Origin of the sequence: Allomuricauda sp. XS_ASV26 (assembly GCF_041224615.1) — a bacterium.
GTDB lineage: Bacteria > Bacteroidota > Bacteroidia > Flavobacteriales > Flavobacteriaceae > Flagellimonas > Flagellimonas alginolytica.
Map to the genome: position 1 here is coordinate 461,372 of NZ_JBGFGK010000033.1, position 57,671 is coordinate 519,042.

Annotated in this window: 53 protein-coding genes and 1 tRNA gene (2 of these 54 running past the window's edge); 21 read left to right on the top strand and 33 right to left on the bottom strand. The window is 42.0% G+C overall.

Annotation, left to right across the window (positions count from 1 at the left end):
* The 9 genes from AB9K32_RS14180 to AB9K32_RS14220 form a co-directional block, all read left to right on the top strand.
* Nucleotides 1-1,022, top strand: the 3' portion of a protein-coding gene (locus AB9K32_RS14180) for an efflux RND transporter periplasmic adaptor subunit (RefSeq protein ID WP_224836024.1). The gene continues 229 nt to the left of window position 1, outside the view; 1,022 of the gene's 1,251 nt are visible here — the last part of the coding sequence; the start codon falls outside the window, past its left edge; it ends in the stop codon at nucleotides 1,020-1,022.
* 70 nt (nucleotides 1,023-1,092) lie between these two features.
* A complete protein-coding gene (locus tag AB9K32_RS14185) occupies nucleotides 1,093-1,788 on the top strand; it encodes an ABC transporter ATP-binding protein (RefSeq protein ID WP_224836025.1) in 696 nt (231 codons plus the stop codon).
* A 113-nt stretch (nucleotides 1,789-1,901) separates the two neighbouring features.
* Nucleotides 1,902-4,250, top strand: coding sequence for an ABC transporter permease (locus tag AB9K32_RS14190; RefSeq protein WP_252080960.1), 2,349 nt, complete (start codon nucleotides 1,902-1,904; stop codon nucleotides 4,248-4,250).
* A 22-nt stretch (nucleotides 4,251-4,272) separates the two neighbouring features.
* On the top strand, nucleotides 4,273-6,672 hold the full coding sequence (locus AB9K32_RS14195; RefSeq protein WP_369885548.1) for an ABC transporter permease: 2,400 nt from the start codon (nucleotides 4,273-4,275) through the stop codon (nucleotides 6,670-6,672).
* 47 nt (nucleotides 6,673-6,719) lie between these two features.
* Entirely contained in the window at nucleotides 6,720-9,152 is a 2,433-nt protein-coding gene (locus AB9K32_RS14200; protein WP_369885549.1) for an ABC transporter permease, read from the top strand.
* 24 nt (nucleotides 9,153-9,176) lie between these two features.
* Entirely contained in the window at nucleotides 9,177-11,627 is a 2,451-nt protein-coding gene (locus tag AB9K32_RS14205; RefSeq protein ID WP_252080957.1) for an ABC transporter permease, read from the top strand.
* Between the two features lie 29 nt (nucleotides 11,628-11,656).
* Nucleotides 11,657-14,071 (top strand): ABC transporter permease, encoded by a 2,415-nt coding sequence (locus AB9K32_RS14210; RefSeq protein ID WP_252080956.1) that lies wholly within the window; start codon nucleotides 11,657-11,659, stop codon nucleotides 14,069-14,071.
* Between the two features lie 9 nt (nucleotides 14,072-14,080).
* On the top strand, nucleotides 14,081-15,577 hold the full coding sequence (locus AB9K32_RS14215; protein ID WP_252080955.1) for a serine hydrolase: 1,497 nt from the start codon (nucleotides 14,081-14,083) through the stop codon (nucleotides 15,575-15,577).
* A gap of 1 nt (nucleotide 15,578) precedes the next feature.
* The gene (locus AB9K32_RS14220; protein WP_224836031.1) at nucleotides 15,579-16,241 is read left to right on the top strand and encodes an ABC transporter ATP-binding protein; all 663 of its coding nucleotides are present in this window, start codon (nucleotides 15,579-15,581) and stop codon (nucleotides 16,239-16,241) included.
* Here the strand turns inward: AB9K32_RS14220 and AB9K32_RS14225 are convergent.
* From AB9K32_RS14225 to pdxA, 7 genes are all read right to left on the bottom strand, one after another.
* The gene (locus AB9K32_RS14225) at nucleotides 16,238-17,356 is read right to left on the bottom strand and encodes an FAD-binding oxidoreductase (RefSeq protein WP_338197406.1); all 1,119 of its coding nucleotides are present in this window, start codon (nucleotides 17,354-17,356) and stop codon (nucleotides 16,238-16,240) included. The two genes, AB9K32_RS14220 and AB9K32_RS14225, sit on opposite strands and share 4 nt — an antisense overlap.
* Nucleotides 17,357-17,389: 33 nt before the next feature.
* Nucleotides 17,390-18,748: an acetyl-CoA carboxylase biotin carboxylase subunit gene (gene accC / locus AB9K32_RS14230; RefSeq protein ID WP_224836033.1), complete on the bottom strand. Its 1,359-nt coding sequence runs from the start codon at nucleotides 18,746-18,748 to the stop codon at nucleotides 17,390-17,392.
* 87 nt (nucleotides 18,749-18,835) lie between these two features.
* Complete coding sequence (gene accB, locus AB9K32_RS14235) at nucleotides 18,836-19,336, bottom strand: acetyl-CoA carboxylase biotin carboxyl carrier protein (RefSeq protein ID WP_338197404.1); 501 nt, start codon at nucleotides 19,334-19,336, stop codon at nucleotides 18,836-18,838.
* A 26-nt stretch (nucleotides 19,337-19,362) separates the two neighbouring features.
* Nucleotides 19,363-20,358, bottom strand: coding sequence for a beta-ketoacyl-ACP synthase III (locus tag AB9K32_RS14240; RefSeq protein ID WP_369885550.1), 996 nt, complete (start codon nucleotides 20,356-20,358; stop codon nucleotides 19,363-19,365).
* 176 nt (nucleotides 20,359-20,534) lie between these two features.
* Entirely contained in the window at nucleotides 20,535-20,735 is a 201-nt protein-coding gene (gene rpmF, locus AB9K32_RS14245) for a 50S ribosomal protein L32 (protein WP_100816683.1), read from the bottom strand.
* 7 nt (nucleotides 20,736-20,742) lie between these two features.
* Nucleotides 20,743-21,276, bottom strand: a complete 534-nt coding sequence (locus AB9K32_RS14250) for a DUF177 domain-containing protein (RefSeq protein WP_338197401.1) — start codon at nucleotides 21,274-21,276, stop codon at nucleotides 20,743-20,745.
* A 110-nt stretch (nucleotides 21,277-21,386) separates the two neighbouring features.
* Entirely contained in the window at nucleotides 21,387-22,439 is a 1,053-nt protein-coding gene (pdxA, locus tag AB9K32_RS14255) for a 4-hydroxythreonine-4-phosphate dehydrogenase PdxA (RefSeq protein ID WP_338197399.1), read from the bottom strand.
* Nucleotides 22,440-22,497: 58 nt separating this feature from the next.
* On the opposite strand from pdxA, the gene AB9K32_RS14260 reads away from it, so the two are divergent.
* Nucleotides 22,498-23,088 carry a riboflavin synthase gene (locus AB9K32_RS14260; RefSeq protein WP_252080950.1) on the top strand — a complete coding sequence of 197 codons (591 nt, stop codon included), beginning with the start codon at nucleotides 22,498-22,500 and terminating at the stop codon, nucleotides 23,086-23,088.
* A 5-nt stretch (nucleotides 23,089-23,093) separates the two neighbouring features.
* Here the strand turns inward: AB9K32_RS14260 and AB9K32_RS14265 are convergent, their stop codons facing one another.
* Complete coding sequence (locus tag AB9K32_RS14265) at nucleotides 23,094-24,896, bottom strand: sodium:solute symporter family protein (RefSeq protein ID WP_369885551.1); 1,803 nt, start codon at nucleotides 24,894-24,896, stop codon at nucleotides 23,094-23,096.
* A 68-nt stretch (nucleotides 24,897-24,964) separates the two neighbouring features.
* On the opposite strand from AB9K32_RS14265, the gene AB9K32_RS14270 reads away from it, so the two are divergent.
* Nucleotides 24,965-25,720, top strand: a complete 756-nt coding sequence (locus AB9K32_RS14270; RefSeq protein ID WP_369885552.1) for a sulfite exporter TauE/SafE family protein — start codon at nucleotides 24,965-24,967, stop codon at nucleotides 25,718-25,720.
* Nucleotides 25,721-25,891: 171 nt separating this feature from the next.
* On the opposite strand, the gene AB9K32_RS14275 is transcribed toward AB9K32_RS14270, so the two are convergent.
* From AB9K32_RS14275 to AB9K32_RS14290, 4 genes are all read right to left on the bottom strand, one after another.
* Nucleotides 25,892-28,507: a M14 metallopeptidase family protein gene (locus AB9K32_RS14275; protein WP_369885553.1), complete on the bottom strand. Its 2,616-nt coding sequence runs from the start codon at nucleotides 28,505-28,507 to the stop codon at nucleotides 25,892-25,894.
* A gap of 133 nt (nucleotides 28,508-28,640) precedes the next feature.
* On the bottom strand, nucleotides 28,641-29,048 hold the full coding sequence (gene arfB / locus AB9K32_RS14280) for an alternative ribosome rescue aminoacyl-tRNA hydrolase ArfB (protein ID WP_293298237.1): 408 nt from the start codon (nucleotides 29,046-29,048) through the stop codon (nucleotides 28,641-28,643).
* Nucleotides 29,026-30,021: a sulfate/molybdate ABC transporter ATP-binding protein gene (locus AB9K32_RS14285; protein WP_369885554.1), complete on the bottom strand. Its 996-nt coding sequence runs from the start codon at nucleotides 30,019-30,021 to the stop codon at nucleotides 29,026-29,028. Before AB9K32_RS14285 ends, arfB begins: the two co-directional genes overlap by 23 nt.
* Nucleotides 30,022-30,165: 144 nt before the next feature.
* Nucleotides 30,166-32,322, bottom strand: a complete 2,157-nt coding sequence (locus AB9K32_RS14290) for a prolyl oligopeptidase family protein (RefSeq protein ID WP_369885555.1) — start codon at nucleotides 32,320-32,322, stop codon at nucleotides 30,166-30,168.
* Between the two features lie 217 nt (nucleotides 32,323-32,539).
* Between AB9K32_RS14290 and AB9K32_RS14295 the strand changes: the two genes are divergently transcribed.
* A complete protein-coding gene (locus AB9K32_RS14295; RefSeq protein ID WP_369885556.1) occupies nucleotides 32,540-32,731 on the top strand; it encodes a hypothetical protein in 192 nt (63 codons plus the stop codon).
* 27 nt (nucleotides 32,732-32,758) lie between these two features.
* A complete protein-coding gene (locus AB9K32_RS14300) occupies nucleotides 32,759-33,490 on the top strand; it encodes a GLPGLI family protein (protein WP_369885557.1) in 732 nt (243 codons plus the stop codon).
* 33 nt (nucleotides 33,491-33,523) lie between these two features.
* Here the strand turns inward: AB9K32_RS14300 and AB9K32_RS14305 are convergent, their stop codons facing one another.
* The 4 genes from AB9K32_RS14305 to AB9K32_RS14320 all read right to left on the bottom strand — a co-directional run bounded on the left by AB9K32_RS14305 (nucleotide 33,524) and on the right by AB9K32_RS14320 (nucleotide 36,958).
* Nucleotides 33,524-34,537, bottom strand: coding sequence for an aspartate-semialdehyde dehydrogenase (locus AB9K32_RS14305; RefSeq protein WP_369885558.1), 1,014 nt, complete (start codon nucleotides 34,535-34,537; stop codon nucleotides 33,524-33,526).
* 191 nt (nucleotides 34,538-34,728) lie between these two features.
* Entirely contained in the window at nucleotides 34,729-35,136 is a 408-nt protein-coding gene (mscL, locus tag AB9K32_RS14310; protein WP_224836046.1) for a large-conductance mechanosensitive channel protein MscL, read from the bottom strand.
* A gap of 75 nt (nucleotides 35,137-35,211) precedes the next feature.
* Nucleotides 35,212-36,321 (bottom strand): alanine racemase, encoded by a 1,110-nt coding sequence (alr, locus tag AB9K32_RS14315; RefSeq protein ID WP_369885559.1) that lies wholly within the window; start codon nucleotides 36,319-36,321, stop codon nucleotides 35,212-35,214.
* Nucleotides 36,314-36,958 (bottom strand): thymidine kinase, encoded by a 645-nt coding sequence (locus AB9K32_RS14320; RefSeq protein ID WP_252080941.1) that lies wholly within the window; start codon nucleotides 36,956-36,958, stop codon nucleotides 36,314-36,316. Before AB9K32_RS14320 ends, alr begins: the two co-directional genes overlap by 8 nt.
* Nucleotides 36,959-37,113: 155 nt before the next feature.
* On the opposite strand from AB9K32_RS14320, the gene AB9K32_RS14325 reads away from it, so the two are divergent.
* The gene (locus AB9K32_RS14325; protein WP_369885560.1) at nucleotides 37,114-37,800 is read left to right on the top strand and encodes a hypothetical protein; all 687 of its coding nucleotides are present in this window, start codon (nucleotides 37,114-37,116) and stop codon (nucleotides 37,798-37,800) included.
* Nucleotides 37,801-37,847: 47 nt separating this feature from the next.
* Nucleotides 37,848-38,522 (top strand): 16S rRNA (cytidine(1402)-2'-O)-methyltransferase, encoded by a 675-nt coding sequence (gene rsmI / locus AB9K32_RS14330; RefSeq protein WP_224836050.1) that lies wholly within the window; start codon nucleotides 37,848-37,850, stop codon nucleotides 38,520-38,522.
* Here rsmI and AB9K32_RS14335 read toward each other — a convergent pair.
* The 3 genes from AB9K32_RS14335 to AB9K32_RS14345 form a co-directional block, all read right to left on the bottom strand.
* Nucleotides 38,519-39,103, bottom strand: coding sequence for a Crp/Fnr family transcriptional regulator (locus AB9K32_RS14335; protein WP_252080933.1), 585 nt, complete (start codon nucleotides 39,101-39,103; stop codon nucleotides 38,519-38,521). The two genes, rsmI and AB9K32_RS14335, sit on opposite strands and share 4 nt — an antisense overlap.
* Before the next feature lie 66 nt (nucleotides 39,104-39,169).
* Entirely contained in the window at nucleotides 39,170-39,760 is a 591-nt protein-coding gene (locus AB9K32_RS14340; protein ID WP_369885561.1) for a hypothetical protein, read from the bottom strand.
* Nucleotides 39,761-39,850: 90 nt separating this feature from the next.
* A complete protein-coding gene (locus AB9K32_RS14345; RefSeq protein ID WP_224836053.1) occupies nucleotides 39,851-40,453 on the bottom strand; it encodes a carboxymuconolactone decarboxylase family protein in 603 nt (200 codons plus the stop codon).
* 55 nt (nucleotides 40,454-40,508) lie between these two features.
* Between AB9K32_RS14345 and AB9K32_RS14350 the strand changes: the two genes are divergently transcribed.
* The 4 genes from AB9K32_RS14350 (at nucleotide 40,509) to AB9K32_RS14365 (ending at nucleotide 44,660) form a co-directional block, all read left to right on the top strand.
* A complete protein-coding gene (locus tag AB9K32_RS14350; RefSeq protein ID WP_224836054.1) occupies nucleotides 40,509-40,931 on the top strand; it encodes an OsmC family protein in 423 nt (140 codons plus the stop codon).
* A gap of 94 nt (nucleotides 40,932-41,025) precedes the next feature.
* Nucleotides 41,026-41,697, top strand: coding sequence for a lysoplasmalogenase (locus AB9K32_RS14355; protein WP_369885563.1), 672 nt, complete (start codon nucleotides 41,026-41,028; stop codon nucleotides 41,695-41,697).
* Between the two features lie 8 nt (nucleotides 41,698-41,705).
* The gene (gene recJ / locus AB9K32_RS14360; protein WP_369885564.1) at nucleotides 41,706-43,394 is read left to right on the top strand and encodes a single-stranded-DNA-specific exonuclease RecJ; all 1,689 of its coding nucleotides are present in this window, start codon (nucleotides 41,706-41,708) and stop codon (nucleotides 43,392-43,394) included.
* A gap of 6 nt (nucleotides 43,395-43,400) precedes the next feature.
* Complete coding sequence (locus AB9K32_RS14365) at nucleotides 43,401-44,660, top strand: MFS transporter (RefSeq protein ID WP_252080925.1); 1,260 nt, start codon at nucleotides 43,401-43,403, stop codon at nucleotides 44,658-44,660.
* On the opposite strand, the gene AB9K32_RS14370 is transcribed toward AB9K32_RS14365, so the two are convergent.
* From AB9K32_RS14370 to AB9K32_RS14385, 4 genes are all read right to left on the bottom strand, one after another.
* Nucleotides 44,657-45,424, bottom strand: a complete 768-nt coding sequence (locus tag AB9K32_RS14370; RefSeq protein WP_369885566.1) for a UDP-2,3-diacylglucosamine diphosphatase — start codon at nucleotides 45,422-45,424, stop codon at nucleotides 44,657-44,659. The two genes, AB9K32_RS14365 and AB9K32_RS14370, sit on opposite strands and share 4 nt — an antisense overlap.
* A gap of 231 nt (nucleotides 45,425-45,655) precedes the next feature.
* A complete protein-coding gene (locus AB9K32_RS14375) occupies nucleotides 45,656-46,423 on the bottom strand; it encodes an enoyl-CoA hydratase/isomerase family protein (protein ID WP_369885567.1) in 768 nt (255 codons plus the stop codon).
* A gap of 34 nt (nucleotides 46,424-46,457) precedes the next feature.
* Entirely contained in the window at nucleotides 46,458-47,792 is a 1,335-nt protein-coding gene (locus AB9K32_RS14380; protein WP_369885568.1) for an MATE family efflux transporter, read from the bottom strand.
* A 12-nt stretch (nucleotides 47,793-47,804) separates the two neighbouring features.
* Nucleotides 47,805-48,305, bottom strand: coding sequence for a GNAT family N-acetyltransferase (locus AB9K32_RS14385; RefSeq protein WP_369885569.1), 501 nt, complete (start codon nucleotides 48,303-48,305; stop codon nucleotides 47,805-47,807).
* Nucleotides 48,306-48,358: 53 nt separating this feature from the next.
* On the opposite strand from AB9K32_RS14385, the gene AB9K32_RS14390 reads away from it, so the two are divergent.
* Nucleotides 48,359-49,156: a universal stress protein gene (locus AB9K32_RS14390; protein WP_224836062.1), complete on the top strand. Its 798-nt coding sequence runs from the start codon at nucleotides 48,359-48,361 to the stop codon at nucleotides 49,154-49,156.
* Nucleotides 49,157-49,213: 57 nt separating this feature from the next.
* Nucleotides 49,214-49,287 (top strand) — tRNA-Ala (locus AB9K32_RS14395).
* A gap of 382 nt (nucleotides 49,288-49,669) precedes the next feature.
* On the opposite strand, the gene AB9K32_RS14400 is transcribed toward AB9K32_RS14395, so the two are convergent.
* The 10 genes from AB9K32_RS14400 to AB9K32_RS14445 form a co-directional block, all read right to left on the bottom strand.
* Nucleotides 49,670-49,876, bottom strand: coding sequence for a GDCCVxC domain-containing (seleno)protein (locus tag AB9K32_RS14400; RefSeq protein WP_099546397.1), 207 nt, complete (start codon nucleotides 49,874-49,876; stop codon nucleotides 49,670-49,672).
* Entirely contained in the window at nucleotides 49,876-50,478 is a 603-nt protein-coding gene (merTP, locus tag AB9K32_RS14405; protein WP_099546398.1) for a mercuric transport protein MerTP, read from the bottom strand. The genes AB9K32_RS14400 and merTP overlap by 1 nt, the downstream gene beginning before the upstream one ends.
* Before the next feature lie 12 nt (nucleotides 50,479-50,490).
* The gene (locus AB9K32_RS14410; RefSeq protein ID WP_116216553.1) at nucleotides 50,491-50,862 is read right to left on the bottom strand and encodes a metalloregulator ArsR/SmtB family transcription factor; all 372 of its coding nucleotides are present in this window, start codon (nucleotides 50,860-50,862) and stop codon (nucleotides 50,491-50,493) included.
* Between the two features lie 174 nt (nucleotides 50,863-51,036).
* Entirely contained in the window at nucleotides 51,037-52,161 is a 1,125-nt protein-coding gene (locus AB9K32_RS14415) for a DUF4238 domain-containing protein (protein ID WP_116216552.1), read from the bottom strand.
* Between the two features lie 29 nt (nucleotides 52,162-52,190).
* Nucleotides 52,191-54,155 (bottom strand): heavy metal translocating P-type ATPase, encoded by a 1,965-nt coding sequence (locus AB9K32_RS14420; RefSeq protein WP_116216551.1) that lies wholly within the window; start codon nucleotides 54,153-54,155, stop codon nucleotides 52,191-52,193.
* A 33-nt stretch (nucleotides 54,156-54,188) separates the two neighbouring features.
* Nucleotides 54,189-54,980: a cation transporter gene (locus AB9K32_RS14425; RefSeq protein WP_181898143.1), complete on the bottom strand. Its 792-nt coding sequence runs from the start codon at nucleotides 54,978-54,980 to the stop codon at nucleotides 54,189-54,191.
* 27 nt (nucleotides 54,981-55,007) lie between these two features.
* Entirely contained in the window at nucleotides 55,008-55,430 is a 423-nt protein-coding gene (locus AB9K32_RS14430; RefSeq protein WP_116216550.1) for a Fur family transcriptional regulator, read from the bottom strand.
* On the bottom strand, nucleotides 55,423-56,064 hold the full coding sequence (locus AB9K32_RS14435) for a cation diffusion facilitator family transporter (protein ID WP_116216549.1): 642 nt from the start codon (nucleotides 56,062-56,064) through the stop codon (nucleotides 55,423-55,425). The genes AB9K32_RS14430 and AB9K32_RS14435 overlap by 8 nt, the downstream gene beginning before the upstream one ends.
* A 6-nt stretch (nucleotides 56,065-56,070) precedes the next feature.
* Nucleotides 56,071-57,300, bottom strand: coding sequence for an efflux RND transporter periplasmic adaptor subunit (locus AB9K32_RS14440; protein WP_116216548.1), 1,230 nt, complete (start codon nucleotides 57,298-57,300; stop codon nucleotides 56,071-56,073).
* Between the two features lie 6 nt (nucleotides 57,301-57,306).
* On the bottom strand, nucleotides 57,307-57,671 hold the 3' end of the coding sequence (locus AB9K32_RS14445) for a CusA/CzcA family heavy metal efflux RND transporter (RefSeq protein ID WP_116216547.1). 4,057 nt of this gene lie beyond the right edge of the window; only the last 365 of its 4,422 coding nucleotides appear in the window; the start codon falls outside the window, past its right edge — the gene reads right to left on this strand; it ends in the stop codon at nucleotides 57,307-57,309.

Sequence of the window (57,671 nt, forward strand, 5' to 3'; positions counted from 1 at the left end):
ATGCCTACGAAGGCGGACGGGTTTCCGAAAAACTGATAGAGGAAGGCTCCATGGTAAAAAAGGGGGACATTATCCTAAGACTGGAAAACATGGCCCTGTACGAACAAATTTTGGCCAGTGAAAGTAACTTGGCCCTAAAACAGAACGATCTACGATCTACCAAGCTCACTTTTGATTCCAGACAGGTAGAAGGTAGAAGGTCCTTGGCCACAGCAGAGTACGATCTCCAACGCTTAAAACGTAACTACGAGCAGAACCAAGAATTGTTCAAAGACGAACTAATATCCAAGGAAACCTACCTACTGTCCAAAGAAAACTACGAACTGGCCAAAAAACAATACGATATTGTTAAGCTCCAAACAGAGCAGGACGATGAATTGCGCAAAACATCATTAACTGGATTGGATGCCGACCTCGCAAGGATGCAAAAAACACTTTCCATGGTCTATGATCGCTTGGACCACCTAAATGTTCGCGCCCCCGCCGACGGACAATTGGGTTTTTTGGATGCTGAAATAGGGCAAAATATTTCACAGGGACAACGCATAGGGCAAATTAATGTACTTACCGATTTTAAAATTGAAGCGGATATAGACGAACATTATATAGATCGCGTAAAAAGAGATCTTTCGGCCACTTTGGAGCGTAATGGGAACGAATACAAATTGCGATTGCGAAAAGTGTACCCTGAGGTGAGAAACGGAAGGTTCCGGGTGGATCTGGTCTTTGTGGATGACAAGCCAGAAACCATCCGTGCCGGACAGAGCTACAATATCAGATTACAACTAGGGGAGTCCAACGATGCGCTTTTATTGCCGAAAGGAGGATTTTTCCAAAGCACCGGAGGACAATGGGTTTTTGTTGTAGACCCAAACGGGAACGAAGCCATTAGGCGAAACATAAGATTGGGAAAACAAAACTCAAGATATTATGAGGTCTTGGAAGGGCTTCAGCCAGGAGAACAGGTCATTACCAGCAACTACGATAGTTTTGGCGATGCCGAGCGGATCGTATTGAAATGATCCAAGCCTATGTAACAATCATCAAAAACGAACAGTCTTTACAATAAATCGAAAAAAACAACCATCAAAAATGATACAGATAACAAACCTAAAAAAGAGTTTTCGAACGGAAGAAGTGGAAACCTTGGCGCTTAACGGCGTAAATCTAAAAGTGGAAGAAGGTGAATTCGTCGCAATCATGGGCCCTTCTGGATGTGGTAAATCAACCCTGTTGAATATTATCGGCATGCTGGACAATCCATCCGAGGGAAGTTACAATTTTGCCGGACACGAAGTCGGCGGCCTAAAAGAAAGCCAGCGTACCCAACTTAGAAAAGGAAATCTCGGATTTGTTTTCCAGAGCTTTAACCTGATCGATGAGCTAACGGTTTTTGAGAATGTAGAACTACCCTTGATCTACCTTAAGATGAACAAAGCTGAACGCAAGGAAAAGGTGTTGAAAGTTTTGGAACGGATGAAGATCGCACATCGGGAAAAACATTTTCCACAACAGCTATCCGGAGGGCAACAACAAAGGGTGGCCATAGCAAGAGCAGTAGTAACCAATCCAAAATTGATATTGGCGGATGAGCCGACCGGTAACTTGGATTCCAAAAACGGAATAGAGGTAATGAACCTGTTGACCGAACTCAACCAAGAAGGGACCACTATTGTAATGGTAACTCACTCCGATCGCGACTCACACTATGCGCATAGGGTCATTAACCTATTTGACGGTCAAATTGTGACCGAGAGCCAAAACAAACCTATGAAAAGTATGGTATAGGAGTTTATTCACCTGCCCTGATCGAGTTTATGTCGAGCGCCAGACTGCCGCAGCCAGGTAGTCGAAGCAAAGGGTCAATCAAAAAAACAATCAAATAAATCAAAACCATAATCATGTTCAAGAACAACCTAAAAATCGCATGGCGAAACCTCTGGAAAAATAAAGGCTATAGCATGCTGAACATTTTTGGACTGACTATCGGCATTACATGTGCCGCCATGATCTTGCTCTGGGTAGAGGATGAGGTAGGGTACGATAAGAATTTTGCGAAACAGGATGTGGTGTATTATATACCTACCAATCAGCAGTACGATGGCGAGTGGAGAACCTTTTTTGAGGCCACTCCCGGTCCGTTGGCCGAAGTTTTGAAACAGGAAGTACCCGGTATTATTGGTGCTGCTAGAACAAAAGGCGAAGATCTTTTATTTAGGGTAAATGAAATATCGGTCAATAAATACGGACGATTTGCAGATCCTGATTTTTTGAGCATGTTCAGCTTAAATTTTGTTGAAGGCAACCTGGAAACCGCTTTCAATGAGGTGGATGCCATCATCATTTCACAAGAAACTGCAAAGCAATTATTTGGGGGAAATTCTTCTGCCATTGGTAAAGTGGTTAAAATAAATAACGATACCAATTATACGATTTCGGGGGTATACGAAGATTTGCCCAAAAACGTGACCTATGGTTTTGATTGGGTAGCTCCTTTTGAACGTTTTGCCAAAGGGAAGGATTGGATGAAGGAATATGGAGCTAATTTTTCTGACACTTTTGTTGAACTATCTCCCGAAGCAAATTTTGATGTTGTCAATCAGAAAGTGAAGCAAATACTTCCCGAAAAGACAGAAGACGATGAAACCGTTGCCTTTTTGTTCTCAATGAAAGATTGGCATTTAAGGTCCACTTTTGAAGGAGGAAAAAACGTCGGAGGCCAAATTACCTACGTTCGGCTGTTCAGCCTTATCGCGATCATTATATTGTTGATCGCCTGTATCAACTTCATGAACTTGGCAACTGCCCGTAGCGAAAAGCGGGCCAACGAGGTTGGAGTGCGAAAAGTATTGGGGTCCGGAAGAAAGGGGTTGATCTCACAATTCATGGCAGAAGCTATAATAACCGCAACCATCTCCACTTTTGTGAGCATACTGTTGTTAAAATTACTGATGCCGCAATTTAATATACTTATCGATAAGCAATTGGAGCTACGGCTTTTGGACCCTGTCCATTTACTTACTCTGGCCGGCATTACATTGGTATGTGGTATTGTTGCAGGGTGGTACCCAGCCTTTTATTTGTCCTCTTTTATGCCAGTGGAGGTGCTAAAAGGGGCACGAATAACAAAAGGGAGCGCAGCATTCATTAGAAAAGGATTGGTCGCCGCCCAATTTGTAGTTTCCATTGTGTTCATTATCAGTACCATTATCGTTTACCAACAGATACAGCATGTAAAAGCACGCGATTTGGGCTATGATAAGGAAAACTTGGTCAAAATACCAGTGACCGGGGATATGATCAAAAATTTTGTTCCTATTGAAGAGGAAATGAAGGCATCGGGCAATATAGAAAGCATCGGGCTGAACAATTCCGACATCCTTTCCGGGGGCAACAATACATCGGGGCTCAAATGGCAGGGGGGCGTAGATACCGAAAATGTCCTGGTTTCGGTGAGGAATATCACATCCGATTTTTTCAATACCGCAGGAATGGAAATTATTGAAGGAAGAGGGTTCAGTAAAAATCCCGCTCAGGACAGTACCAATATCATCGTGACGGAATCTTTTGCAAAATTGATGGGGAGTGGAAGTGCCATTGGTAAAACCGTGGAAGAGGACTATCCTGTAATCGGGGTGGTGAAAGATTATTTATACGACGATATGTACGGAACCAGTGACCCCGTTATATTTTTTAACGACCCGAGCGAAGCCCGTTTTATGTATGTGAAGGCCAAATCCGGTATAGCAACGGCAACGGCTTTGGCAACTATGGAGGCATCATTGAAAAAGTTCAACCCAGCTTTTCCTTTTGAATACGAATTTGTGGATGATGCTTACGATGCCAAATTTAAGAGCGAAAAATTAATAGGAAGCCTTTCGCAAATTTTTGCATTGCTGGCCATATTCATCTCCTGTTTGGGATTGTTCGGGCTGTCGGCCTTTACCGCAGACCAACGTAGAAAGGAAATTGGTGTACGTAAGGTGTTGGGGTCTAGTGTAACCGGAATTGTTGGCCTACTGTCCAAAGATTTTATGCGTTTGGTGCTCATGGCCATAATCATTGCCGTTCCAGTGGCCTGGTTCTTAATGCAGAATTGGCTGGAGGGCTATTCCTATCGTATTTCCATAAATGCTTGGGCATTTGCCATAGCAGGGGCCATTGCCATAATCATTGCCTTGGTGACCATAAGTTTTCAGGCCATAAATGCGGCCAGGGTCAACCCGGTAAAAAGTTTACGTTCAGAATAAATCAATCAAAAAACCATCGATCATGTTTAAGAATTATCTAAAAATTGCCTGGAGGAACCTTACCAAGAACAAGGGATATACCATAATCAATGTAGGAGGTCTGGCCCTTGGCATGGCCGTAGCCCTGATCATAGGGCTGTGGATCATGGACGAGCTTTCGCACAACAGCTACTTTTCCAATAAAAACCGGATAGCCCAGGTGTTCCAATCACAGACCTTTAACGGTGAAACCGGAACAGGCCCTGCGATACCACGCCCTTTGGAAATGGCATTTCGGGAAAGTTATATGGATAATTTTAAACATATGGTGATGTCTTCATGGACCACGCCCCAGTATCTAAAGTATAAAGAAACCAGTATTTCCAGAGAAGGAAACTTTACACAAAGGGAAGCGCCCGAAATGTTGGACTTAAACATTTTAAAGGGCGAAATGGACGGAATTCGGGAAATTAATTCCATTATGCTATCCGAATCTACCGCAGAAGCACTTTTTGGAAATGAAGACCCTATTGGCAAAACTATAGAGGTAAACAGTCAATACGACATGATGGTAACAGCGGTTTACGAGGATATTCCTTTCAATACATCTTTTAACGACACTCATTTTTTAATGCCTTGGGATAAATACGTATCCATCAACGAATGGATAAAAAATGCCGAGGACCAATGGGGGAACAACTCGTTTCAAATGTTTGTTCAGATAGCCGACAATACAACGATGGAAACCGTAACTGAAAAGATTCGGAATGTTAAGAAAAACCTGAACGAGGACACCGTTGAATTTAATCCTCAATTGTTTTTGCTGCCAATGGAAGACTGGCACTTACGATCTCGGTTCGAGAACGGAAAGCAGGTCGGTGGCAGAATAAAATATGTATGGTTGTTCGGGATAATCGGTGTTTTTGTCCTTTTGTTGGCATGTATCAATTTTATGAACCTTAGTACCGCACGATCCGAGAAAAGAGCGAAGGAAGTAGGCATCAGAAAATCAATAGGATCACAGCGGGGCCAGTTGATCAATCAATTTTTGGGCGAGTCCTTTTTAGTTGTGCTTTTTGCTTTTTTTATCGCTATTGTGATCGTTGTGCTATCTCTAAACGGATTTAATGATTTGGCCAGAAAAAAGATTGAGTTTCCTTGGCTATCATTGGGATTTTGGGGCGCCTCCTTGGCATTTATATTGTTCACAGCGCTTCTGGCCGGCAGTTACCCGGCACTTTACCTTTCCTCGTTTCGACCCGTAGATGTTCTAAAGGGCACCTTTAAGGCGGGCAAACACTCTGGCTTGCCAAGAAAAATCTTAGTCGTGGTACAGTTTACGGTTTCCGTGGCCTTTATTATCGGAACTGTAATCGTAATGCAACAAATCAATCATGCCAAAAACAGACCTATTGGTTACGATAAGGAAGGATTGATTCAAGTGCCCACCATGAGCGAAGATTTTACGGGAAAGTTTGAATTGATGCGGGAAGCGTTCACAAACTCTGGAGCAGTGACAGAAATGTCCACTTCAAGTGCACCCACAACCAATATTTGGTCCAATCGGAGCGGATTCAAATGGGAAGGAAAACCAGAAGGATTTCAAGAAGATCTTGCATGGACCGAGGTATCTCCCGAGTATGCAAAAAGCCTGAATTTAAAAATTGTGGCAGGGCGTGATTTCTCAAGAGATTTTGCTTCCGATTCCACAGCCGTGCTCATAAATGAAACTGCCGTAAAATATATGGGACTCCAGGACCCGGTAGGCAAGTTTATTACGGACTCCGACACCGAAGACCCATTTGAACCCATGAAGATCATTGGAGTGGTTCAGGACATGATTGCCCAATCCCCATACGAACCAGTAAAACAAGGTATGTATGTATTCGACAGGCACGGAAATGGCTCATATTATAATATGAGATTGAACCCCAACCAAAGTGCCAGTCAAAATATTGCGATAATCGAAAGGGTTTTTAAAGAACACTTCCCAAATATCCCTTTTCATTATGATTTTGTTGATGAGGAATATGGCGAAAAATTTGCAGCGGAGGAACGCATTGGTCGACTTTCGGGAATTTTTACCGCTCTGGCCATTTTGATCAGTTGTTTGGGACTGTTCGGACTAACCTCTTTTGTGGCAGAACAGCGAACCAAGGAGATTGGGGTAAGAAAAGTGCTGGGAGCATCTGTATTTAATGTGTGGAACATGTTGTCCAAGGACTTTTTAAAGCTCGTGATCATTTCCTGCTTTATTGCAGTGCCAATTGCCTATTATGTAATGAACGGGTGGTTACAAGAGTATCCCTACCGTGTGATATTGAAATGGTGGATTTTTGTCCTGGCCATGATCGGGGCCATGGCCGTAACCATAATCACGGTAAGTTTTCAGGCGATCAAGGCGGCAAAATCCAACCCGGCCCGAAGTTTACGAACAGAATAACATCAATTCTGTAGGAGTAATAACTACATCAATCAAAAACGAACACCATGTTTAGGAACAATCTAAAAATAGCCTGGAGAAGCCTTAAAAAGCAGCCATTCTTCACCTTTCTCAATGTTTTCGGATTAGCAATAGGAATGGCTGGTGGGCTTTTGCTCGGCCTTTACATTTACGATGACCTGAGCCACGATAAAATGTTCACGGACGCGGAACGCATCTATCGCATCAATACGGATATGAAGTTCGGCGGTGCAGCGGAAGAAAATGCCGAGGTATCGGCACCCATGGCAGGAGCCATGGTAAACGACATACCCCAAGTGGAGATGGCCACAAGGTTTCGAAATATAGGAGGTGTTTTTATTCGTTCCCAAAACGCTAAAGACAATGTTCGGGAGCCCCAAGTATCCTATGCCGACTCTACGTTTTTCGATATGTTCGGCATTGAATTGCTGTATGGTGATAAGCGAACCGCATTGACAGAGCCCAATACAATGGTGATTACAAGAACTGCTGCCGAAAAACACTTTCCCATAGATCGGGCCGTAGGAAAAACACTTGTGATCAATGATCAAGATATGTACACCGTAACAGGTGTACTGGAAGACTTGCCGAAGAACTCAATTTTTAAGGACAAACCTCTTTTCTTGGCCATGTCCGGATATGAGGATGCCCAGTTGGCCGAATGGGGCAACCATAATTATTTTACCTTCATAAAATTGGTGCCCGGCACCACCGGAACCGACATACAAAATGAGTTACAGGCCATGGTGGGAAGATATTTGATTCCCTACGCACAGCGGTTTTTTCCGGGCATTACGGAACAGCAATTTCTGGATTCAGGCAATTATGTGAACTATTCCACCATTCCTTTGACCGACATTCACTTACATTCTGGAAGAAACCCGGAGTTCAGTGCCGTGAGCGATATCAAAAACGTGTATATTCTAGGAGCCATTGCTCTTATTTTACTGGTATTGGCCAGTGTTAACTTTATGAACCTTTCCACGGCGCATTCGCTAAAACGAGCAAAAGAAGTAGGAATTAGAAAAACATTGGGGTCCCAGCGCAGCGGATTGATTGGTCAGTTTTTAACGGAGTCTGGACTTATCGCCATGGGAGCCCTGATATTTGCCATAATCGTGGCCTATATTGCCATTCCTTTCTATAATGAGCTTTCAGGAAAAGAATTGTCCGTTCCTTTTTCCAATCCAATTTTTTGGCTGATTTTGATTATTGCCGCATTGGTTCTTGGTCTGTTTTCCGGAAGTTATCCTGCCTTTTTTATGTCACGTTTTGTAGCGGCAAAAGTACTTAAGGGGCAAGGGGACAACGCCATCGGCGGTGGAAGGGTAAGGAATGCCCTGGTCATACTGCAATTTAGTATATCGGTGTTTTTGATCATGGGCACACTCACCGTATTTCAACAACTCAGATTTATCCAGGGCAAAGATCTGGGGTATGGAAAGAACCAAGTGTTGATCATAGGAGGAGTAAACGCACTCGAAGGAAGAAAACAAGCATTTAAAGATGCCGTATTGCGACTTAGTCAAGTAGACAATGCCACATTGAGCAGCTTTTTGCCCACACCTTCGGCCCGCAGCAGCGGCACTTATTTGTTGGCAGAAGACCGCAGCCAGGAAAAATCCATCAACATGCAACAATGGGCCGTGGACGATGATTATTTGAATACTATTGGACTTTCCTTGGTTTCCGGACGAACTTTCGATCTCGATAAATTCGCCACAGACTCATTGGCCATAATTGTGAACGAGAAAGCGGTCTCCATACTCGGAAAAACACCGGAAACCGTTATCGGAACCCAATTTGTAAATAATTTGGAAGAGGGCACCTTATCAACCGTAATTGGAGTGGTAAAAGACTTTCATTTTGAGACACTAAGAGAAGAAGTAGGGGCTCTTGCTCTGTTCAATGGAGCGGAATTTTCCAGCAACTTGGCCATAAAGCTAAATGGAGGCGATGTGTCCCGAACTCTTACCGAAATTGAGAATATTTGGAGGAATATGGCGCCTACCCAGCCATTCGACAGTTATTTTATGGACGATTCTTTTAACACCAGCTACGATGCGGAACAAAGACTGGGAAGGATTTTTATGATCTTCACCATATTGTCCATTATTATTGCCTGTCTTGGACTTTTGGGCCTAGCTACATTCAATGCTCAAAAACGCGTAAAGGAAATCGGTGTAAGAAAAGTACTGGGAGCAGGCGTGGGACAGATAGTTTACCGTTTGTCCTCGGACTTTTTAAAACTGGTGGGGCTTGCGGTGGTTATAGCTTTGCCATTGGGCTGGTATGCCATGGACCGTTGGCTACAGGATTTCTCGTACCGAATCGATATTCCATGGTGGATTTTTGCCCTGTCCGCATTGTTGGCTGTCGGCGTTGCACTTGTAACCGTGAGCTACCAAAGTATAAAGGCAGCCATTGTGAATCCGGTGAAGAGCCTAAGGGCAGAATAAAAGGAAACAAATTAAAAAAGTAAAATGATCGTAAACTATCTTAAAATCGCTTTGCGGAGTATATTAAAGAACAAGCTCTTTTCCTTGATCAATGTACTGGGGCTTTCCATAGGTGTTTGTGCTACGATGGTGATCGGTTCAATTGTCCATTACGATTTTACGTTCGATACCTTTCATAAAGATAAGGACAGAATTTACCGGTTAACGACGGAGTGGGAATCCCACGGAAATACGTTTTCCAATCGAGGGGTCGCCCTACCGTTGGCCCGTACTTTTCAAGAAGGAACAACAGGGGTTGAACTGGCCACCCATTTTAGAAACACAAGTTTTTCAAAAGTTGAAAACAAGAACTTGGACCTCACATTTAAGAACATTCAAAACTCCATTTTAGCGGATAATACCTACTTTCAGTTGTTTACCTACGATTGGATTGCTGGAGACAAGGAGTCGGCACTTGCCGAAGCTGCCCAAGTGGTACTCACAAGAAAAACAGCAGAAAAATACTTCCCGCATACGGAAGTTGGGACTGTTGTTGGTAAAACGTTGATGTATAACGATTCCATTCCGGTAAAAGTAACGGGCGTGGTAGCCAATTTTACCCAGAACAGCGATTTAAGGTTTAGTGAGTTTATGTCCATGGCATCGGCCAAAATGTTTGGCCTGCCCGATATAGAAACAAATAATGAATGGAACAGTACCAGTTCAGGAAACCAATTATTTTTTAAGATAAAGGACGAGGCAAGTATAGTTGCCATACGATCCCGTTTGGATGCATTGGCCAAAGAACATAAAAATAAAGCGCCTTGGGCCGAGAACGAAACACGCACCTTTCTTATGCAACCCCTTTCCGAAATACATTTTGGCGGGGAATACGCTGAGTATCCTTTCAATAATTCGGAACACGTTGCGAGTATAAAAGTGCTAAAGAGTTTAGGGTTTGTGGCTTTGTTCCTTTTATTGTTGGGATGTGCCAATTTTATTAACCTTAATTCGGCACAAGCACTCACAAGGGCAAAAGAAATAGGAATACGCAAAACACTGGGCAGCTCCAAAAAGCAGGTGATTCGGCAGTTTTTGTTTGAATCATTCATTTTAACCAGTATAGCGGCAGCGTTATCTCTGGTACTGGCACCTTTTCTTCTCCGGCAATTCTCAGATTTTTTGCCTGGAGATATTTCACTCTCCGTGCTTTATTCCTTTGTTGGGATACTTGGAATTATTGGTCTAGTTGTCCTGGTAGCCATATTGTCCGGGTTTTATCCTGCTTTTGTGCTATCCGGGTTTCGACCGGCATCCGTTTTAAAAGGTCAATTTTCCAAAGGAGATCAAGGTGTACGATTGCGGAAGACCTTAACGGTTTTTCAATTTGTGGTCGCACAGGTTTTTATCATCGGGACCCTTTTGGTGGCCAAACAACTGCATTATGTAATGAACACCGACATGGGCATTAAAACCGATGCCGTAGCATTTGTTACCGTTCCACGGAACGATCGATCAGCGATTAAAAAAGAGCGTTTTTTTAGTCAAGTAAAAGAAATCAAACAACTATCCTCAGTTAGTTTGGGAGGAGACCCTCCGGCTTCGAACAGTTATACGTCCACCGTGCTCGATTACTTTAAGGGTGATCTTGAGAAGCATCAATCCACTCAAATACTGTGGGGCGATGCAAATTATTTGGATACCTACAATATTCCCATCATATCTGGTCGTGATCGTTTGAACGACAGTATACAGGAGTATGTCGTAAACGAAGCTTTTGCCAAGGAAATGGGGTTTGAAAACCCCGAGGACGTGGTCGGTGAATTTTTAAAACTGGACACTACGAACATTCAGATAGTAGGACTTATGCAGGATTTTAACCAACGCTCTTTAAAATCAGGAATAAACCCAATGGCAATGACCGGGGATTGGGGCGGGGACAACTATTCGCCCTTCCATAGTGTGCATTTTGATCTGGGCCCAGATCCTGAACAATGGGACGTTGCAATCAAACAAATCGAGGAAGCTTGGTCCACAGTTTATCCGGAAGAGGAAATGCGTCTTCAGTTTATGGATGAGATAGTCAAGAATTTTTATCGTACCGAAAGAAGCACGGTTCAATTACTAAAATGGGCTACGGGATTGGCCATATTGATCAGTTGTATGGGACTTTTGGGATTGGTTGTATATACCACGGAACGCAGGGTAAAGGAAATCGGGGTTCGCAAAGTGTTGGGGGCCAATGTTGCACAATTGAACCTATTGCTCTGTAAGGAATTTTTGATTTTGGTAGGAATTGCTTTTGCGATCTCTGTGCCCATTTCGTGGTACCTGATACAAGAATGGATTCAGGACTTTGCCTATAAAACCAATATGAGTTGGTGGGTATTTATGTCCGGTGGCTTAGGAATGGTATTGGTGGCCATTGCGGTGATCAGCGCCAGAACCTATAAAACGGCAAAGATCAACCCCGTGGATAGCCTAAGGAACGAATAGTCGAAAATCATCAATCAAAAAACTATAGTATGTTCAAGAACTATTTAAAAATCGCTTGGAGAAATCTTATCAAGAACAGAATATTTACCTTATCCAATATGATAGGATTGACCTCCGCATTTGCTGTGGCCATTCTCTTGGTAATGACGGCACTTTTTGAACTTTCCTACGACCAGTTCCATAAAAATAAAGATGTGGCGTATCAACTTTACTTATCCCACCAAACCCCAAGGGGAGTAGAGGCAAGTGTGTCCAACCCTGTTCCTTTGGCACCAGCCCTTAAAGAGGAGGTTGCTGGCATAAAATATATCGCAAGAACTGTGAGCGAGGATGTTTTGGTCACCTACAATACCAAGGAGCTGAGTTTGGATGCCGAGTATGTTGATCCGGAATTTTTTAAAATTTTTACCTATCCAACCTTGTGGGATGATACAAGAAATCCTTTGCCAGAGAAGAATTCTGTTGGAATTACCGTTAAGACCGCAAAAAAAATATTCGGCACCGTGGATAATGTGGTCGGAAAAACGATTTCCATAAAAATCGGACGAGAAGAAAAGCCATTTACGATTGCTTCCATTTTAAAGGATACCCCGGCCAATAGCAGCATCGATTTTGGGATAGTGATTCCATTTGAGAACCATCCGGAATTTCTTTCCAACATTGATCGCTGGGATTCCCAGTTCCACCCAATTTATCTTCAATTGGAAAATGGAGTGGATCCAATACAGTTTGAGCAGAGTACAGAGGCCTTTACCTCGCTCCATTACCAAGAAAGCATAGAAAGCGATATTAGGGATGGAGCACAACCCAATGCGGAAGGCCATTACAAGCAATTCCATTTGACACCTATAACCGATCTACACTTTGTATCTTATAATACCGGAGTGGCGGAGGCGAACCGTACATTTCCAATTATAATTTTGTGCATTGCCATGGTAATTATTTTTATAGTTAGCGCAAACTTTATAAACATGAGCATTGCCCTTAGCGAGAAACGCTTAAAGGAAGTTGGCATGCGTAAAACCTTGGGCGCTATACAAAAGCAATTGTTCTTTCAGTTTTGGATGGAGAGTCTATTTGTTTTTGCATTGTCCATCGTACTGGGATTAATGGTCAGCCAAATGCTATTGAACCCATTTAAGACACTTTTTAATACCAAGGCCACTTTCGCCGATGTTGCCCAACCAGAAGTAATCCTAATTTTTGGACTGGTTATTTTTTGTATCACCTTGATAGCAGGAGGATATCCGGCATTGTTGATGAGTAAATTGGGTGCTCTGAAAGCCTTAAAAGGCAAATTAGACCTTGGTAAAAATAGATTGCGTAATGGACTCATTGTAGTGCAGTTTGCCATAGCCATTATTTTGATCAGCGGAACTTTGGTTTTGAACGGTCAATTGGATTTTATGAGGAACAAGGATTTGGGTTACAACAAAGAACAAGTGATCTCTATACCCTTAAATGGCAAAAAACAGAGTTACAATGTGGTACAACTGTTACGGGAAGAACTTACGGGAAACCCGGATATTTTAAGCGTGACCGGCGCGGACAACAACCTTGGTTTGGGTCGGGACGGAAGCCTTTCCAGCAGTATGATGGGTTTTGATTACCAAGGGCGTGGCGTGGTCACAAATACCATTACTGTTGATTACGACTATGCAGAGACCTTAGACCTGGAAATAATAACGGGCCGAATGTTCAACAGGGAACACCAGACCGATAGTCTTAGTTTGGTCATAAACGAGACCATGGCAAAACAATTGGGAGCAGAGGACCCATTAGCGGTCACTATACCCATGGACGAAGACGTGGTGTACTCTGTAATAGGGGTGATAAAAGATTACAATTTTCAGGATGTGGGTAAAAAAATAGAGCCGCTCACACTTTTTATGGATAAAAATTGGGACCTGTACTATGCCTATGTGAAGGTATCACCAAATAATGTGGCAAATTCCTTTGAAGCCATTAAAACTGCTTGGAAAAAAATAGAGCCCCAAGCAGAGTTTTTGGGGTCTTTTTTGGATGAAAACGTAGATCGGACTTTCCGCCGGGAAAAAACAATGGCGACAATAATTACCAGTGGGAGTATACTTGGCATTTTATTGAGCTGTATAGGCCTTTTTGCCATCTCCATGTTAGTGGTGGCACAAAGAACCAAGGAGATAGGTGTACGAAAAGTGGTTGGGGCCAGTGTTTCCTCCGTAGCACTTTTGCTTACCAAGGATTTTTTAAAACTTGTTGGTCTGGCCTTTATAATTGCCACACCGATTGCATGGTATTTTTTGCATGAATGGTTACAGAACTATGCTTCGCACGTGTATCTAAGTCCGTTGTTTTTTGTAGGTGCCGGCCTTGTAGCCTCTTTTATAGCATTGGTTACCGTTGGGTCACGAACCGTAAAAGCAGCTTCGATCAATCCCGTGAAAAGTTTACGGACAGAATAATTATACAACATGAGATACTCTGTATTGCAAGCCATAGGTCTGATATTACTGTTTGTAGTGACTACTTTTGGCCAAACTCCCGTTACTAAAAACGAACTTGAGCTTAAAATTGATAACTATTTGAGCCAAAGTGAAAACAATGGATATTCGGGAAGTGTACTTGTGGCCAAAAAAGGAAAGGTTATTTTTTCAAAAGGGTATGGTTGGGCCGATAAAAAATTGAAAATTAAGAACACCCCATCTACAGTATTCAATATTGGTTCTGTGACAAAGCAATTTACCGCAGCGGCAATATTAAAGCTAATGGAAGATGGCAAGTTGGATGTTTCGGATAAAATTGAAAAGTTCTTCCCTCAATCACCCATCGATAAGAAGAATATTACCGTTCATCAATTACTTGTACAGACATCTGGTATATCACCAAGTACAGGAGGTTTTAGATACGACCCAGCTAAAAAAGAAGCCTTTTTAAAGGAGTTTTTTACATCCAAGCTAATGTATGCCCCCGGAACCAAGCACACCTATGCCAATGCCAATTACATAATGTTGGCCGCTATTATTGAGAAAGTCTCCCAAATGGATTATGAATCATTTTTAAGAATCAACTTTTGGGAACCTTTACAAATGAACCATACCGGGTACAAAGGAATTGGGTTTAATAGCGAGCGAATTGCTCACGGGTATTATTACCATTACACCACAGGGCAATGGAAAGATTGGGGGATAACACAACAGTATTTGCCCGCGAACAATGATCATTGGTACAGTATCGGAAAAGGCGATATATACTCTACGGTAGAAGATTTATATACTTGGCACCTGGCATTGGAAAAAAACACAGTACTTTCTGCCGAATCCAAAAAAATGATGGAGTACCCATATGTGTCCGAGAATGAATCAAACAGTTCCTTTTATGGGTATGGTTGGGCGATATTCAATACACAGAACAACTCAAAAATTGTTGCACACAACGGCAGCAATGGCATTTACTTTGCGGACTTCCTCAGATTTGTTGAGGACGATATGGTAATTATTGCATTGTCGAGCAGTATTTTAAATCCACAATCGGAGAATGTTGCGTGGGAAATTGCATCAATGGCGACGGATAAAGATTATGATCCCGATCCTATACCAAAAAACTCATATGAATTGGTTTTTGATTTTATAAGGACAAATACACCTAATAAATTGAGCGAATTGCCAGGGTTTATAGAAAAGCGAACAGGAGCGCCAATAAAGGAAAAGGCATTGTTGAACCGTATTGGATTTAAGCAGGTTTCGGAAGATTTGGACATAAATTGGGGCATAGCACTTTTAAAATTGAATACCGAGCTTTTCCCCGAAGACGGAAACCTATGGGATACCTTGGGAGAAGGCTATTTTTTGATAAACGACACGGTTAACTCATTAAAAAGCTATAAAAAAGCCTTGGAACTTAAGCCCGAATCTAATTGCTACTGGTGCGATAATGCAACTAAAAGGATAGAACAACTAAATAAGAAATAACATGCTACTACAACTTAACAACATATTTAAATGGGTCCATTCAGGGGGTCAACGCTTTTTTTTGCTCAAGGACATAAACCTCGAAGTACAGGAAGGAGAGTTTATTTCGGTAATGGGACCATCGGGCTCCGGTAAATCCACATTGCTAAACGTCATCGGGATGCTCGATACCTTTGATGAGGGCGAGTATAATTTTATGGACGAATCCGTACATTCATTAAAAGAAAAACACAGATCAAACCTGTACAAACAATATATCGGTTTTGTGTTCCAGTCCTATCATTTACTGGATGACCTCACCGTAAAGGAAAACCTGGAAATGCCGCTTATCTATAAAAAGATAAAAGGCTCCGAACGCAAGGCAATGGTTGCCGATATGTTGGACCGTTTTAATATTGTTGGAAAAAAAGATCTTTTTCCCGCACAATTGAGTGGAGGACAACAACAGCTGGTCGGAGTGGCCAGAGCGCTTATATCCAACCCTAAATTGATCTTGGCAGATGAGCCTACGGGCAACCTAAACTCAACCCAAGGAGAAGAAATCATGGAGCTTTTTAAACAATTGAATGATGACGGGGTAACCATAATTCAAGTGACGCACTCTGAGAAAAATGCGGAATACGGTTCCAGGATCATTAATTTGTTGGACGGAAGAATGGTTTAATCGGCCAGATCGGCCAATTCTTCTCCTACTAGACTCCCTAGGGCTACGCCCATTCCACCCAAACGTACACCGCAGTAAACGGAATTGGAAACGGGCTTGATAATAGGTGTTTTTTGTTTACCCACCCCCATTATTCCGCTCCACCTACGGTCAATTTTTACGGGTTGATTGGGCAAGATCATGGTTTTAAGCAAAACTTCCAATTGATTTTGGATAAGGTCCGTTTGTCCAAATTCAACGGTCTCTTCCGCATCAAAATCAAGATTTCTTCCGCCCCCGAACAAGATCCTATTCTCTATGTTCCTGAAATAATAGTAACCTTCATCAAAATGAAAGGTACCTTTTATAGGTAGGTCTTTAATAGGCTCTGTGACCAACACCTGTGCCCTGGCAGGCAGAACGGTATCAGATTTGAGCAATTTGGAAGCAAATCCATTGGTAGCAACAAATACTTTCTTGGTTGTAAATTCGAAACCGGGCGTTTTTATGATAGCTCTGTTTTGCAAATCGACCACCTCTTCAACCAAAACCCCATTTATGATCGGTATTTCCATGGACAAGCATTTTTGGATCAAGGAGCGCATCATTTTTCCGGTATCCAATTGTCCTTCCTCTGTATGGGTGATATATTTATTCTGGATTTTCCCAAAATTGAAGCTATTGTCGTTGGTCACAAACGGACCTTTCCCAAATATGGGTTCCATGAGACCGTTGAGGTATGGGATGGACTCCAAACATTTATCGAACAACTGCGTTTTTCCTAAAGGAAAAAGCTCGTGACTGCCGTGCAATTGAAAATCTATGGCCGTATCGCCAAGTAGTTTACGTAGTCTTTGAATTCCTTTGTTTCGCTTTTGGACCAATTCCACTACTTCCTGCTCCGTATGATGCTGCAGGTCCGATAATATTTCTGAAGCACTCCCGAAGCAGGCAAACCCCGCATTTTTAGTGCTGGCACCCTGTGGAAGACTTCCTTTTTCTAAAATCAAGATAGAGCTTTTGGGATATTTTTCCTTTAAACGGACAGCGCAATTAATTCCAACGATCCCACTGCCAACTACAGTAAAATCAACGTTGGAAAACCAGCTTTTATATTCCCAATAACTTAAATCCATAACTAAAAAACCCCGAATTGATCGGGGCTTAGCTTAATGTTCTTGTTTATATTTTGGATCCATTTTAAAATCTTCCATAAACTTGGTGGTATAATTACCGGCCAAATAATCTGGATGGTCCATCAACTGACGATGGAATGGAATCGTAGTTTTTATCCCTTCGATTACAAATTCGTCCAAGGCCCTTCTCATTTTGTTGATGGCCTCCTCTCGAGTTTGGGCAGTGGTAATCAACTTGGCGATCATGGAATCATAATTCGGAGGAATCATATAACCACTGTACACGTGGGTATCCAGACGAACTCCGTGACCACCTGGCGTGTGCAGGGTAGTGATTTTTCCCGGAGATGGTCTAAAGTCGTTATAAGGGTCTTCGGCATTGATCCGGCACTCTATGGAGTGTAACTTGGGATAGTAGTTTTTGCCCGAGATAGGTACACCGCCAGCGACCAATATTTGCTCGCGGATCAAATCGTAGTCCACGACTTGTTCGGTTATAGGATGTTCTACCTGAATACGGGTGTTCATTTCCATAAAGTAGAAGTTTCGGTGCTTGTCCACTAAAAACTCTATGGTGCCCGCTCCTTCGTATTTAATAAACTCCGCGGCCTTTACAGCGGCCTTTCCCATATCTTCTCGCAGCTTGTCCGTCATAAACGGAGAAGGGGTCTCTTCGGTAAGTTTTTGATGCCTACGTTGTACGGAACAGTCCCTTTCCGATAAATGGCAGGCTTTTCCATACTGATCCCCCACTACTTGAATTTCGATATGGCGGGGTTCTTCGATCAACTTTTCCATATACATGCCACCGTTGCCAAAGGCAGCAGTTGCTTCTGTAACGGCGCTGTTAAAGTTTTTTTCCATCTCGTCTTCGGACCAAATGGCGCGCATACCTTTACCACCACCACCGGCTGTAGCTTTGATCATCACAGGATACCCCATTTTCTTGGCCTCCTTTTTGGCATGATCTACATCTTTGAGCAAGCCTTCGGAACCTGGCACGGTGGGAACACCGGCTTTTTTCATGGTTTCTTTAGCGGTCGCCTTATCTCCCATTTTGTCTATTTGCTCGCCAGAGGCACCGATAAACTTAATATCGTGCTCTGCACAGATCTTGGAGAATTTAGAGTTTTCGGATAGAAAACCGTATCCTGGATGTATGGCATCGGCGTTGGTTATTTCCGCGGCCGCTATAATATTTGGAATCTTGAGGTAAGATTCGCTACTGGGTGCTGGGCCAATACAAACAGCTTCGTCTGCAAAGCGCACATGAAGACTCTCTTCATCGGCCTTGGAGTAAACGGCAACTGTTTTAATGCCCATTTCCTTGCAGGTTCTAATGATCCTCAAGGCAATTTCACCCCTATTCGCAATCAATACTTTTTTAAACATAGAGCACAATCTTAAATTTTGAATGATAAAATTTTAAATGGTCCCGAGCAACATTGGCGTTGCTCAAGCTATATCATCTAAAATTTACTACGATGGGTCTACCAAGAACAATGGTTGGTCAAACTCAACAGGAGAGGAATCGTCAACCAATATCTTAACTATCTTACCGGAAACTTCTGATTCGATATCGTTAAAAAGTTTCATCGCCTCTATCACACAAAGAACATCGCCTTGGTTTATAGTGCTGCCAACTTCAACGAACGGTGGTTTGTCCGGAGATGGCTTCCTGTAGAATGTTCCTATGATGGGGGATTTAATGGTAATGTATTTTGAGTCATCATCGGCTTTACCTGGAGCTGATGGTGATGGTGCCACTGCTTCCTGCGGTGCGGCCTGTGTTGCGACTGGCGCAGCTGCTGTAGGCGCTTGGGCTACGGGAATCTGTTGTACGATTGTGGTTTCTGGTGTACTGGAGTCGTTGCTTCCTGTTCGAATGGTGATCTTAATGTCCTCCATTTCCAACTTTACCTCGCTGGCACCCGATTTGGCCACAAACTTGATCAAACTTTGAATTTCCTTAATGTCCATGGATTATAATTTAGTTAGTTGTGTGATTAAGAGTTATAGGCCCATTTAAGATAAATGGAACCCCATGTAAAACCTCCACCAAAAGCGGCGAAAATAATATTGTCTCCCTTTTTTAATTGCTTTTCGAAATCGTAAAGCAACAAAGGTAATGTAGCGGATGTTGTATTTCCGTAACGTTCTATGTTCATGAGAACCTTTTCGGGCTCCAGGCCCATTCGGTTGGCCGTGGCGTCGATAATCCGTTTGTTGGCCTGGTGAGGTGCCAACCATTGCACATCATCCTTGCTCAGGTTGTTACGCTCCATGATCAATGCGGAAACATCGGCCATATTGGAAACGGCAAACTTAAAAACGGATTTACCATCCTGAAAAACATAATGTTGTTTGTTTTTAACGGTTTCCTCCGAAGCAGGCATAATGGAACCTCCTGCATCTATCTTTAAAAACTGACGCCCTATGCCATCGGATCGCAAATATTCGTCCTGTAGTCCCAATCCTTCATCGTTCGGTTCAAAGAGAACCGCTCCGGCACCATCACCAAAAATTATACAGGTGGTTCTATCGGTATAGTCTATTATGGACGACATTTTATCGGCCCCGATCAGTAATATTTTTTTATACCTGCCAGACTCTATATAACTGGCCGCGGTGGACATGCCATATAAAAAACTGGAACAGGCAGCTTGCAGATCATAAGCGAATGCGTTTGTCGCACCGATTTCCGAAGCTACAAAAGCGGCAGTAGCTGCTACTGGCATATCCGGAGTTGCTGTGGCAACCAGGACCATATCTATTTCGGAAGCATCGACACCTCGTTTTTTAAGCAAATCTTCTGCGGCCTTTATAGCCATAAAAGATGTGCCCGCGTTCTCTTCTTTTAGGATTCGTCTTTCCTTTATTCCCGTTCTGGTGGTGATCCACTCGTCGTTGGTATCCACCATGGTTTCCAATACTTTATTGGAAAGAACAAAATCTGGAAGGTATCCTCCTACAGCTGTTATCGCTGCCGTTGTTTTCTTCATTTTAGCCTCTCTTTATTGTCAAAAACATTGAAATTTGACCCAAAAGCGGTGAAAATTAGTCATTTTATATGACTTTACGGGTAAAATTAACCGATTTTGGGGGTGTTAATATGGGCGCATAAAAAAACTCCCGTTAATTATTCAACGGGAGTTGCTTTATTTTAAGGGAGTTGCGGTTAGGCCGCAGTTTCCTCTTCAGTTTTGTCTATTAACACTTGGCCTCGGTAGTACAATTTACCTTCGTGCCAGTGAGCTCTGTGGAACAAGTGCATTTCACCTGTTGTTGAGTCTTTGGCAATTGTTGGCGCAACTGCTTTGTAGTGGGTTCTTCTTTTATCCCTTCTGGTTTTCGATATTTTTCTCTTAGGATGTGCCATTATTAACCTATTTATCCGTTAGTAACTTTTTTAAATCGTCCCATCTGGGATCTGTTTTTTCTGATGATGTGGTTTTCTCTTTTGGCTGAAGCTCTTCCAGCTTGTCCAAGATATCCGATTGGAGCGAACCGTCTTCCACACCGGGATGAACCCTTTTTTGTGGGACGGCCAGTACCAGCATCTCATAAATATACTGTGCAATGTTGAACTGGTGTTCGCCATGGGGAATGATCAAGATTTCATCATCTTCATCGTTGTACTCTTCGCCAAATTTGACGACGAGCTTTAAATCGGAGTCGATAGGCTGGTCGAAAGGTTCGCCAGTTAGATCGCAATCCACATTTACAGTTCCCTTGGCTTTTATCCGTAGTTCCATCATGGTGCTCATTTTTTCCAAAATGGCATCTACACGAACGGAAGCTCCGTTAAATTCTTGGTAGTCAAAAGATTCAAAGAACGCATCATCGATTTCGTACACAAATTTATTTTCTCCCAGCTTCAGACCTGAAAAAGGGATCATATACTCTTTCAGCTTCATCATTTCTACACTTAAGGTTTGTGTACCAGCCTTTAAAGGCGGGTGCAAAGATACTACTAATTTACAAAACTGCAATTCTTACAACAACAAATATCCAAATTGCTTCTAACTTTTTAATCGCCACGCTTCATTTTTTGTTTTTGCAACGGGTTTTTGTGCAAGTCCAAGTATTCGGTCCTGTTTTTAAACACTTGGATTCCAGTAAATACCGCCTCTTTAAAAGAGCTTTCGTCGGCCATTCCTTTTCCTGCTATCTCATAGGCAGTTCCATGGTCGGGAGAAGTCCTTACCTTATCCAATCCGGCCGTGTAATTTACTCCCTTTCCAAAGGAAAGCGTCTTAAAAGGGATCAAACCTTGGTCGTGATAGGCTGCCAAAACGGCATCAAACCCCTTATGGTTATCGGAGCCAAAAAAGCTATCTGCGGAATAAGGGCCATAAACCAAAGTACCTTTGTTAAAAAGTTCTTGTATCGTTGGCTTAAGTACTTTATCATCTTCTTCACCTATGGTCCCATTGTCTCCGGAATGCGGATTGATTCCCAACATTGCAATCTTGGGCCGTCGAATCCCAAAATCCATTTTTAAGGATTTCTCCATAATGGCAATTTTGTTACGGATAAGTTTAGGCGTAATGGTTTTGGCCACATCTTTAACGGCGATGTGGTCGGTTAACAAACCAACGCGCAACTCGTAGGTTACCATAAACATTAAGCTTTCACCTTTAAGTTCTTGGGCAAGGAAATCCGTATGGCCGGGGAAATTAAAGTCCTCCGATTGTATGTTGTTTTTGTTGATGGGCGCCGTTACCAACACATCGATTTTATCCTCTTTCAAAGCAGCAACGGCCGCTCGTAGGGAGCGTATGGCATAATCGCCCCCTTGCTTTGTAGCCTCCCCATAGGCAATGTTCGGCATCTCTTTCCAAACATTTACTATGTTGATTTTGCCTTCCAGTGCTTGATCGGCATCCCTAACACCATTGAATTTTATGTTAAGGCCCAAATCTTTGATCTGTTGTGAAATAGTTTTATTGGACGCAAAGAATACCGGCGTGCAAAAGTCCAACATACGAGGGTCTTCAAACGTTTTTAGTGCCACTTCGCACCCAATTCCATTAATGTCCCCAATAGAGATCCCTAACTTTATTTTTTGATTTTCCTTCATAAAATGAACGCTGTTATGGCTACTTTTGCATTACAAAACTAGTCAATTAATAATACACATGTTCACAGGGATCATTGAGACTTTGGGTAAGGTTGAAAAGATAGAAAAGGATGGGGGGAATCTCCATATTACCGTTAGGGCCGAGATTACCTCGGAGTTGAAGATAGACCAAAGTGTTTCGCACAATGGGGTCTGCCTCACCGTAGTGTCCTTGGACGGGGATAATTATACCGTAACGGCTATCGAGGAAACCTTGAGCAAAACCAATTTGGGCGAGTTAAAAGTTGGCGATGAGGTAAATTTAGAGCGAGCTATGGTGTTGGGCGCCCGATTGGACGGTCATATTGTGCAGGGCCACGTAGATCAAACGGCCGTTTGCCAATCCATTGATCAAAAAGACGGAAGCTGGATCTACACTTTTGAGTACAATCCCCATGTAAACAATGTGACCATAGAAAAAGGATCCATTACCGTGGACGGTGTAAGTTTAACAGTGGTAAACTCACAGAAGAACAGCTTTAGTGTCGCAATTATTCCCTACACTTACGAACACACCCGATTTCATGCCTACAAAGTAGGTTCTACCGTAAACTTGGAGTTTGATGTGGTCGGAAAGTATGTTTCGAGGTTATTGGAACTGCGAGACTAAGTCGATTAGAATACATTTTTCATTCCCCGCCAAATTCTCAAAAGTATGAATGTGGCTACCAATACCAAGATACTGAGCCCCATGGCCAAAGGATAATTGCCGTAGATCCAATTTCCGGTAGCAAAAAGACAACCATAAACCAAAATACAACCAACGATCATGGCCAAAACACCGGATGGGACGCTCCATTTCACATTTTCATCATCCAAAGAAATGCCTTCGGCCCTAGCTTCTTCATGAAGCTTTTTCCATCCTGGGCCACCAGGTTTTGTGATTTTGTAGAAACGGTAGAGCACTTTGTTTTCTTCTGGTTTGGTCAAAAATGTAGTGGCTAACCATAAAATAGTGGTAATAAGAACAACCAGTGGAAATTTGCTCCATGTGGGGAAAGGAGCCCCGTCTGATAAAAAGAGGACATCTTCATATTGCCAGAATACTATTGAAATAATTCCGGATGAGAACATTGCCACTATTTCGCTCCACGCATTTATTCGCCACCAGAACCATCTCAATAAAAAGATAAGTCCAGTACCTGCCCCGAACATAATGATTATATCGAATAGCTGGGTCGCATTGCTAAGTTCCAAAGCGAATAGACTGCTCAGGACCATCAGGACGACCGTGGAAATCCGTCCCACATTAACCAACTTTTTTTCGGAAGCTTTTTTGTTGACCTGCTGTTTGTAAAAATCATTCACAATATAAGAGGATCCCCAATTAAGGTGGGTGGAGATGGTTGACATATATGCCGCTCCCAACGATGCCAATACCAGTCCCAATAGTCCTGTGGGCAGCATGGTAAGCATGGCAGAGTAGGCCAGATCATTTTTGAGGATGTTTTCCGGCACATCGGGAAAGGCTTGCCGGATACTTTCCAAATCCGGAAATACAACAATAGACGCCAATGCTACCAATATCCATGGCCAGGGTCTAAGGGCATAATGCAAAATGTTGAAGAAAAAGGTTGCTCCAATGGCATGGTTTTCATTTTTTGCGGCCAGCATACGTTGTGCAATATAACCGCCTCCGCCAGGTTCACCGCCGGGGTACCAAGCACTCCACCATTGGACCGCTAGGGGTATGATCAATAAACTTATCAAAGCATCGGTATCCGAAAAATCGGGAAGTATCGACATTTTTTCCTGTACCTGTGTATTGGCCAAAATATTGTCCAGCCCACCAACTTCTGGCATATTCACCAAATATACCGCGGCTCCAATGGCACCGCCCATAGCAACAAAAAACAGAATGAAATCTGTGTAGACCACGCCTCTAAACCCTCCAATGGCACTAAAGACCACAGTTACGGTCCCACCGATAAGAACGGTTTCAACAGGCTCCAGACCGAGCATTACCTGCCCAATTTTGATAGCGGCCAAGGTTACGGCCGACATGGCCATTACATTAAAGACCACACCAAGATATAAAGACCGGAAACCTCTTAAGAAATGAGCAGGTTTTCCTCCATATCTAAGGTCATAAAACTCCATATCGGTAGCGACATTGGATTTTCTCCATAGTTTGGCATATACAAAAACCGTGAGCAGGCCGGTAAGTAAAAAGGCCCACCAACCCCAGTTTCCGGATACACCGTCCGTACGTACAAAATCCGTTACCAGGTTGGGGGTGTCGGTAGAGAAAGTGGTAGCCACCATCGAGAACCCTAAAAGCCACCAAGGCATGCTGCGCCCCGATAAAAAGTACTCAGCCGTGTTTTTGCCAGATTTTTTGGATACGTATATTCCAATAAAGAGAACAAGGGCAAAAAACCCAAAAATGATGATGTAATCTAAAAGTTCTAGTTTCATTTGCTTGGTTTGGCTGGAGTTAAAGATAGCTTTTTTGGGTTACTTTTGTGTACCTCTAAAAATGCTACATGCTTCTCTCTGCTTTTTCCGATATATCTGTTACTGCTTGGGCCATGGCCGCTACAGCGGCTTTTTTAATGGGTGTTTCCAAGGCCGGACTTAAAGGGATGTCCATTTTTAATGTAACCCTTATGGCATTGGCTTTCGGTTCGCGGGCATCTACGGGGCTCTTTATTCCCTTGTTGATCGTGGGCGATGTTTTTGCCGTGGTCTATTACAACCGGCATACCCAATGGAAATACATTATAAAATTTATTCCATGGATGATCTTGGGGATCTTGGCCGGGGTATTTATTGGAAAAGATTTGCCGGAGCGCGAATTTAAATGGGGCATGGTGGTAGTGATATTTATTAGTTTGGGGATGCTGATCTGGTGGGATCGCAGGAAGTCCAAAAAGGTCCCTACCCATTGGTTGTTTTCCGGCTCCATGGGCGTTTTGGCCGGGATTTGTACCATGATTGGGAATTTGGCGGGGGCATTTACCAATATTTTCTTTTTGGCCATGCGATTGCCAAAAAATGAATTTGTGGGCACGGCGGCATGGCTGTTTTTTATTACCAACCTGTTTAAACTGCCTTTTCATGTTTTTGTTTGGAAAACCATCTCGGCAGATAGCCTATTGATTAATTTGAGATTATTGCCGGCAATTGGAGCCGGTTTGATCTTAGGTGTTTTTTTGGTGAAGAAGATCAACGAAAAAAATTACAAACGCTTTATTTTGATTGTTACTGGCATTGGTGCGGTGGCAATTTTGTTTAGATGAGATACTAAATCCATTTTTGTCAACCTGAACTTGTTTCAGGTTCTCATGTCCATTTGTTTTATGAATGCAGTGAGATTCTGAAATGAATTCAGAATGACGCGGTTATAGCGGTGAAAAAAAAGCCGTATCAATTTGATACGGCTTTTCTCTTAAAATATGTGTTGTATATTTCTATTCCGAAGCACCTTCATAAATCGCATTAAAGATCAATTTGTAAGTGCCGCGTGGCTGTGCCCTAAATTGCGGACGGAAGGCAAACAAGATGGCCGCACCTTTTCCGTACTTGGCTTTTACCATGGCAGGCTTTTTTGCTATATAGCGATTTTCGCCCATGGCCCAGCCGCTCATCAACAGATCTTTTGCAGCATAGTTAACAATAACTTCGACTTCGGGGGCAGAGGCATCTTTAATGTCCTCTTTTCCGCCTTCGCCCGTTTTTCTCTGTTTGTTTATGGTAAAGGCCCTGCTCCTGTTAAAGGAAACGGCAACGGTGTCCTTCATACCGAAGGCCAACGGATGAGAAGTATCCACTCCGGCCTTGATCAAGGAGCCGGGAATAAAGAAATCGTTGTTGTCGGTGCCTTTTACGGCATCGCGCAATGGCAACCCAAATTGTTCTATCACAAAATCACTGGCGGCATCAAAAGCAATCAAGGTTCCGCCTTCCTCAACATAGTTGCTCAACGCCAATGTTCCTTTAAGCCCAATTCCTCCCGTGAATTTCTCGGGCATGCTCATTGTATTGTGTCCGTGCAAAATGGAGCTTGCTCTTTGCGATGGGATAATAATGGCATCATACTGCGATAAATCCTTGGTTTTTATGTCGGCATCGTGCAAGGTATCCATATCAAACTCATATTCGTCCATGATAAAGCGTGTCCAACCTTCATCCATATTGGCCACCCAAGACTTGTACAAACCTACTTTGGGCAAATGGATTTTTTTGAGTTGTACTTCTGGTTTTGCGGACAGTCCAGTGAATTCCAATCCGAATTCATCTGCTAGTGATTCCATCAATTCCTTATCTCCAGAAACAATGTAGGATCCTGCCGGAAAGGTTTTCTTGCCCGCTTTAAACTCGGTCATGCTCTTGTGTGCCGTACCTCCTGCCTTTAGTATTTTGTTTGTTGCGATTACGGAGGCATTGGTGTTTACGTTAAGTGCATATCCGAAGGAACCATTTCGGTTTAAGGTACCTTCGTAATAGTTAACCAAGCCCGATACTTTTTCGGTAGGTGCTTTAAAAGGCTTTTCTATTTTAGCGACCTCAATCCCCATTTGCATGGGCAATGTCCATCCTGCCAAATCATAAGGGGTGTCCGGAGGACCGCCCGGATATTGAAAGCGGGTGGGGTAGTTTTGCTTTTCCATGAGGTCTAGCAAGTACGGTCTAAACGCCTGTGCGGTATAGATTACGTAAGAACCTTTTTCGTATTCTACACCGTTCACCGTAAAATCCTTGGTGGCTCTTTGGACTTCGATTCCGCCTCTGAGCAAAACATTTACCAAATTTACGGCCTCAAAGGAATCCCATTGTTCTTTACCGATAATGTAAGCATACAGACCTTCTGTTTTGCCTTTATCCACAGAAGATTTACCCATTTTGTAGATGTTGTACAGGTAGTTGCTCTTACGGTCGGCAGCAAGGTCCAGAGTGGCCCATGTTGCGGTCAACATATAATCAACAGCATCCCTAAAATGAGACTCCCCACCTTTCCATGGGTCTGGGTACATAATGTCGGTGCCATCGGTAGGTGTTCCTCCGGCTACGGTCTTGGGCAATTTCTCAGGGTCGTAATATCGTGGTGTGGGGGAGGCATGCCCTGTTTCGGTCAAAATCCCTATCATATTATGGTAATAGGGCACGGTACGTCCACCTCCGTTCCAGAACATGGTGTAAAAATTGTCCGCAATGGCGCCGGGCATGTTTTCCAGCGAAAAGCGTTTGGTCATTGCTGAGCCAACTTCGCTAACCCCAGCGGTAATTGCCGGATGTATTCTTGGATTTACCGGATCGGCATATGGTGGCAATGAGATCTTGGTCCAGGATGGTGAAGTCTGATGGTGATTATAAACAATCTGCGGATACCATTCGTTGTACAGTATTTTGGTAACATTGTAGGTTTCGGGCATATTGTTCATGAACCAATCACGATTATTGTCGTGCCCCATATAGTAATGGTAAAGAATCGGGGGGCGAGATGTTTCGTAAGGTGTTCCTAAATTTTTGCGGTACCAGTCCACAACAATGTCCAGGCCATCAGGATTCATTACGGGCATAATAAGAGTAATTACATTTTCCCGTATTTTCCGAATTTCAGCAGATTCAGAAGTTGCCAAGGTGTATGCCAATTCGGAAGTCATTTGTCCGTGAGCTAGCTCAGTGGAGTGCATTCCGCCATCCACCCAAACAATGGCTTTTCCTTCTTCAGATAGTTTTACGGCTTCTTGTTCGCCCACTTGCACACGCGCCAATTTGGTGCTGATATCCTTCCATTTATCCAACTGTGCCAAGTTTTCTTCAGTGGAAACAAATAATAGGTACATTTTGCGACCTAAAACAGTTTCGCCAATCTCAATTTTTTTTACCCGGTTGGATGCATCATCCAATTTGGATAGGTAATCTTCAATCTGTGAATAATCAGCTAGCTTGTAGTCAGCACCTACTTTAAATCCAAATACATCTTCTGGTTTGGGAACATTCTGGGCTATGGAAAATGCAGCACAGAACAAAAACAAAACGGTGGTGTACAGCAGTGTTTTTAACTTTTTAGTTTTAGAAATCATTTTAGTGAATTAGTTTAATATGCTTGAAATTTAAGCATTTGTATTGAGGAAATTAAATGGATATGATATCAATTTATCACAGATGTTTTTTTTGAAGGGTTGGTAATTCTGTGAGTTAATAACTGAAAAATTATCAGTTTCCCAAATCGGGACGCTTACGGGATATCTTTTTCTCTGCGGTTTTCTTTTTGGACTTTAACCGTTTTTCTTTAGAAGTTTTGGTGGGTTTGGTCGCTTTTCGCTTTTTAGGGATTATCAATGCATTTTTTAGCATGTCGAAAAAACGTTTGACTACAAGGTCTTTGTTGCGGTGTTGACTGCGAGCTTCGTCGCATTGCAAAATTAAAGCGCTATCTTGGGTAAGTCGGGATTGTAGTTTAAGAAGTATCCGTTGTTTTTCCCTATCGGATAGTCCTTGCGAAGTAGAAATATTAAAAGTGAGTTCCACTTTCGAAGAAACTTTGTTTACGTGTTGCCCACCGGCACCACTGCTTCGCATGGCCTTGAACTGAAGTTCCCTATGAATTTGTTTTTTGTCCAACCTGAAGCCTTTTGTTAATGGTCTTCAAAGATACATTAAGAAAAATGGTTGTTCCTTCCTCCTGTTTTTTCTCGGAGTTGAAGAAAATGATGGTTCCGTCAATAGCTGTACCTTCATTCAGGTAATGGCCGCCACTAAAAAAACTTTGTCTTACCTCCACTTGTAGACCCGAAGAATCGGAAAACTTAAATTCGTGTGGATAGACCAACACCGATTTATCAATTTCGGAATAGGATTTCAATAACTTCATGGGCACTTGGTTCACTTGTCCGAACAAAGAGGCCGTGTAATAATTGGGTGGATTGTTGTACAGGTCTTTGGTGATTTCATTGGCGATTATTGTACCGTTTTCCAAGATAAGGGTGCGCTCAGCGAAGGGAAGTACATCACTGGGGTCGTGGCTTGCCGTAAGTACGGTAATGCCTTGTTTTTTTAGGTATAAAAAAAGATTTCTCCTAAGGGAACTGCGTTTAAAGTTATCGATATGGCCAAAAGGTTCGTCCAAAAGCAAGATTTCTGGTTCTTGCGCCAATACCCGGGCCAGTGCCACGCGCTGCTGTTGGCCTCCACTGAGAAATTTTACTTTGGTCTTGGCATAAGGCTTCATTTCGATAAGCTCCAACAATTCGTTGATTCTTTCCTCGTGTGTTTCCCGCTCAAAAACAGAAAGGAACTGACCTATATTTTCTTCTACGGAGATGAATGGCATCAAATCAAAATCTTGGGCCAAATATTTCATGTATGGCTCTCCGGGAACCAGATTAAAATTGGGTCCAAGAGCTTCTTTTTCGCCCCAAAAAACAGAGCCTTCTTCTACATGGAGCAGCCCGTAGATGATTTTCAGCAAGGTGCTTTTTCCAGAGCCGCTTTCGCCCATTAAGGCCACATGCTCCCCTGGAGCAACGTCAAAAGCAATATCCTTTAAAATGGCCCGGTTTTTATAACCGAAAGAATTTATTTGAACTTTTAGCATAAACGTGTAAAAAGCTGTTCAGAAGCTATGTTTGTCAACCTGAACTTGTTTCAGGTTCTCACATTATGTTGTTTTTAATGTATAAGATTCTGTAATAAATTCAGAATGACGTTTTAAGTTACTTTCTGAACAGCCTATAATATGTCAATCTTTAAACTCTTTGAGCACTGCTTGGTTGGGCAATTCATCAAATCCCATATTGAACAGCGTAAACCCGAAGATGTCGGCATACTGTTCAATGGTCTTGCTTACCGGGGTGCCCGCTCCATGTCCTGCATTGGTCTCGATTCGGATCAAAGTAGGTTGGTCTCCGGCTTGTTTTTCCTGTAATTCGGCAGCAAATTTAAAACTGTGCGCTGGAACCACGCGATCATCGTGATCTCCGGTAGTGACCAAAGTAGCTGGGTAGGCAGTACCTTCTTTTACGTTGTGCACGGGAGAATATCCTTTAATGTAGTTGAACATTTCTTCGTTATCCTCGGAAGTTCCATAATCGTAGGCCCATCCTGCACCAGCAGTAAACGTGTGATAGCGTAACATGTCCATTACACCTACGGCAGGCAAAGCCACTTGCATTAGATCGGGGCGCTGGGTCATGGTTGCACCCACCAAAAGACCACCATTAGATCCTCCACGGATGGCCAAATATTCTTTTGAGGTGTATTTGTTTTCGATCAAATATTCGGCAGCGGCGATGAAGTCGTCGAACACATTCTGTTTTTGAAGCTTGGTGCCCGCATCGTGCCATTTTTTGCCGTACTCCCCACCTCCTCTTAGGTTGGGAACGGCATACACGCCGCCTTGCTCCATCCAAACAGCATTTACTATGCTGAAAGAGGGTGTAAGGCTCACATTAAAACCGCCATAGCCGTATAGGATGGTCGGGTTTTTTCCGTTAAGTTCCGTTCCTTTTTTATAGGTAATGATCATAGGCACTTTAGTGCCGTCCTTAGAGTTGTAGAAAACTTGTTTTGATTCGTAGTTGTCCGGATCAAAATCAATCTGAGGCTTCCAATATTGCTCGTACTCCCCAGTCTCTACATTGTATTTGTATAGTGAACCAGGTGTATTGTAATTGGTAAAGGAGAAGTAGAATTCTTTGTCCTCCTTTTTGCCACCAAACCCACCTGCGCTTCCTACGCCGGGCAACTCAACTTCTCGGATTAATTTTCCATTGTAATCGTACTGGAGCACTTTAGAGATGGCATCTACCATGTATTCGGTAAAGAAATATCCACCACCGGTACCTGCGGTCAAAACATTTTCGGTTTCTGGGATAAGGTCTTCCCAATTATCGGGAGTAGGGTTGGATGCATCTACAACGACCACCTTTTTGTTGGGAGCCTCACGGTCGGTTACCAAATAGAGTTTTGACCCTTCGTTTTCGATAACATAAGTATCGGAATCAGTGTCGTCCAAAATAGTCACTAGTTCAGGATTATCTTGGGAGAGGTCCATCAGAAACAATTTATTGCCCGATGTTGATACCGAAGCGGAAATGAACAAATACTTCTGATCTTCCGAAACATAACCACCTACGTAACGGTGTTTTTCCTCATCAGTTCCACCAAAGATGATCTTATCTTCAGACTGTGGTGTTCCCAATTTGTGGTAATACAATTTGTGTTGGTCCGTTTTTGCTGAAAGCTCGCTTCCTTCAGGTTTGTCGTAACTAGAGTAAAAGAAACCATCGTTTCCTTTCCACGAAATTCCACTGAACTTGATATCAACCAAAGTGTCTTCAACGATTTCCATGGATTCGGCATTGATCACAATACCCTTTCGCCAATCGCTTCCTCCTTCGGAAATAAGATAGGCGGCTTTGGAACCGTCTTTGGTAAAGCTTAGGCCCATCAGTGATGTGGTGCCATCCTCGGAAAAAGTGTTAGGATCCAAAAAGACTTCTTCTTTACCATCGCCTTTTTTACGGTAAACCACGTATTGGTTCTGTAGACCGTTGTTTTTGTAGTAATAGGTATAATCTCCTTCTTTGAATGGGGAGCCTACTTTTTCGTAGTTCCAAAGTTTTTCCAGTCGGTTTTTAAGATCCTTGCGGAATGGAATTTTATCCAAATAACCAAAGGTCGTAGCATTTTGCTGTTTTACCCATGCTTCGGTTTCTTCGCTGCGATCATCCTCCAACCAACGGTATGGGTCGGGAACTTCTGTACCGAAGTAATTATCTACGGTATCAACTTTTTTGGTAGTGGGGTAGGTCACGGTAATAGATTCTCTTTGTTTTGTAGTTTCTTGGCAGGCTGCAAACAAAACCAAAGCAGCCAACAGACTAATGTTTTTCATGTTTTATCGGATTGATTCCGTTAAAAATACAATGAATATTGGGTTTTGTAAAAACTGAATTCTCTACATAACGCTTTTTAACCTTCTAAAAGCAGCTAAATTACCCTTGGTCAATTTAAAAAGGGTGTTGGTCAATTGAAAATGGGCATTTGTCAATTCAGGGAAATTTTGGGAGTTGTTTTTTTTAATATTGAGCTAACCAATAAAATCTTACAATATGAAAAAATTTATTTTATTGTTAGTTGCGATTTTCAGTATGAGTTTTGTAAGTGCTGAAAGTGAAGCGTACTTTACCGTATGCAGTGATTATGCCCATAAAATAGCTACATTCAATCAACTATTAAGTGGAACAGATTACTACGCTGTTTATTTTGCTGCTTATGGAGATTGTATAGAACAGGCTTACTAAGATATTGGTTGAATGCAAGACATAAAAATGATTCGAACCCTTTTATTGGGAGCAATGTTTTTTCCTTTCTTGATATGGGCTCAGGCAAATATGGGGGTGGCCAAATATAAATTGGCGGTGGAACAAAAATATACCAACAATGAAGCAAAGGAAATTTATAATACCTATAAAAGGAGTATTGATGAGACTATAAGACAGGCGCAAAAATTGCAATTTGAACTTCTTTTTAATCAAGATGCATCCGCTTTTTCCCTCGTTAAAAACTTACCATTAGATAAAAGTGCTTCTGCAGTGAAAATGGCTATGATAGTATACGATGGTAATAAATTGTATTATACCAATTTAAAAGAAGCATATTTAATTGAACAAAAACCTTTATTGGGTAAGGATTTTCAGGTCAAGACCTATTTCAAAGACATGAATTGGGAATTGGTAGAGGAGAAAAAGCAAATATCCGGATATGACTGCTACAAGGCCATAGGGAAGCGATATGCGATGTCCAAAAACTATGAGAATTTTGAAACGGAAGTAGTTGCATGGTATTGCCCCGAAATACCAGTTAGGACAGGGCCTTTTGAGGCCGTTGGACTCCCTGGTTTGGTGCTTCAGTTGGATTTAAAGGGAAGAAGTGTGGTATTGGAAGCCTTGGACCTTGGAAAGGAAGTTCAAGTTGAAAACCCAATAAAAGGTGATGTTATTGGCCAGAAAGAGTATGACAGTATCTATAAAAAAAGGGTTAAAGCACAGATGCCACATTGACTCTATACTTTACCCTTTCGTTTTATTTGAAAATTAAGAAAAAGCTTCAGATGTATTCGAAACCAGATTGTTCTCTACCAAATACTCCGCAATCTGCACTGCATTGGTTGCAGCCCCTTTTCTTAGGTTGTCCGCCACGATCCACATGTTCAATGTGTTGGGTTGCGTCTCGTCCCTTCTAATTCTACCAACAAAAACATCGTCCTTCCCGTTGGCAAAAACAGGCATGGGGTAAGTGTTTGTTTCTGGATTGTCCTGCACTACGATACCGGGGGTTTCACTGAGGAGCTTTCGAACTTCGGCCAAATCAAAGTCGTTGTGAAACTCTACATTTACGGATTCGGAGTGCCCGCCAGCGGTTGGAATACGTACAGCGGTCGCGGTAACGGAAAAAGTGCGGTCGTCCAATATTTTTTGAGGCTCTCGAGCCAGTTTCATCTCTTCTTTGGTATACCCGTTTCCCAAGAAAACGTCGCAATGGGGCAAGGCATTCCGGTTGATGGGGTAGGGATAGGCCATTTCCCCTTCGATGCCCGCGGCTTCGTTTTCCATTTGTTCCACAGCTTTGACCCCTGTTCCCGAAACGGATTGATAGGTGGAAACTACGACACGTTTCATCTTGTATTTTTTGTGCAAAGGGTCTAAAGCCAGCACCATTTGAATGGTGGAACAGTTGGGATTTGCTATGATTTTGTCGTCTGCGGTCAATTCACTGGCATTGATTTCTGGCACCACCAATTTTTTGGTAGGGTCCATACGCCAAGCTGAGGAGTTATCGATAACCGTAGTTCCGACTTCTGCAAATTTGGGCGCCCATTCGAGCGAAGTGTCTCCACCGGCCGAAAAAATGGCAATATCGGGTCGAGCAGTTACAGCATCTGACAAACCGATAACGGTGTGTTCTTCATTTTTATAGGTAAGTTTTTTGCCTATAGATCGTTCAGAGGCAACTAACAACAATTCGGTTATTGGAAAATTACGTTCTTCCAACACTTTCAACATAACTTCGCCTACCATTCCGGTGGCTCCAACAACTGCTACTTTCATCTTAAAACTATTTCTTGTAGCAAAGGTAATTCAGTCAGCGGTTTAAACAAGCATATGCAGCCTCATTTATAAAAAAATAACAAAACGTTATAAATAAAACAACCACCAATGTATTGGCGAAACACATTGATGGTTTTTAAAGGTTATTCTGGTGTAGCGGAGTGCTGAATTATTTTCAGCACCAACGATTTTTATTTTTTCAACAAATCGCGGATTTCGGCCAAGAGTTCCTCTTGGGACGGTCCTTTCGGAGCTTCTGGCGCAGGTTCCTCTTTTTTCTTCATTTTGTTTACGCCTTTTACAATAAGGAACATAACAAAAGCAACGATAATAAAATCGATAACATTGGTTAAGAACGAACCGTACAATACGGCAATTTCGCCTACAATTTCTCCGGCATCATTTGGTGTGCCTTCAGTGATCACATATTTCAAATCGTTGAAATCTGAGTTGAACAATAATCCGATCAAAGGAGAAACAATTCCTCCGGTAAAAGATGACACTACTTCTTTAAAAGCAGCACCCATAACGAAACCAACGGCGATATCCACCAGGTTTCCTTTCATTGCAAAGTCTTTAAACTCTTTTAAAAATCCCATTTTATAGTCAAGTATTGGTTATACAGAAACAAATTAAGCAAAAAAGCCGTCCATTTGGTTAAAAACACAAACAAATTATTGATTTAAGACCTCTCTTTTTACTCTTTGAGAAATAGCGGTAAGAATTTCATAAGAAATCGTGTTGGCCATGGAGGCCAATTGTTCAGCAGATTTTTCGGAACCAAAAATTATGGCTTCATCTCCCTCTTGGCAGTCAATTTTCGTGACATCTACCATGATCATATCCATACACACATTTCCGATTATAGGAGCCTTTTCCCCATTAATGGTAACAAATCCCTTGCCTTTTCCATACTGACGGCCAATACCATCTGCATGCCCTATGGGCAAAGTAGCGCTTTTGATCGCACAGGTTGCTTTAAATGCTCGATTATAGCCTACGGATTGATCGAGTCCAATTTCGTGAATTTGAGAGATTATGGTTTTTAAGGTTGCCACAGGTTGTAGTTGTGCATCCACTTCTGCTTGATTGCCATAGCCATAAAGACCAATTCCACTACGGACCATCTCAAATTGTGCTTCGGGATAATTGATGATTCCCGATGTGTTCAACATATGGCGGATGGGGCCATAGCCCAATTTTTCCGTCATGGCATCGCTTATGTTTTTGAAAGAGCTGATCTGTTTTAAACTGAACACCCGTTCGTTTGCATCTTCGGAGGCCACCAAATGAGAAAAAACAGACTTAATTTTGATGCACCCGTTCTCTTTGGTCTTTTCTACGATAAAATCAACATCTGCTTCAGAAAATCCTAAACGGTTCAGCCCGGTATTGAATTTAATATGGATTGGATAATCCGTTTGTTTTTTTTCTTTTGCCCTGTCTAGAAATTGGTTCAGGATGTTTATGGAATAGATGCTCGGTTCCAATTGATTTGCGATCAAATCATCAAAATTTGAGGCCAATGGATGCAAAACCAAAATAGGGAGTTTTATATTTGATTCCCGAAGTAAAACTCCTTCACTTACGTAGGCTACGGCCAGATAATCGGCACCTAGTTCCTCTAATTTCTTTGCAATGGCCACCATGTCGCTCCCATAGGCAAACGCTTTAACGACCCCTAAGAATTTTGTATCTGGATCAATTTTGGATCGCAGTACGTTGTAGTTGTGCGTTAGTGCCAACAGGTCCAAAACCAAGGTGGTTTCTCCTACCTTACTCATCCGATTTATTGTTTTTGGCGCTTACTTCTTCTGTGTCCACATCCATTTCCTTTATTTTTTCGCGCAACATGGCCTTGTAGAAAGCAGCCCTGCTCAAGGGTTCATATTCTTCGGTTTCGCCCAAGAGCACCAAGTTGTCGTTTAAGGATTTTCTAAAACTGTAATTGGCCAAATTCCCCGTTCGGGTGCAAACGGCGTGTACTTTAGTGACATATTCGGCGGTCGCCATTAAGGCGGGCATAGGGCCAAAGGGATTTCCTTTAAAGTCCATATCCAATCCGGCGACCACAACGCGGACTCCTCTATTGGCCAAATCGTTGCAAACGGTAACAATTTCCTCATCGAAGAATTGCGCCTCATCGATTCCGACCACATCGCAATCGTCTGCCAAAAGCCTAATATTGGCAGCTGCAGGCACAGGAGTAGATCTAATTTCGTTGGAGTCGTGAGAAATAACGTTTTCTTCGTGGTAGCGTGTGTCCACGATCGGTTTAAAGATCTCTACTTTCTGTTTGGCGAACTGGGCCCGTTTTAAACGTCGAATCAGCTCTTCTGTTTTTCCCGAAAACATGGAGCCGCAAATCACCTCGATCCATCCAAATTGTTCTTTATGGTTTACTGTGTTTTCGAGAAACATAACGTATTTTTGAAAGAAATTGTTTGTTTTCCCGTTATAATGGGACGAGCACAAAGCTACTAAAAAATTGAACCCTTGTTTTCAATAAGATTTTAACCTTTTGTTGATAGGGTTTTTGCAAAATCGTTTTATTTTTATAGTAAAGAATAAAAGCTATGATACGGAAATTGAGGGAAGAGTTGATCAAATTGTCCACCGAGATAATTACGGCAAGGGAAGATACCGATCTTGCGGCACTTTATGATAGATCTAAAGAAATATATGAGAAATTGGCCGTATTGAAGTTTATCGATGAAAAACTGAGTGATGTTGAGGTCGATGTTTCCCAGAACGTCATAGCCTCAAGATTCGAGAAAATGGCAAACGCCGTTTTGAGCGGAAACACCTCTGTTCCCGAGAGCAATCCGCACCAAGAGGACATTATAACCACCCCATCCATGGAAACCATTAAGGATATTGTTTCCGAAATGCCTTCCAATGCAGATTTAGAACGTGTGTTCGCGGAGTTTGTGGCTAAGCCAAACTTTATGAAGAACGACAAGGAAAATCTGGCACCACAAGAGAACAGTCCAGTTTCTGCACCATCTGCAAAGTCCGTAAACGATAGGTTGGCAAAAGATTTTCAGGTAGGGCTCAACGATAAGCTGGCATTTGTAAAGCATCTGTTCAACAACAGTATGGAGGATTACACCCGGGTGCTATCCCAACTCACCACCATAGATTCACAGGAGCGATCGATAGCTTTTATCAACAATATGGTTAAGCCCGAGTACAATAATTGGAAAGGTAAGGAAGAGTACGAAGCCCGATTTGTGGCACTTATTGAAAGACGGTTCGCTTAAATTGATTTTTTCAAGCTGAATTTAATCTCAAGGCCGTAACTTTGGGTATGGGAAAATTATATCTGGTTCCTACACCGATCGGAAATTTGGAAGATATGACCTTTCGTGCCATTAAAGTGCTTAAAGAGGTCGATGTGGTCTTGGCAGAAGATACCCGGACCAGCGGAAAACTCCTCAAGCATTTTGAAATCAACACCTCGTTGCAGAGCCATCATATGCACAACGAGCATAAACAGGTGGATGTGTTGGTACAAAAAATGAAAGAAGGGACAACTTACGCTCTCATATCCGATGCAGGCACCCCGGCTATTTCCGATCCAGGATTTTTATTGACCCGTGCTTGTGTGGAAAACGGTATTGCAGTAGAGTGTTTGCCCGGAGCAACTGCCTTTGTTCCTGCTTTAGTGAACAGTGGATTGCCCAATGACCGATTTGTTTTTGAGGGATTTTTGCCTGTAAAAAAAGGCCGTCAGACACGACTTTTGGAACTTGCCGAAGAAACCCGAACTATGGTTTTTTACGAATCGCCCCATAAGCTCCTTAAAACCTTGACCCATTTCGCCGAGTATTTTGGAGAAGACAGACCCATTTCCGTATCCCGGGAATTGACCAAATTATACGAAGAGACCGTTCGCGGAACGGTTACGGAGGTACTGGAGCACTTTAACAATAAGACGCCCAAAGGCGAATTTGTGATTGTGGTAGGCGGGAAGAAATCTTAATATACATTGGCCGCCCTCAATCGGCTGAAAGTCTCGGGTTTCATGTTGAGGTAAGATGCCAGGTACTTTTGTGGAATTACCTTTAATTCTTCTGGGCATCTTTTCATAAAGGCAACATAGCGTTGCTCGGCCGTAAGGGTTAAAAGCTCCACCTCTCTGGACAATCGCCCAAAAAGCACGTCCTGGAAAAAAAGATGTCCCCATTTATAAAAAGAGAGGTGGTTTTTGAACATCTCATCATAGTCCTGTTTGCATAAAGCCAGTAATTTAGATGGTTTCAAAGCTTCCAAGAAAATTTTAGAGGGCTCTCCTCTTACAAAGGAATCAAATACTCCTGAAGGGCTTCCGGCGTAGGAAAATCCCAAAACCACTTTTTCGCCTTTTTCATTTAGCACATAGATTGCTTGTACACCCTCCAGAACAATATAAAAGTTACGCTCTATACTTTCCGCTTCCGTAATTATATCATACTGATCAAATGATTTCAGTGTCCAAAGGGATGTAAAATGTTGTTCTTCATCTTTCGATAAATCAAGATTTGAAAAGAAAGATTTCAAAATAAGGGATGCTTCGACCTCCATTGTTTAGAATCACTTGGTTTCCATAAAAATAGGAATAATACAGTTGGGGCAATTTCCCACTATAAATTACTGAGTCAAGACTTTCTGTTGATTTAAAATTTCATCAATTTGTACCATATGCCTCTCCAAATGGCACAACAGAAACTCAAAATTTTCCGGTAGATAGAACTTTACAATGGGTCCTATCCCTGAAGTGATTTTAATTTTGGATATATCTTTATTTCTACTTTTTAGGATTGAATGCTTCAGGTGACCATGAAGCTCAAAAAATTCACGAAAAATATCTTTCACTTTTTCCTTCCCCATATTTTTCCTGTCCAACAAGGGTTCAAATCGTTTCATGGTCTTCATTTTCCATTTTCTTCGGGTTCCTTTGGGACGTAGCATTTCAATGATCATTTTTTGCCAAGTTCTGGCTCTAAAGGGTTTTTGCTCTTCATTTGAATCGGTCATTTTGGAAATTGCTTCATCTAACTGATTTCGGTAAGGGCCGTAGGCAATATTTAAGTGTGCCAATACTTCAATAATGCTCCATGTATCCGGAACCGATACGTTTGTTAGCATATCTGTATCGAGTTCTTGTAGGGACACCACATTGTTGAGCACAATGTTCAATCGTTGAATTTGGTTTTCAGGTGTTAGGAATAACTTGGCCATACGCTTAAAAATTGTTGTTGATTTAAAACCACAAATTTTAAGGTAATCAAGCACATAAATGTTGATGCAGATCAAGAAATCATATACATATCAATATTTGCTGCCATCGTGCTTGCCCTTTTCCCAGCCTACTTCACCTAAGTATTTTTCAGCACTTTCCACAGCGCCATTCTCAATATTGGTGCCCATGGAGTCGTTCCAACGGTTCAGGTACCCAAAGAGAGAGATTACACCCATCATTTCAACGATCTCGCCATCGTTCCAATATTTATGGAGTCTTTCTTTTATATCAGCGTTTACGGTGTTCGGAACCTGAGAAGCAGCTAGCGCAAAATCCAAAGCGGCTCTTTCCGCTTCCGAAAAAGCAGGATGGGTTCTATATTCCCAGATATTTTCAAGTTGGTCTTGCTCGGCGCCATAACGTTCCGCAGCGCGTATGGCGTGGGCTTGGCAATATCTGCATCCGGTCGCGTTGCTGCTTACCCAGGCAATCATTCGTTTAAGGGCAGAGGTTACCTTTCCCTCGTTGGCCATAACCGCTTTGTTAAGGTTGATAAACGCCTTGGAAATAGCGGGCCTATGCTGCATGGTTAAAACGGAATTCGGGCAAAACCCAAGTGTTTCGTTAAAGAACTCCGCCAGTTGTTTGGTTTCCAAGTCATGATCGGGGGATAGAGGATTTACTAAGGCCATCGATGAGATTTTAAGTTGTATTTTTGATTTCTACAAGAAACAAAAATTTATATTCATGACAAATCACATTACCACCAAATGGCTTGGTGAAATGGCTTTTGAAAGCAATAACCCATCCGGGGAGACCATAAAAATCGATGCAGGACCGGAAAGCGGTGGATCTGGAGAAGGATTGCGCCCCAAGGCATTGATGCTATCTTCTCTGGCAGGTTGTTCGGGCCTGGACGTGGCATCCCTCATCAAAAAAATGAAACTGGATGTAAAGGAGTTCAAGATAGAGACCATTGCAAACCTTACCGATGAGCATCCAAAATATTACGATTCCGTTGTAATAGAGTATCATTTTACCGGCTCTGACCTTAACGAGGAAAAGCTGAAAAAAGCGGTAGACCTATCAGTGGAAAAATACTGTGGTGTAATGGAAATGTTCAGGAAGTTTGCAAAATTGGACATCAAAATTTTATATCACAATAGCTAAAATGTAGAAAAGGACGATAACCCCTGGTTCCTTTTTGGCGAAATGGGATTTTTACCAAAATCCTAGATGTTTTTACTTGTAAAATATAAATCAAATGTGGCTAAAAAAGAATGGGTTATATGTACTGCTGGCGGTTTCCGTGATTCTTGCAATATTGGGGGTTACGACCGAAAACTTTGTTTTTAAGTCCGGTACGGCAGGTATGGGGGCTGTTATTATCCTCATCATGGGTATTGCGGACAAATCTAGCATTAAAGAAGCTTGGTGGATAATCGGAGCTTTTTTATTTTCCATAATCGGGGATTGGTTCTTATCCCATATGAACGGTGATAGCACCATGTTCGTAAAGGGAATCGCCCTGTTTTTTTTGGCCCACTTGGGGTATTTGCTCTACGCATTGCGGAACGGTCGTATAAGAGGAATGTTTACTGCGATTGTTTTGACTATCTATTTGGCATTTTTCTTTTTGGTGCTCTATCCCACTTTTACAGATGTTACGTTAATGATTGCATCTTTGGTGTATTTGCTCATTTCTTGTTTTTCTTTGGGCGCGGCCATGGGGATAAAAGGAGACCTGGCCGCTAAAAGAAGCTTTATTTTTGGAATTGTACTGATCATTTTTTCGGATACTATAATTGCATTCAAAGAATTCGTGGGTTATCATTCGTTCGATTTTCTGATTACACCTACCTACTACCTGGCCCACATTTTTATTACATTTTCACTCGTTAAAAGATTTAAAAGCAACGTCCCAACATCAAACTAATACCTAATATGCGCTGGACCGTAAAACCAAAACCAGAACAAAAAAGCATTGATGATCTTTCCGAAGCATTGGGAGTTGATGATTTAATTGCCCAATTGTTGATCCAACGAGGAGTGACCAATTATGAGGAGGCCAAATGCTTTTTCCGACCAGAGTTAACCCATTTGCACGACCCTTTTTTAATGAAGGGAATGCAAAAGGCAGTGGAGCGCATTGAGCAAGCTTTTGCCAATGGCGAAAACATTTTGGTTTATGGAGATTACGATGTGGACGGAACCACTTCGGTAGCCCTGATGAGCTCTTATTTGCAAGAAATCTACCCTAATGTTGCGACTTATATTCCCGATCGCTATGCTGAAGGCTACGGAATTTCGTTTCAAGGGATCGATTTTGCCGCCGATAATAATATTAGCCTTATGATTGCCCTGGATTGCGGCATCAAGGCCATTGAGCAGATTGCTTATGCCAAGGACAAAGGTATTGACGTGATCGTTTGTGATCATCACCGACCGGGGAAAGATTTACCGGAAGCAGTGGCGATTTTGGACCCAAAGCAAGAGGATTGTGCATATCCTTACAAGGAGCTTTGCGGATGCGGCGTTGGCTTTAAATTGATTCAGGCTCTGGCCGATCAGCAAGGAAAGACCATCGACGACATTTTGCTCTACCTGGATTTAGTGGCCACCGCCATTGCCGCGGACATAGTTCCGATTACGGGAGAAAACCGGGTTCTGGCCTATTACGGGTTAATGGTCATCAACGAAAACCCGAGAACCGGGATCAAAGCATTAATCGATCAGACCAAAAAGCGCGAACTTACCATTACGGATGTAGTGTTCATCTTGGCACCTCGGATCAATGCCGCAGGACGGATGAAGCATGGCCAACACGCTGTAGAGTTGTTAACCGAAACCAATTTTTTGCAAGCACAACGTTTTGCATCGGAAATTGAATCGTTCAATACCGAAAGACGGAGTTTGGACCAAGAGATCACACAAGAGGCCTTGGTGCAAATACAAGAAAATCGAGAAGAGGACAAGTTCACTTCTGTGGTCTATAACGAAAATTGGCATAAGGGAGTAATAGGTATTGTGGCGTCTAGATTAACAGAAACCTATTATCGGCCCACTTTGGTGTTTACCAAAAGTGGGGACAAATTGGCTGCTTCGGCACGTTCGGTCAAGGGGTTTGATATTTACAATGCCCTTGAAGGCTGTTCAGATTGCTTGGAGCAGTTTGGCGGACATATGTATGCAGCAGGACTTACCCTATTGGAAGAACAGTACGAACTCTTCAAAAAGCAGTTTGAAAAAGTAGTTTCTGAATCAATTGACCCAAAATTGTTGCAGCCCGAAATTTCTATCGACGCAAAAATTTCAATGCATCAAATCACACCAAAACTAATGCGGATCTTAAAGCAATTCGCCCCATTTGGACCGGGTAACATGGCACCTGTTTTTATGGCAGAAGGTTTAAAGGATACCGGCCATGCCCGAGGGGTGGGACAGGGCGAAAAGCACTTGAAATGCAGTCTCTATCAGCCCGGTTCCAATCCCATTGGCGCAATTGGGTTTAATTTGGGCAATAAATTGACACGAGTTAAAAGCATAAAACCATTTGATGCCGTATTTTCGTTGGATGAAAATGAATGGAACGGAACGGTGAGCCTTCAGTTAAAACTAAGAGATATTCGCTAGCAATTTATGGACCCCTACGCAGCACTTCGTTATAAGGAATTCAACATATTTTTATTGGTACGTTTTGCCATGGTCTTTGCATGGTCCATGCAGTTTATTGTGATAGAATGGCAAGTGTATTCCTTGACCAAGGACCCACTTTCACTAGGCATTATCGGGTTGATGGAAGTGATTCCTGCGGTGAGTATGGCCCTGTTTGCCGGACATATTGTAGATCAGCGGGAAAAGCGAAACCTTTTGGTGACTTGCATTGCTGGATTCTCGGTAATCAGTCTTGGGCTGTTCTTGTTGAGCTGGCCCGGGCTTGAAGATTCTTGGGAATCTAAAACCATACTGTACTCGATTTATGCCTTGGTTTTTTTGGGCGGGTTTGTGCGTTCGTTTTTGGGCCCTACAATTTTCTCTTTGATCGCTTTGATCGTTCCCAAAAAAATATACCCCAATGCCGCAACATGGAGCAGTTCCACATGGCAGTTGGCATCTGTTTTGGGTCCGGCCTTGGCCGGGTTCTCGATCAGTTGGATCGGGGTACATTGGAGCATGTGCCTTATTTTTGGGTTTTCGGTACTTGCACTTATTTTCTTGTTCCAAATACCGAGAAAACCAATCTTAAATCCAAAAATCGGTGAGCCGGTATTTCAAAGTTTACGAGATGGACTCAAGTTTGTTTTTGGGAACAAGGCCATTTTTGGAGCCCTGACCTTAGATATGGTCGCTGTTTTATTCGGTGGCGCTGTTGCACTGTTGCCAGTATATGCTCAGGATATTTTACATGTGGGTTCCGAAGGCTTTGGGATTTTACGCGCAGCCCCAGCGGTAGGGGCTTCCATAACCATGCTTGGCTCAACACGGTTTCCATTGCATAAAAAAGCAGGTAAAAAATTATTGATGGCCGTTTTTGCTTTTGGTATTTGTATTATCGTATTTGGACTGTCGGAATTGTTTTGGCTATCCGTAATAGCCTTGTTTTTGAGTGGTGCGGTGGATGGCGTTTCCATGATCATACGGCAGACTATTTTACAATTAAAAACACCGGACAATATGCGAGGAAGGGTCGCATCTGTGAATTCTATGTTCGTTGGGTCGTCCAATGAGCTAGGTGCCTTTGAAAGTGGATTGGCGGCCAAATTATTGGGAACTGTTACAGCGGTGGTATTCGGTGGGTGCATGACGCTTTTGACCGCTGGAACAACCGCGATTGTTTCACCGACCTTTCGCCGACTGGATCTTCAAAAAGACATTGATGAACATGAAAAGGAGGATTAACCCTGCAGTTTCTCCAAAGTCAATTTTTCACCATCAAAAACGGCATAGGTAAAATAGGAAATCCAATCCCCAAGATTGGTGTAGGTGGATTTTTCGTTGAGTTTGATTTCCATGGGCAGGTGTCGATGACCAAAAATAAAATGGTCAAAGTGTTGTTGCTCCAGTTTGCGCTTGGCATATAAAATCAACCATTCTTTGTCCTCACCCAAAAATGTAGCATCCGCATCTCCAGAAATAACCTTGTTGTTCACGGAAAGATGTTGCCCTAAGCGAACACCCAAATCAGGGTGCAACCATTTAAAAAGCCATTTGGCCACGGGATTGGTGAACACTTTCTTCATTCGTTTGAAACCTTTATCGTGAGGACCCAATCCATCTCCATGTCCGATAAAAAAGGAAGCGTCGTTTATAAGGAACTGCTGTGGCTTATGGTATACGGGAATATTGAGTTCTTCCTCAAAATAGCCGTTCATCCATAGATCATGGTTGCCCACAAAATAGGTAATTTGGATGCCCATGTCCGATAGCTCGGCCAGTTTTCCCAAGGTGCGGGTAAAGCCTTTGGGAACCACAGTTTTGTACTCGAACCAAAAATCAAAAAGGTCGCCCATTAAAAAAATGGCAGCAGCATCGTCTTTTATAGAATCCAGCCAAGCTACAAACTTTTTTTCACGGGGGAGACTATCCTTTCGGGTGGGTGCTCCGAGATGGTTATCGCTCGCGAAATAGACTTTTTTGCCTTTAGGCAGGGCAATGTTCTTCATTTATTTTTTGTAACGTCGGTTGCTTCGTATTCTGTTGACCACATATACCACAATCACAAAGAGCGCGAGTATGGGGAAAACTAAATCATTCATATTCTAAATTTTATAATTCTTCTCTCGTTTAAAACCGTCATGCTGAACTTGATTCAGCATCTCACAACTTAATCTTTTTAATGAGACCCTGAAACTAGTTCAGGGTGACGCATATTTTTATAATTAGCGAGCATACAACTACTTTTTAAACTTTTCCAATGCTTTTTTAGTATCGGGCGATAGTGCCAATTTTCCGGAGGCTTCGGCACGCTCCAATAATAAGTCGTCCCAATGCTCGGTTCCTTGCCAAAGCACTTTTTTCATTTCAGCAAGGGCTTCGGGATTATAGCTCGCCAACTTTTGCAAGTGAATGTCCAGTTCTTTGTCCATTTCGGAAATGGAATCGTATACCTTGGCATAAAGTCCCTGTTCTTTGGCCCAATAGGCATTTTTCCATTCTGTGGGATACAAAGTGAGTTCTGCCAAAGCCGCCTTTCCCATTTTACGTTCCACCGCAGGGGCAATTACGAACGGACCTATTCCTATGGAAATCTCGGATAGTTTGATTGCCGCTGCTTCGGTAGCATGCACATAATCGCAGGCCGAGACCAATCCGACCCCGCCACCAACAGTTTTCCCTTGCACCCGGCCGATAATGGGTTTGGGACATTTGCGCATGGCATTGATCACATGGGCAAATCCGCTGAAGAACTGTTTTCCTTCTTCTAAATTGGAAACTGCCACCAGTTCATCAAAAGAAGCGCCGGCGCAAAAGGCCCGTTCCCCTTCTGATTTTAAGACAATAACGGAAACTTCATTATTTTCCCCTAGTGCAACTAACTCCTTGGCCAGTCGTGCCAAAAGCTCCGAAACAAAAGAATTGCTTGCCCGATGGCCAAATTCGACCGTAGCGATCCTGTTTTCTATTCGAGTATATAAACTTCCGTTGGTTCTATCTGTTGTCATTCAATTTAGTTATCAGATGTCTTTGGATACTAAATTAAGGGTTTTGAACCAAGGGCCGGAACTTTCTTCTAAATTTCCAGACCAGTGAGAATCCGCGAATCATCATCCAAACAATAAAAGCGATCCAAATGGCGTAAAAACCAAGACCTAAATACATGCCCAGGTAAAGACAGGGGATAAACCCCAAAAAGGTGGCGGCAAGGAGTACATTTCTCAGGTATTTCATTTCGCCCATACCCTTAAAAATCCCATCAAAAATAAAGGCCAAGGTGTTCATGGGAAGTCCTAGGATTACAATATAAAAAATGCTGTAAAAGGTGTTGAGCACGATTTCCTCGTTCGAAAAAAGTTGACCAATGGGTCGATAAAAAATAAATCCGAAGCACATAAGGGCCAGACTTACGATCATTCCGTACTTGAATATTGTTTTGGCCAATTTCCAAAGGCCATCATAATCTTCGGCTCCCAAAAGTTTACCGCCCATACTGTTTCCGGCAGCGGCATAACCATCAATAAAAAATGCGGCGAACAACCATAGGTTAACAGCAATGGTATGTGCCCCGATAAATCGATCTCCTAAAGTAGTGGCTTCTCGAACGGCCAACATCAACGCAGCATTTAGGGCCAAGGTTCTTACAAAAAGGTTAAGGCTCATAAAAATGAGTCGTTTGATCTCTTTGTTCAGCGGGAGGGTCAACTTTAGGCTGATATCCGTTTTCTTCATTAAAAAGAATAGTGCCAAGAGCGCCATAATGGCCTGGGCAATCAAACTGGCCCATGCTGCACCTTCCAAATATAGTGCAGGGATAAAACCTTCAATACCATAAACAAACACAAAATCGAGTACAATATTAAGTCCTGCCCCAAGCATGGCGATGACCATGGGATAGAAGGTGTTTTGCAAACCCCGGAAAATACCAAAAATGGCAAAGGTGAACAGGGTAAGCGGAAATCCCCAAACCCGAATGGAATAATAGGAGACACAATACTCCAATATTTTTCCCGATGCATTGAAGAGCGAAAAAATCTCTTCAATTACAAAAATAGTGGTGAGCAACACAATGATGCTTAAACAGATGTTGAGAAAAATGGCTTGTGCGGGCATATTTTTTACCTCGTCCAATCTTCCTGCTCCCAAATATTGTGATATAATGGCCGAAATAGAGCTACGGGTCTGGCCCAAAACCCAAATCAGCATCGACAAAAAGGAGCCCACTATACCGGCCGCAGCCAAAGATTCAAGTCCGTCTACCGGAATATTGCCAACAATAGCGGTATCGGTAATGGACAGTATAGGTTCTGCAATGCCCGATATGGTAGCGGGAACCGCCAATTGGTTAATGCTCCTAAAATTTACCTCTTTGCTCAAATCGGGTGCAAGTTACAGCACTAATTCATAACAATGAAAGGGATGTTCGCTTTGTTTTGGAAAGAAGATGTCGCCTAGTTTTTGATATCCCCGTTGTTCGTAAAATCTTTGGTTTCTTTTGTTTTGGGAAAAGGTGTCCAACCGCACCGATACAAATCCATTTTTCTTGGAATGGCTTTCAGCAAAGTCCATTAGCCTTTGGGCCAACCCTTTTCCTTGATGATCTGGATGGACCGATAAACGATGGATATACGAGCTGTTGCCATTAGGTGTAAGCCATTGTATGGGTATGTACTCGTCGTCCATTAAAGTTGATATGACGATAGTGCCCAAAATAATGTGGTTTTCTTCAATCACGTAAAGTTCGTTGCGCTGAATGTCTTTTAAAAAGGCTTGTTTGGAGGGGTAATGTTCGTTCCATTGAAAAATTCCATTTTGTTGCATTTTTACGGCACAGGCCTTGGTAATCGACAAGATGTCGGTGATTTCGGAAATCTTTGCTCGTCTTATCATTGATTCGTTTCAATTTAATTGTAAATTTAAGGTTTAATCATAATCACCAAACCATGAACAATATACTTGTACCTATTGGAACTTCTCCAAATGCTTCTCAAACCTTACAATATGCGGTTGATTTTGCTTCCGAATTCGGGGCTATGATCTATGTTATGGATGTTTTTTCCGTGACTACTGCCGTAGGGAGTTTGGCGAATGTGGAAGAAAAAGTAGCAAAAAGTAGCAAGGAACAGTTAAAAGGAGTTATAGATCAAGTAGACACCAAAGGTGTTGAGATAAAAATAGCGACCTATAATGGCGATATTATCGATGGTTTGAAGAGCATTAACAAAGAACTTGGCATTGACTTGATCATTATTGCCCCGAGAAGTAATGATATTAAAGAAGAACTTTATTTGGGCAACACATCTGGAAGAATTATCAAACAGACCGAGATCCCGACCTTGATCGTTCCAAAGGGAACAACTTTTAAACCTGTCAAAAAGATTTTAACGGCCTTTGGCTCCGGTATTTTGAAGCGTAGTAGTATTTTGAACCCTTTGATCATTATCAAAAACAAGTTTAGATCGGAAATAAGCTTATTGTTGGTAAAGAGACCAGGTTATACCGAGGATGACTTAAAAGTTAACACTGCCTTGATGGATTTGAGCTCCCAATTGACCATTACCGAGAACGGTACAACGTATTTAGGGGTAACGGAATATTTCCAAAAGGAACAACCGGATATGCTATGCGTGTTCCGAAGAAAGCGTGGGTTCTTTAAAAAACTATGGGAAAAGAATACCATACAAAAATCGGAATTCTTTGTTAAGATACCGGTATTGGTGCTCAGTGTTAAAAAAGATTAGGGAAGTAATGCAATTTTTGATACTTTCGGAAAAAAGTATTTATTTTGCGCTCTCCTTGGGGGATTAGCTCAGTTGGCTAGAGCGCTTGCCTGGCAGGCAAGAGGTCACCGGTTCGAATCCGGTATTCTCCACAGTAACAGTAAGGCTTCAAGAGTTTTTAACTTTTGGAGCTTTTTTCATTTGCACGCAATTTGCACGCAAAACTGGTTTTAAATTAAGCTCGGTATTATTTGATTCAAATTGGGCTATTTCTATGCTTTTTAATCCTTTATAGCATAATTTTTTGAAAAAGTATCACATTTATTACATGCGTTAGCTTCAGTATTAGATTTATGAATCTAAGTCCCATAAAAGGTCAATTAACGAAACAAATAAAAGAGACCACAAATGTGACCGAATGACAACAGAATTTTTGAAATAGAAAAGAAGTTCAAAAAAAGGGCCGTTAAAATGAACTGTTTTTAAATGCACCGAAAAAGTTTTCTTTTACTAGAGAACTGTGTAGGCAATCAATCAGCAACAATCTTCGTTATTCTGAATAGGTGGACAAGCGACAGTACCGTAGGAACAAAAGACACAACAATCCCCTTCTTTTGGCTTAAGGACTTTTTTGCAATTGTCACATTCATAAAAGAATTGACAGGCCGTTGTTGGCATTTCCTCTTCTTTTTCAAGCCCGCAATTTGGGCAAGTAATTGTTGATATTAACTGAGGTCTCATTATTTGACTACTTTATAAGCTGTACTGTTTATGGCTTTTTTGATTGCGGGCAAATCGGTTTTGGTCTTGTCAAATTCCACTATGGTGTTGGCATTTTCGTAGCTGGTTTTTACCGAAATAATTCCATCCAACTTATTGACTTCACTTTCTACGTGTGCCTCACAACCCACACAAGTCATTCCCTCAACATAAAACGTGTGCTTTTCGATATTGGATTGAGAGACATAGACGATGTCCTTTGTGGGCTGTGCATAAAATAAGTTGGAATAGTACGGGAAGGCCAGCATCAATCCCGAAAATACGGTTACGATGAACAAAAATTGTTTGGATTGCCAAAATGTAGGTTTCGCATCATCGTCACAGGCACAATCTATTTCTTCCTTTGTTTTTGGCCGTAATTTCTGATACCATGCAAATACCAAAACAATAATGGTCAAGCCGATAAAATAGGGTCTAAACGGCTCGACCCAGGAAAAGGTAGATGCAATGCCGCTTGTTCCAGCAATCAGTGCCAAGACAGGGGTAATACAGCATATTGATGCTGCAACTGCGGTAAAAATACTGGTATAGGCCGCGGTGTTTGAAGTATTATTCGATGCCATAATTTAAACTTTCTAAGCTGTTTTCTTTCTTATCGAAATTGAACTGAAAATTCCATTTAAAACATTATCCTCACTCTTTACCAACGAATAATATAATGTTTGACCTTCACGTCTCGATGTGATAATTCCTGCATCCTTCATTTTACGGATATGTTGGGATACCGCGGGGACACTCATTTCAAGAATGTCAGCAATATCGCAAGGACACAATTCATTTTCTATGTTCAAAAGAAATAGGATTTTCAGTCGTACCTCACTTCCGGCAAGGGCCAAAATTTTGCTCATGGCCTTAAAACTATCGGAAGAATTTTCTATTGTCCTCTTGCACCGTGATATTTGTTTATGGTCGGCTTCATTCCGGGTACAGGTTATTTCCAAGCTCATCAATTTTAACTTAACGCGTCTACAAATATATCATTATTTAAGCAAATACTTATATACTAAAACTGTAGACATATTATTTAGGAAGTTGGATTGGTTCTTTGTTTTAGTTTTTATAGACGAATGCCTACCGAGTTTTTGTAGCACCAGTGAAAAAAATAGGGGACTATGATATTTCTATTTCGGATTCTGATTCCAATGTCCGGCAGCAATAAGTAGCCTTTTCATTTGAATAAGTTGGTCTTCATCTTTGAAATATTCATGACTTAGCATTTTTCTCAGTTGACCAACGGTTTCTTTTGAAGTTAATCCCTTTTTTTCAAAAAGTTCGGTAAATTTCTGAAGTTGCTCTAACTTGTACTTTGCCTTTTCAACAAATTGTTCCCCATTTTCAGAATCCTCGTAACTCGATTGAATTTCAAAATGTCGTTCTATCGTACCCGGTTTTCCAATTATCAATTTCTCAGCATTAATCTGAACGATTCCATTTGTAGTAAAAACATAGTCCCTATCGTGAACCATCCTATTAATTCTGGTTTGACCATCAGCAATACTGTTTGGAAAGATTTCTAAGTAGTATTTGGTATCTAAAGGCAAAGTTATTACTGAGTCAGGATTAAAAAGGCCTTCAAATCGAGTTGATTTTACGCCGCGTATTGATACCGGATTATCGCAAGTAATTAATGGTGCATCCTCATCATTGATTCGGTGGACATTTATAGTACAATCATATTTGAAATCCACAAATTCTTTCCATTTTTCCAAATGTTGAACCAAGAATTTAATCCTGTTACGCTCTTTAAATTCGTGTCTAACTTTACCAATATCCTTAATATTGAATTCGTGCTTTTCTTCTTCAAATGTAAATTTCACATCGCCGTTTTCGTCGGCGTACAATAACATTCTATCTAAAATTTGGTCGGTAAATGCGTTCTGATGATTAAGAAACCTCGGGGTTCTAAAATAAAGGGATAGGCAGACGTATAGTACTTGCCTTTTTTGCTCAGAGGTCAATATCTTCACATTTTCATCGACAAGTAGTTTATAAATCTTAGGGAATTCAGAATCGACGTGTTCGGCATAATGATATTCCAAATCGTATTTCCTATCAATCTCGGCATTCGGAATCGTATAAAGATTTTTCTGAAAGCAAATACTTTTTGTACTAATCTGTTCAAGAAGCAAATCATCTTCCAATCTGTAAGCATCAACAAAATAGTTGCCGTTATTACCTTCAACACCAAAATTTTTCAGGTAAGACCGTGGTATGTATTGTTGCTTGATGGGTTCGTTTTTAGCCATACATGAAATAATGAATTTTCATGAATGTACTAATTCCATTCCATCTTCTGCAATCGTATCGCATTCAATATAGCCAAAAACGCCACACCCACATCAGCAAAAACAGCTTCCCACATTGTCGCTAATCCACCTGCACCGAGAATGAGGACTATGACCTTGACACCAAATGCAAGCGCAATATTTTGCCAGACAATTCGTCGCGTTGAACGACCAATTTTAATCGCTCTTGCAATCTTACTGGGTTGGTCGGTCTGTATGATAACATCGGCTGTTTCTATAGCAACGTCGCTACCCAAACCACCCATTGCAATACCTACACCACTTGCTGCCAAAACGGGTGCATCGTTAATACCATCGCCAATAAATGCTACTTTGGTTTCGGGTTGCTTTTTGAGCTCTTCAACCTCATTGAGTTTATCTTCAGGCAACAGTCCGCCTTTTGCCCAATCGATTTTCAACTCTTTTGCAACCTGTTGTGTAATTGAGTCTTTGTCACCCGATAGCATTATAATTTTGGAAATTCCTGCATCCCTAATTTGTTTAATGGCTTGGTGCGCATCATCCTTTAATTCATCTGCAATGGTAACATAACCTGCAAATGTTCCATCTATGGACACCATAACGATTGATTCTACAATACCATCTGTTTCCGAAGGGACTTCTATGCTGTTTGAGGTCATCAAGGCTTTGTTACCTACCAATACCGTTTTCCCGTTGACCTTTCCTTTCAATCCCTTTCCGGCAACTTCCGATACATCTGTCGCTTCATAATCTGACCCGTCCGCTTTGTATTCGAGAATTGCTTTTGCGATGGGATGAGTAGATTGTTCTTCCATCGCCATCAGGTATTTCATAAATTCGGCTTCCTCAAATGTGATGGAATTGATTTCCTTGATTTTAAAAACGCCTTTGGTAACGGTTCCTGTTTTGTCCATTACGACCGTGTTTACTTGGGTCATTGCATCCAAAAAGGATGCACCCTTGAATAGAATACCGTTTCGCGATGCCGCACCCAATCCGCCAAAATAGCCCAGAGGAATGGAAATGACCAGCGCACAAGGGCAGGAAATTACGAGGAATATCAATGCTCGATAGAGCCAATCCCTAAATACATAATCATCTATAAAAAAGTAAGGCAGAAAAGTAAGTCCGATAGCGAGGAATACCACGATTGGTGTATAAATCCGTGCAAATTTTCTAATGAACAATTCGGTCTTTGATTTTCTGGCGGTTGCATTCTGCACCATATCCAAAATTCGTGCAATGGAACTGTCTTTAAATTCTTTTGTGGTTTCAATCTCGATTACGCCATCAAGATTTATGCTTCCTGCAAAAACAGTATCACCTTTAGCAATAGTATCAGGTTTGCTTTCGCCTGTCAAGGCAGCAGTATTAAAAGAACCCTTTTCAGAAAGCAGAATGCCATCAAGCGGAACTTTTTCGCCTACACGCACCTGTATCTTTTCGCCAATCTCAACAGTCTCGGGATTTACTGAAACAAAATCATCATCACGATAAACCAAAGCCTCATTGGGTCTTACATCGAGTAAGGCTTTTATATTTCCCTTAGCACGGTTAACGGCCGCATTTTGGAAGAGTTCGCCCACGGCATAAAATAGCATAACGGCTACACCTTCAGGGTATTCGCCTATGGCAAAAGCACCGAGGGTTGCAATGGACATTAAGAAGAATTCAGTAAAGAAATCCCCCTTTTTAATACTTTCCCAGCCTTCCTTTATTACAGGGAATCCCACAGGGATATAGGCTACCGTGTACCATACTACGCGAATCCATCCTTTGAAGAAAGGAAACGCATCAAAGTAATCAATAGCAATTCCGGCTATCAACATTACGAAGCTGAAAATAGCCGGTAGATAGGTTCTGAAATTTGAAATTTCTTCAGGGCTGCTATGGTTATGGCCATCGTCGTGACTGTGCTCGCCTTGTTGTTTTTTTGGTTCTAAGTCACGTAAGTTTATTTTTTTCTTTTTCATATGTTCTAATCAAGTTTGATATCATTTTAAAAACTACTTCGATAATTTCAATATTCTCAATGCACCGCGCATTACAAAAGTGAAAACGATGCCGCCAATCACTAAATCGGGCCATTTACTATTCAGAAAATAAACCAGCACCCCAGCTACTATAACACCACCATTAACAATAATATCATTGGATGTAAAAATGGCACTTGCCTGCATATGAGCCTCTTGACTCTTTGCCTTGTTGATGAGCCAGAGCGATATCAAATTACCTGCCAATGCGAAAATTGAAACGATAATCATCCATTGAAACAAGGGTGTTTCGGTATTGCTAAAAAACCTTCTCAAGACCTCTGCAAACCCAAGTGTTGCCAATGCCATCTGAAAGTATCCGCTGTATTTCGCAACCTTCTTTTTTCTTGAAATGGCACCGCCTACCGCAAATAGGCTTAATGCATATACGATGGAATCTGCCAGCATATCTAATGAGTCTGCCACAAGACCCATCGAAGAAGAAATCCAACCGGTGGTCATTTCGATAACGAAAAAGCCAAAGTTGATGCCCAAGACCCACCATAGGATTCTTTTTTGTTTGGATTGGTCTTCCATTACGGGTGGTTCGGCTTCTGTGGTTCCTTCTAAGGAATCCCCAAGTTTTAAGCTGGCTATAGACGTTTTTATCGCCTTGACGTCGTCCACGTGATATACTTCCAATTTTCTGTTTGGAATATCAAAATCCAAGTGTTTTACTTGAGCATAAGACTCTAACTTCATCCGAATCATCTGCTCTTCTGAAGGGCAGTCCATTTTAGTTATTATAAAAGTGCTTTTTTTCAAAATCAATCTAATTTGTTCGTTTGTTTATTAAAGTAAATTACTGCTGCATTTTTCGCATATTCCCGTAACCACGAGATTAACATCCTCTGCCAAATATCCATCTGGCAAATTGATATGCGGGATTTTTAGTTCCGTTAAACAAACTGTTTCGTCACAGTTAGTGCAATGAAAATGTAAATGCAAATCCTGTTCTATTTCACAATTACAGCCTTCTTCACAAAGTGCGTATTTAGAGATTCCAGTTCCGTCATCTATGTGATGCACCACGTTTTTTTCTTCAAACGTTTTTAGGGTTCGGTACAATGTGGTTCTATCCGCTTTTGCGAAAGCATTCTCAATATCAGTCAGGGCGATGGCGGCATCCCTATCGGCCATATACTTATAAATCAAGATGCGCATTGCGGTGGGACGCACGTTATGGTCATTTAATGTTTTTTCAATTTCAGTCATTTTGTGCGGTGTTATAATTGATATTTTTAGCTTTATTGTAGGCTTCATAGCCTTCTTTTGCAGCGTACGGAACGATAAGTAATGCCGCCACAGGATCTGCCCACCACCAGCCTAACCAGTTGACCAATAGCAATCCTATAAGTACGACCACGGTTTGGTATAAGCAAATAAAGGTGTCTTTAGCATCAGCCAGCAAGGCTGGACTGTCTAATTTCTTTCCATACTTTCTTTTGAAATAGATCAGGATAGGATTTACAACCAGGGAAACCAATAATATAATCAGTCCCATCGTGCTCCAGTTTGCGGTTTCTTTATTTATAAGCTTTGTAATGGAATCGTAGGAAATGAAAATACAGATGAGCGTAAAGGAAACTGCAATTACGTTTAACGTGATTTTTTGTCTTCGTTTTACTTTTTCTTCATCGATACCTTTAATCTCGCCGTGTAGTCGCCAGCCTAATGTTCCCGCACTAACCACTTCAATCGTGCTGTCCAATCCCCAACCTATCAGAGCCGAACTATTTGCTGTAAATCCAGCAATAAGCGAGACCGCAACTTCAATAACATCGTAGATGACGTTCCAAATCTGTAAGGTTCTTGCTACTTTTAAGTTTTTCTTTCTTTTTTCTTTCATTCCATTTTAATCATCGTCACCAAGTTCCCCTTTTTTCATCTCTCCCATAAGGTAATAGGCATTATTAAAGGCAAAATGAGTATTTGGGTCTGGGGTTTCAAAAAAACGTATGGCTATCCAGTCACCATCCTTCTCGCCCGTAGTGACTTCTACTGGTATAAAACTCCAAGTGTTGCCTTCCCTTTGCGCTTTAAACACATAATCCCTACCACCTTCTGTAATAATGGCACTTTCTGGTAATGCGGTTTCAGCGGTTTCATCGTTATCAACTTCAATCCTACCTTTAATGTACATTCCTGAGATAAGACCACCACCTTTGTTCTCAATTTCTGCGTGTACGTGCACCGCTTTAGGATCTTGCTCGAAGGTTTTTCCTACTGAATAAATTTCGGCAACGAGTTCCGTTCCTGGTCTTGATTGAACGCTAAATCGTACTTGTTGACCTTTCTTTACCCTATCAACATCTTTTTCGAAAACCATTAAATCTGCGTGTACGTGGTCTGTATCTACTATTTCCATTAGGTTGGTCTGTGGCTCCACATATTGTCCAGTTTTTATAAAAACTTTTTCTACAACCCCTGCAATGGGACTGCGCAATGCAACACGCTGGTAGATAGTGCCATTGCGCACGCCATTCACATTGATGTTGTACTGTCGCAATTGTGCTTCCAGCCCGTTTACCATTGCGGTAGATGACTGATAGTCTGCCGTTGCCTTTTGGAAATTCATACCAGATGCCACACCAGCTTCATAAAGCCTTTTTTGACGTTCGTATTCTTGTTTTAAAAACCGACTGTTGCTGTGTGCATTTAAGTAATCGCTCTGTATCTGTATGATGCTGGGATGTGAGAGATAGGCAACCGCTTGATTTTTTTTCACTTCATCACCTTCTATTACTTCTATGGATGCCACATTTGCTCCTGTTATGGCGGTAATGGATGCTTCGTTTTGGGGTGGTACTTCCAGCGTGCCATTTGCTTCTACATAACCGCTCATATAACGTTGTGAGAGCGTGTCAATTTCCATCTGTAAGGCTTCAAACTGCTGTGCCGTGAGCATTACTTCCTTAGTTTCGCCTTCCATATTATCTTCTTCATCTTCCCCTTCAGAGTGATTTTCTTCTGTTTCAGAATGGGTGGCTTCATCGTGGCCATCTTCAGTTTTTGACTCGCCACAGCTGAATAATGTCAATGCCATAAGCATTGTGGTAATCGGTATATATTTTAATTTTTTCATCTTTTTTTAGTTTTGGAAATATTGTAGTTTAAACAAGGCTTCTAAATAATTATCGAGTGCGTCCAGCGCATCCATTTCGGTCTGTATGGCATCACGTATAATTTGCGTGAATGCTGCATAATCAAGCGCACCTTCTTTGTAGGCGAGCAATGCGCCTTTGCGCTGGTCTATGGCAAGTGGCAGAGCTTCGGTTTTATAGAAAAACCAAGTATCTCGCCATCGTGTATAATTTTGCTGTGCTTGTGTATATTGGGATTGCAGCTCGCGTTGTTTGAATGCGGCATTGGTTTCTGCAATCTGTGCATCCAGTTTAGCAGCTTTTGCGCGGCTGCGGTCTGGGCCAGAAAACAGCGGTATGGAAATCCCTGCCT

What these genes read in the sequence shown, in the direction of transcription:
- AB9K32_RS14200 (WP_369885549.1), top strand. Translation starts at nt 6,720, where the DNA reads ATGTTTAGGAACAATCTAAAAATAGCCTGGAGAAGCCTTAAAAAGCAG.
- AB9K32_RS14190 (WP_252080960.1), top strand. Translation starts at nt 1,902, where the DNA reads ATGTTCAAGAACAACCTAAAAATCGCATGGCGAAACCTCTGGAAAAAT.
- AB9K32_RS14415 (WP_116216552.1), bottom strand. Translation starts at nt 52,161, where the DNA reads ATGGCTAAAAACGAACCCATCAAGCAACAATACATACCACGGTCTTAC.
- AB9K32_RS14220 (WP_224836031.1), top strand. Translation starts at nt 15,579, where the DNA reads ATGCTACTACAACTTAACAACATATTTAAATGGGTCCATTCAGGGGGT.
- AB9K32_RS14385 (WP_369885569.1), bottom strand. Translation starts at nt 48,305, where the DNA reads ATGATAAGACGAGCAAAGATTTCCGAAATCACCGACATCTTGTCGATT.
- AB9K32_RS14285 (WP_369885554.1), bottom strand. Translation starts at nt 30,021, where the DNA reads ATGCTAAAAGTTCAAATAAATTCTTTCGGTTATAAAAACCGGGCCATT.
- AB9K32_RS14305 (WP_369885558.1), bottom strand. Translation starts at nt 34,537, where the DNA reads ATGAAAGTAGCAGTTGTTGGAGCCACCGGAATGGTAGGCGAAGTTATG.
- AB9K32_RS14300 (WP_369885557.1), top strand. Translation starts at nt 32,759, where the DNA reads ATGATTCGAACCCTTTTATTGGGAGCAATGTTTTTTCCTTTCTTGATA.
- AB9K32_RS14295 (WP_369885556.1), top strand. Translation starts at nt 32,540, where the DNA reads ATGAAAAAATTTATTTTATTGTTAGTTGCGATTTTCAGTATGAGTTTT.
- AB9K32_RS14210 (WP_252080956.1), top strand. Translation starts at nt 11,657, where the DNA reads ATGTTCAAGAACTATTTAAAAATCGCTTGGAGAAATCTTATCAAGAAC.
- AB9K32_RS14215 (WP_252080955.1), top strand. Translation starts at nt 14,081, where the DNA reads ATGAGATACTCTGTATTGCAAGCCATAGGTCTGATATTACTGTTTGTA.
- AB9K32_RS14435 (WP_116216549.1), bottom strand. Translation starts at nt 56,064, where the DNA reads ATGAAAGAAAAAAGAAAGAAAAACTTAAAAGTAGCAAGAACCTTACAG.
- mscL (WP_224836046.1), bottom strand. Translation starts at nt 35,136, where the DNA reads ATGGGATTTTTAAAAGAGTTTAAAGACTTTGCAATGAAAGGAAACCTG.
- AB9K32_RS14225 (WP_338197406.1), bottom strand. Translation starts at nt 17,356, where the DNA reads ATGGATTTAAGTTATTGGGAATATAAAAGCTGGTTTTCCAACGTTGAT.
- AB9K32_RS14430 (WP_116216550.1), bottom strand. Translation starts at nt 55,430, where the DNA reads ATGACTGAAATTGAAAAAACATTAAATGACCATAACGTGCGTCCCACC.
- AB9K32_RS14320 (WP_252080941.1), bottom strand. Translation starts at nt 36,958, where the DNA reads ATGTTTCTCGAAAACACAGTAAACCATAAAGAACAATTTGGATGGATC.
- AB9K32_RS14365 (WP_252080925.1), top strand. Translation starts at nt 43,401, where the DNA reads ATGGACCCCTACGCAGCACTTCGTTATAAGGAATTCAACATATTTTTA.
- rsmI (WP_224836050.1), top strand. Translation starts at nt 37,848, where the DNA reads ATGGGAAAATTATATCTGGTTCCTACACCGATCGGAAATTTGGAAGAT.
- AB9K32_RS14195 (WP_369885548.1), top strand. Translation starts at nt 4,273, where the DNA reads ATGTTTAAGAATTATCTAAAAATTGCCTGGAGGAACCTTACCAAGAAC.
- AB9K32_RS14410 (WP_116216553.1), bottom strand. Translation starts at nt 50,862, where the DNA reads ATGAGCTTGGAAATAACCTGTACCCGGAATGAAGCCGACCATAAACAA.
- AB9K32_RS14290 (WP_369885555.1), bottom strand. Translation starts at nt 32,322, where the DNA reads ATGAAAAACATTAGTCTGTTGGCTGCTTTGGTTTTGTTTGCAGCCTGC.
- AB9K32_RS14250 (WP_338197401.1), bottom strand. Translation starts at nt 21,276, where the DNA reads ATGATGAAGCTGAAAGAGTATATGATCCCTTTTTCAGGTCTGAAGCTG.
- AB9K32_RS14340 (WP_369885561.1), bottom strand. Translation starts at nt 39,760, where the DNA reads ATGGCCAAGTTATTCCTAACACCTGAAAACCAAATTCAACGATTGAAC.
- AB9K32_RS14400 (WP_099546397.1), bottom strand. Translation starts at nt 49,876, where the DNA reads ATGAGACCTCAGTTAATATCAACAATTACTTGCCCAAATTGCGGGCTT.
- alr (WP_369885559.1), bottom strand. Translation starts at nt 36,321, where the DNA reads ATGAGTAAGGTAGGAGAAACCACCTTGGTTTTGGACCTGTTGGCACTA.
- AB9K32_RS14325 (WP_369885560.1), top strand. Translation starts at nt 37,114, where the DNA reads ATGATACGGAAATTGAGGGAAGAGTTGATCAAATTGTCCACCGAGATA.
- AB9K32_RS14350 (WP_224836054.1), top strand. Translation starts at nt 40,509, where the DNA reads ATGACAAATCACATTACCACCAAATGGCTTGGTGAAATGGCTTTTGAA.
- AB9K32_RS14275 (WP_369885553.1), bottom strand. Translation starts at nt 28,507, where the DNA reads ATGATTTCTAAAACTAAAAAGTTAAAAACACTGCTGTACACCACCGTT.
- AB9K32_RS14420 (WP_116216551.1), bottom strand. Translation starts at nt 54,155, where the DNA reads ATGAAAAAGAAAAAAATAAACTTACGTGACTTAGAACCAAAAAAACAA.
- AB9K32_RS14440 (WP_116216548.1), bottom strand. Translation starts at nt 57,300, where the DNA reads ATGAAAAAATTAAAATATATACCGATTACCACAATGCTTATGGCATTG.
- rpmF (WP_100816683.1), bottom strand. Translation starts at nt 20,735, where the DNA reads ATGGCACATCCTAAGAGAAAAATATCGAAAACCAGAAGGGATAAAAGA.
- AB9K32_RS14335 (WP_252080933.1), bottom strand. Translation starts at nt 39,103, where the DNA reads ATGGAGGTCGAAGCATCCCTTATTTTGAAATCTTTCTTTTCAAATCTT.
- AB9K32_RS14375 (WP_369885567.1), bottom strand. Translation starts at nt 46,423, where the DNA reads ATGACAACAGATAGAACCAACGGAAGTTTATATACTCGAATAGAAAAC.
- AB9K32_RS14390 (WP_224836062.1), top strand. Translation starts at nt 48,359, where the DNA reads ATGAACAATATACTTGTACCTATTGGAACTTCTCCAAATGCTTCTCAA.
- pdxA (WP_338197399.1), bottom strand. Translation starts at nt 22,439, where the DNA reads ATGAAGGAAAATCAAAAAATAAAGTTAGGGATCTCTATTGGGGACATT.
- accC (WP_224836033.1), bottom strand. Translation starts at nt 18,748, where the DNA reads ATGTTTAAAAAAGTATTGATTGCGAATAGGGGTGAAATTGCCTTGAGG.
- AB9K32_RS14185 (WP_224836025.1), top strand. Translation starts at nt 1,093, where the DNA reads ATGATACAGATAACAAACCTAAAAAAGAGTTTTCGAACGGAAGAAGTG.
- recJ (WP_369885564.1), top strand. Translation starts at nt 41,706, where the DNA reads ATGCGCTGGACCGTAAAACCAAAACCAGAACAAAAAAGCATTGATGAT.
- AB9K32_RS14355 (WP_369885563.1), top strand. Translation starts at nt 41,026, where the DNA reads ATGTGGCTAAAAAAGAATGGGTTATATGTACTGCTGGCGGTTTCCGTG.
- AB9K32_RS14205 (WP_252080957.1), top strand. Translation starts at nt 9,177, where the DNA reads ATGATCGTAAACTATCTTAAAATCGCTTTGCGGAGTATATTAAAGAAC.
- accB (WP_338197404.1), bottom strand. Translation starts at nt 19,336, where the DNA reads ATGGACATTAAGGAAATTCAAAGTTTGATCAAGTTTGTGGCCAAATCG.
- AB9K32_RS14265 (WP_369885551.1), bottom strand. Translation starts at nt 24,896, where the DNA reads ATGAAACTAGAACTTTTAGATTACATCATCATTTTTGGGTTTTTTGCC.
- AB9K32_RS14270 (WP_369885552.1), top strand. Translation starts at nt 24,965, where the DNA reads ATGCTTCTCTCTGCTTTTTCCGATATATCTGTTACTGCTTGGGCCATG.
- AB9K32_RS14240 (WP_369885550.1), bottom strand. Translation starts at nt 20,358, where the DNA reads ATGAAGAAAACAACGGCAGCGATAACAGCTGTAGGAGGATACCTTCCA.
- AB9K32_RS14345 (WP_224836053.1), bottom strand. Translation starts at nt 40,453, where the DNA reads ATGGCCTTAGTAAATCCTCTATCCCCCGATCATGACTTGGAAACCAAA.
- AB9K32_RS14370 (WP_369885566.1), bottom strand. Translation starts at nt 45,424, where the DNA reads ATGAAGAACATTGCCCTGCCTAAAGGCAAAAAAGTCTATTTCGCGAGC.
- AB9K32_RS14260 (WP_252080950.1), top strand. Translation starts at nt 22,498, where the DNA reads ATGTTCACAGGGATCATTGAGACTTTGGGTAAGGTTGAAAAGATAGAA.
- merTP (WP_099546398.1), bottom strand. Translation starts at nt 50,478, where the DNA reads ATGGCATCGAATAATACTTCAAACACCGCGGCCTATACCAGTATTTTT.